Here is a 57,671-nt window from a genome sequence, read left to right on the forward strand (position 1 = left end):
GAGAAAAAACTACTGCCAACTACTTGTTTTTGTTTCTGGAGATTGTCTTACAAGGCTTTACGGTGATTAAGCTTCTTGTAAGCTTGTTGGTTCGTCAATAGTTTATTAACCTTTTTAAGTACCCACACATAGGTAATTACGGTTTACTTTTCTTCAGACAGCGATAATTTTAATAAAAATTGAACATTTATATTTACCAAAAAGAGTGACATTTTATAAATCGTATATTTTGAAAATATAATTGAACTTTTTGTAACAATTTATTATTGATCTGTTTATTATTTTGTAATAGTCCTGATTATCTTTGTGTCAGTACAAAAGCAATTCACTGAAATGGAAGAAGTTAATCTTTGGTTAGACCAACCAAAAAAAGGATAAACAAGAATTAATTTCAAAGATTTTTATATAAAATTATTGAATATGTTGTCTTGAAATTATTTCAAGGCAATACTTGTTTAATTCATTTATCAAAGCTTTCGATAGCTTATCATTAACTTCACCAACAGATAGAATGAATACAATTTTGTGGATTATACAGGGACTTCTGTCTCTATTTTTTATCATGCCAGGTTATGGAAAAATTACAGGCAGTAAAAACACACACGTCGAGAACGGGCATCTAAAACCTGACAGCTCTATAATACCAATCCGGATATTAGGTTTTCTTGAATTATTGGGCTGTTTTGGAATCATATTTCCTTGGCTTTTCGGTATTTTGCCAATTTTGACACCGATGGCAGCGACAGGCTTTTGTTTGACCATGCTGGCAGGTATTTTTGTTCATATCCAAAAAAAAGAATACGAAATGCTTCCCATGTTGATTATTGTTTTTATTCTGTCAGCAATAGTCGCATATTTCAGATATTAAATCTATCTTTTAATAGGAATAATATTACAAAATTCAGCATTAAAAAGCCTCTCATTCTTTTGAGAGGCTCATTTATTCCAATGTCGCATAACTTTTTGATGCTCTGCCTGTACACTTTAGCAGAGGTTTGTGAAAGAGTAGTAGTTTTTTAAGATGAAAATAGAGCTGATTGATCCGACATAAGTGATTTTACCTAAATTTGTAACGGATTTTTTGATCATCTATGGCGGATAAAAGAGCGCAGGCCTATATTCCTTGGCTTGATACAATCAGCGACTTTTTCGATACCTTCAGGATCGGTAAAGCAGATAATAATTTTTTTACCATTATGCGGGTGGAAGACCAGGCAAAAGGCAAATTATTGTTCATGCCGTTGTTCCGGGGTAATTTTTTCCGGCTTTTGATCTGTAGAACGCCTGGACTTCGATTTCTGCTTCCGGATGAAACCGTCAATACTTCAGCGAACAGTATTTATTTCGCATACCCCGGCAAAATAGAAAGCTGGCAGCGGGTGGAAACTATCTATGGTTACCTCCTTTGTTTTACCCCCGAATTTGCAAAAATAGATCCTTTAAAACCCAAGTTTGAAAAGGATTATCCTTTTTTCTTGAACGGAGCAAATTCAATCCTGAAATTGTCACAGGAAGATATGGATGCTATAGGATGCACCGCCGAAAAGTTGCTCGGCGAAATGACATCAGGCAACGAGGACAATTTTGAAATGATACAGTCTTTGTTAAAAGTGTTGCTTATCCAGATCCGCCGTCTGTATTATAAAGATAAAGAGGTGAAAACAGCTTTTCAGTTGAAGCAGGCTTCGTTGATGGTCAGATTCAGAAGAGTGCTGGATACTTACGCTGTTGATGCTCCAAATAAAAGGAGAGAAGAAAAGCCAACAGTGAGAACCATTGCAGATGAACTGAACCTTACCCCTAGCCATTTAAACTTTTTAGTTAAAAAATATACAGGACACACAGCCTTATACCATATCAATGAAAAAATATTGCTGGAAGCAAAAAGCCTGTTGACACATACTGATCTACAGGTGTCGGAAATAGCAGATTTGCTTAGGTTTACTGAAGCAGCTTATTTCAACCGTTTTTTCAAGAAAATGACAGGCATAACTCCCACAGCATACCGGAGAGATGCTCTTCAACTCATGCGCAGCCCGCTTGACAGCCAAAATCGATAAAAAATCCAATAATTGCCTGAATATGGACAAGCCTTGTGCTGTTTAAGTTCTTGAAATTTGTACGATCAAACAAATAAGAATGAACGAAATTAATACAAGCGACACAACAGGCACGCAAGTATCCATGCTGCCTGTCTATATTCTATCTCTGGCTACTTTTATTGTCTTTTTTCAAGGATTCATGGTTGCACCATTGCTGCCTTTGTTATCAGAACAGTTCGGTACCAGCGCCCGGCATGTGAGTTTTATTGAACCAGCCTATCTGCTCGGTTATGGATTGTTCACACTGGTGTATGCGCCTCTAAGTGACCGCTTTGGCAGATTCCGGATAGTGGCTTTCTGCCTGATCATATTTTCCTTGCTCACGTTGCTGACCGCTTTTGTCAGAGGGGTCGACCAGATGATTTTTCTTCGGTTACTGACGGGCATCGGTGCAGCCGGTATTGCTCCTACAACCATTAGCTGGATCAGTGATGGCTATCCGTACGAAAAGCGGGGGCATGCACTGGGGATCTTCTTTGGCAACATGGCCGGAGGTACTGCCTTTGGTTCCAGTGCAGGGGCCTTAATTACATCAGTGATAGGTTGGCAATGGCTTTTTATAGGTGTTGCAGGCGTAGCTCTGCTTATTTTTTTCCTCATAGTGATGTATCAGAAAAATATATTCAAAGAAGGAGGGGAATTAGCGGAAAGCAATGATAATATTTTGCTGTCCTTTCATGGTATACTGTCAAGCAGAAGGGCAAGGCGTACCTATTTTTATGTCTTGCTTAACGGGATGTTCCATGGTGGTATTTTCGCCTGGCTTGCCTATTTTTTCTATAAAAATTACAGTTTGAATGAGTTTCAGATTGGGTTAGCCTTATTGGGTTATGGAATTCCCGGGTTATTATTGGGGCCATTGCTGGGCAGACTTGCCGATCGTTACGGAAGAAGCAGGATAATACCTTTAGGTCTATTCCTGGGAAGCATCACTGTATTGCTGCTCAGCCAGAATTTGAGTCTTACTGCATCCTGTATTATAGTGGCATTGCTTTCTCTGGGATTTGATCTGTCTCATCCTTTATTTGCTGCTATAATTACTACATTCAGTTCCCGAAAAGGTGCTGCAACAGGCCTCTTCGCATTTTTTCTTTTTTCAGGCTATGGCCTGGGAAGCCTCGGATTGAGCCTGATCATCAATGTTGGTCTGGAAAGGGCATTCCAGTTATATGGTGCAGGCGTTCTGATTGCGGCAGTTTTTTCTGTATTTGTCTTCAGGAATGAGAGGTAATATTGACTCTATAGATGAACAAGATAATACTTGTAAAAATAAAATAGGTTAATCAATGTGATATCTGACTGAATAATACATCTTAAAACTCAAGTGTCTATAAAAAATTACAGATTGAACCTGCCCCATTCATTTAATAACCAAAGGAAAAGATAAGAAAATGTAGGATTCAAATTAAACAGGATATACCTAAAAGTGGATCCTGACAGCCCGTCAATCAGAAGAACAAAAAGAAACAAAGCAGAAGTGCTGAGATTTTGTACTGATAATACGGTTTCATGAATGTTGAAATGATGTAAGCTGATACTTTTTATTTTAGTTTAAATTCAGAAGGTCTCATATTAGTCAGTTGCTGAAAATTATTGCTAAATGCAGATATATTGGAATAGCCGACTTCATAAGCTATTTCGGTAATATTCAGATCAGTATCTTTGATTAATTCCATAGCTCTGATAATCCTCAGCATTTTTAAATATTGAATAAAAGTAATGTGAAGTTTCGTTTGGAATAATCTTGTCAAACTTCTCACACTCATCCCAAATTGCTGCGCAATAGTGTCTAAGCTGAGGTCCTCTCTTAAGCGATTTCTGACATGATCGATAATGGCATTGAGCCGTTGGTCATCTGTTGTAGGAAGTTGAATAGAAAATTTTTTTAGGTTTTCTTTTGATAGCACATTCCGCAGCGTTGTTAAAAACTCAAATTCCCAGGACCCTTTATAATAATTTCCTTGCCATTTTTCACTGAATGAAAGCATTTCTGAAAGAAGCTTACTCACAGGATAAATACCTAGTTCATCATAAAAACCACTCACTCCATCACTCGGGAAATAGAGATTGATAATATACAAATCTTGTGTGTTAAACATCAGGTTATGAGGATAATTCTTAGGTATCCAGATATAATGATTAGACGGAATATAGAAATCTTTCTCATTAGTTTGCAAGTAAGCAATACCACCATAAACCAATAACAGCTGCGCTTTGTCATGCTGGTGTGAAGGCAAGCGCTGTTCTGTCTGCTGTCGTATCACCAGGATAGATTCAGGATTTTGATCAACAATGTTTATTAATTGGTTAAAAATTTCCATTTGGCCAAATATAGTAAATATTAGGCTAATTATATAAAAAGAAGACATTGTACGTTGGATAATTTTGCTGTGTAAATAATAGTAAATCATTATGAAACAGAAAAAGATGTGCTTTCACCAAGAACCTGAAATTCAAAATAAAGATTCTAATACATCATCCCATTTGATAAAAAATATTAAGGCAATAAATGCCTGTTGGCCTGCTTATGCCTATCATACTGTTTTTATACCGGGAACCGATTTAACCTTTGCCTTCGATGCATTAAAAGAGGCGGTCAAAAAATGGCTAATACCGAGTAATAAAAATAAAAATCATTTAAAAAATAATGAAAAAATATAGTTCAATCTCGATTTTGGTCATAGGGTGGGTGCTGTTTGCACCATCCCTCCATGCTCAGAATACAGAAAATGTCCAAGCATTAAGTTTGGAACAGATATGGAAAATCGCTGAAGCGAATAATCACCAGCTGAAACTTTCTGATTTAAATCTTCAAAAAGCTAGTTTGGAGGTACTTGAAGCAAAGGATCGCTTGTTACCTGAGATTGCGGTAGGTGGGGATATAAAACTCAATTCCAGATTTTTGATTTATGATAATGGTTTATTCGCATCACCTCAGGATGTACCTGTAAAAGGCTATGGATACGGACTGGGATACAGCTTAAATTTCAGTCTTTTTAATGGAGGCAGAGAGAGAAGAAATATCGCCATGAAAAAAGAAGAAGAGATACAGAAACAATATGAAGCTGAACTCCAAAATCAGAGTATAAAATATAATGTGGCAGCTGCATATTTTGAGTTATATAAATTTCTGCATTTCCATGATTTTCTTGAAGCAGAAATTGATACAGAAAAAAAACAGCTGACCCTGATAGAAAGCCTGTATAAAAACGGTACCGTGCTTAAGAGTGATGTGCTGAGAATCTCTGTAAAATTATCTCAGCTGGAACTTAGTTTTTCTGATATTGAAAAAAAGATAGAAATTGCCAGACAGCGGCTCAATATTCTAATGGGGCGTGAAGCTAAAAATGAATTAACCATCAATTATCAGGATATTGTTAAAACAGGTACCATCACAGATACAGTTTACAGCGACTATATAGATATCGCACTCCATCAGTCTCCTGAGTATAAAATGGTCAATAGTGAAATTAAATGGAACGAATTGAACATCAGACAGATTAAAGCCACAAGATTTCCCAAAATATCGCTGTACTCCAATTACAATTATACCTATCCGCAGATCTCGTTCTATCCATATTCGAATGACCTGTGGGGATTTGGTCAAACAGGAATTAAAGCACAGTTTTCTATTGACAATCTCTACAAGAGTAAACATTCAATAGCCCGTGCCCAGGTTATAAGCCATCAGGTAAAAGAAAAAGCTGAAATGAAGAAAGATGAAATTTACCTCCAGGTAAAAGAAGCTTATCTGCAGCAGCAACAAGCTTTGGAAAGTGTTGAAACAGCCGCAAAAATTATAGCAAAAAACACCGAAACGGTTCGGGTTATCAGAAGTAGTTATCTGAATCAGGAATCTCTTCTGACTGATCTTCTGGAGGCTGAAAATAATTTATTGGAAGCCAGATTCAATTTAACAGCTGCACAAACAAACGTAAAACTCACAAAGATCAGATTGCTGGCGATCGTAGGAATTCTTTAATACAACATTATGAACAAGAATAAGACAGATAAAATCATTATAATCCTTACCAAATGGTTCGGAATCACATTATTGGCAGGAATTATTATTTGGGGAGCAGCCTGTTTCTTAGAAAGACTGGATTATGAACAGACTAATGACGCACAGGTGGATGCCTATTTGTCCCCCGTCAATGCAAAAGTGGGCGGATATATCAGTAAAGTATGTTATAAAGACAATCAGCAGGTTAAAAAAGGAGATACGCTTGTGGTGATTGAGCTGGGCGAATATGGGCTGAAAAAAGACGCTGCGTCAGCAGAACTCATGAGTTCGCATGCCAAATTACCTATCCTGGCGGCGAATGAAGAAACGCAAATTAAAAATATTGAGGTTATAAAGGCACAGTTGGCAGGTGCTGAAGCGAGATTGAATCAGCAGCAAAAAGAATTTGGCCGTTATAAAAATCTACTGGCTGATGAATCCACCACACAACAGAAATTTGATAATGTGAGTACTTCTTTATCAATCACGCAATCTGATTATGATCAGGCAAAAGCTTCTTTACAGGTAGCTGAATCCAAACTAAATGACTTCAGTGCACAACGCAAAGCGATACAGGCAGAAATAAAGCTCAAAGAAACACTTCTTCAAAGACAGGAATTAGACATTCGATATACCATTGTCACAGCACCTTTTGATGGGCAAATTGGTAAAAAGACCATTCAGGAAGGGCAACTGGTCCAGGCAGGTCAAACATTGGCATTTATACTGAACAGAGCCGAGGAAAAATGGGTAACGGCAAATTTTAAGGAAACACAGGTTGCTGGCTTTCAGATCAGGCAAGCGGTATCTGTCGAGGTCGATGCTTTTCCGCATGAAAAATTTAATGGTATTATTGAATCACTTTCACCTACCACAGGTTCACGCTATTCTTTGCTTCCTCCTGATAATGCCACAGGCAATTTCGTCAAAATCATCCAACGCATTCCTGTTCGGATCAAACTGACGGATCAGCCTGCCAAATTATCTAAACTTTCAGCAGGAATGAACGCAAATGTTTATGTTTTAAAAAATTAAAAAATGCAAACCCATAAAATACCTGTTTTCAAATCATGGGTGTCCGAATGGATGGCAAGATCGGTAATATTTGCCATTCTGATGACTAGCCTGTTTAGCTTCGCTTTTTATGGCAGTCCGGTAGCAGCGATGGGCTTTTACGGTATACAGCCTGCCGATGTACAATATGGTATGGTGGTTATCTATGGCTCAACTGTAGCTTTCTTGGCACTTGACTCCCGTATTGTAAAGTATTTTGAACCCAGAAAATATTTACTGATAGCACTGGGGATCAATGCGCTGAGTTCAACACTATGTTTTCATTTTAAAGATTGGACATTGTTTGTTATTTGCCAGTTTTTGCAAGGAATTACCTGTGCATTAATGTCAGGTATCGTGTTACAGCTCATTTTCCCAAGGCTGGATTCTGTACGTGCCCGTGTCATTGCTTATAGTCTTCTTTATGGCAGTATACAGATTGCTGTGCCGTTTTACACCATCTATACCAGTGTAATAATTCATTTCTTTGATTTTAATTGGCTATTCTACGGACACAATAACCTACTCATTATCCTTACCTCTGTTGTGTTGCTTACGATGAACAGTAAGGCCCGATTTACCAAAAAAATTCCGCTCTATCAGGTGGACTGGATAGGCTATCTGTTTTATGTATCGTTTATCTTAATATTAGGATACATTCTTGTCTATGGAAGACCATTGGGCTGGTTTGGCAGTCCGTCGATACTTATTCTAAGCTTAGGTAACTTAGTCATTCTCTCTCTCTTTATTATTAGAGAACTGAAACTTAAAAGACCATTAATCAACTTGCAGATTTTTAAAGCAGAGAATTTTGCTATTGGCCTTTTACTTCTTTTTACCTTTTACCTTTTCAAGGGAAGTACGGGACTTGCCTACGGCTATCTTGAGGTGATTTTAGGAAATGATCCACTGAGTACGATTCCAATATGGACTGCCGTAATAACAGGAACAGTTTTGGGCATGTTTGTTACCTCACGCTTTATTTTGATTGGGTATAACCTGATAAGAATTATTATTGTTGGTTTTGCGATTATGGCGGTGTATTATGCCTACATGATACTATTCGTTTCCATACAGGGAGAAACAAATGATTTCATTCTGCCCCTGTTTATCTATGGTGTGGCAACAGGAGTATTATTTGTTCCGATTGTTTCATTTACAATCTCATCAGTGCCCCCTAAAATTGCAATAAATGCATCACTTATTGGAATATTCGCAAGGTTTACAGGGTTTACGGCTAGCCTGGCTCTTAATAATGAACTTCAGTTATTTGCGAAATCAGCAGTTAGGGAAAAAATCCGGGAAACGCTAACGGAAATCAACCCTCAATTGCCAGTTACTTTACTGGATATCCAAAATCAATATATGAAATCAGGCAGTGATGCATACGCCTCAAAATCAATGTCGACAGGCTATTTTAATCAAATGGTAGGACACCAGATCTTGGCTCGTGCCACCCGAGATTACTACGATTTGATGTTAATAGGTGTAATTTCTGTAATCATTATTTTACTCGTGCTACCCCGAATTCAAAAAGTTGTTCTGAAATTGAGGAAGACAAATATTCCTTATTAAAATTTATTATGTCAGGAAATACCGTATAGAAGGTTAATTCATATAGAAATTGCCATGTATTGATATATTTTAGAAACGTAATCTCTATACTTATGGACCATGGTTTTCATCCGTACTTTTGATATTACCAATATGGAGGCTTTTTAATCTTTCGTTTTCTTACAATTTCTTGTTCATGGACGTATCTACATTTGTCTCAGAAAGAACGTAAAAATCTGTCATCATGAAATGTTTATACAAAGAGTATCTGTCAGAAAATAAAAATATCCGTGTTGAAGAAGGTATGATCATCATTCCAGACATTAGTGGTTATACTGACTTTGTCAACAGCATATGCATTGAAGCAGGTCGTTATATCACCAGAGAGCTGCTTTCTGCAATTCTGCAAGCCAATACAATAGGGATGAAAGTCTCAGAAATTGAAGGTGACGCAATATTATTTTACAAATTTTGTAAAAAGCCTTCTGTACAGAAAATCTTAAAACTGTATGAAACAATGCTAAGAAGTTTTACGGTCAGACTTAAAGAAATAGAAGCTGTAATTGGGCATGAGCTTGGGCTGTCATTAAAGTTGGTAGCGCATTATGGGACTTTCTCAGAGTATACTATTGGTGCTTTTAAAAAACTTTATGGGGAACCGGTTATTAAAGCACATACTCTTTTGAAAAATAATATAAAAAGCAAGACTTATATCCTGATGACCTATGATATGATCTGTAAAGAATCAGACGAAAAAGAAAAAGAATATTTTTTTGTCAATTATCAAGTAAATAACAATTTTATAACAACCATAAAAAATAAAACAAATGAAACAAACAGCAAAAACAACATTCGACCCATCAGTTTACAATCCGGTATTGTTCAAAAGCTATAAGGTAATTAAAAAATTAATTAAATATGGTTTTTACATTACTTTAATTTATTTTGCCTGCGAAGGTTTTATGGCCTGGGATTAATTTCTCATAAATGTAACTGACCGCCATTGATGGGAAAATCCATCAATGGTTTTTATTATTAATTGGCATTGTAAAATTTTAAATACATTTGTTTAGACTAAGAATCTATTTCAAAACCAGGAATATGGAAGGTTATAATAATTACAGAATATCTGCTCCTACAGAATTTAAAGAGGTTTTTTCGCATTTTTATTATGCAGAAAACAGATCAGAAGAATCTGTAGAAAAGACACTTTTACCTTCATATCAGACCATGATGATTTTCAGTTTTGGTCATCCTGCATCGTTTATTTCTAACAATAAAGAAAGCATTGAAGTTGAAAAATGTATCGTACTGGGGCCCATAAAACATGCTTTTAACTATATTCTGCCAAAAGGAGCAGAGATTCTGGTTTGCAATTTTAAAGATGATGCTTTCTTCAGGTTTTTCGGAAATACAGATTTTACAAAGGGTTTAGCCATACATCCTGATGAGTTGATTCATCAGAATTGTTTTACAATGCTATGGTCCGAATTGAAAAAGATAAGTTCCAATGAAGACCGGGTTCAGGCTCTGCTGGATTTCTGCCGGCCTTATTTACGGGATCGTAATGGTATCGCAGAACAAATAGCTGCATTTGACCGTACGACCTTCAGCCCGATCAAAGAAATTTCCAGAAAAAATAAGCTATCCGAAAGATCACTGCAGACGAATCATAAAAAACATTTTGGCTATACCTCAAAAGAAATTCACCGATATCAGCGTTTTTTAAAAGCAATTCAGATAATCCAGACCACTTCCTGTCAACATATTAAAATAGATTGGTTTGATGTCATCAGCCAATGTGGTTATTATGATCAAAGCCAACTTATTAAAGATTTTAAATATTATATTGATCTCAGTCCTTCAAAATATCTGAAATTCCAGGAATCTATATGTGATCCTAAGAATTAACCGGACCTTCATCACTTTTATAACACCATCTCATTATATGCTGATCAGGCACTAGGATGGGTTGAGTTTATCCATATTGTTTTCCTCATAAAAATATGTAAAAGAAGACTTCGTTTTCTTACAATTTTAAATCCTGCAATACACTGAATTTTGAAGGAATAAAAAACAGTTTTTATGAAACATACAAATCTTCTCATAACAGGAGCAACGGGAAGTGTAGGTACACAACTTGTTAAGAAATTGGTTAATATGAATGTCTCTTTCAGAGCACTCGTCCGAAGCAATGATCAGGGAGATCTGATGGCTGGTTTGCCACAGGCTGAAATAGCTCTTGGTGATCTGTCGGATAGCGATAGCCTTGTTCAGGCATTACAGGGAATTGAAAAAGCATTTTTGCTTACCAACTCATCGGAATATGCTGAAGAACTTCAGCTTAATTTTATTAATGCTGCCCAAAAAGCAGGGGTAAAGCATATTGTGAAATTATCTCAGCTGGCTGCAGACCAGGCTTCTCCGGTACGTTTTCTCAGATATCATGCCGCTGTTGAAGAAAGAATCAGAGAGTCGGGAATGGATTATACATTTTTACGCCCGAATTTGTTTATGCAGGGACTTATAACGTTTGGGCATTCTGTCAGATATGAAAGACAATTTTATGGCTCACTGGGTAATGCCGCTGTCAGTGCTGTTGATATTCGTGATATTGCAGGAGTGGCAGCAAAAGTATTAACAGAGAATGGGCATGAAAACAAAATCTATAATATAACCGGAAATAAGTCTCTCACTCATTTTCAAATGGCCGAAGTACTTTCCAGAGTATTGGAAGCCGAAATTACCTATGTTGATTTAAATTCTGAACAAATGCGTGAAGCATTAACGGTTGCCGGGTTTCCGGAATGGCAGGTAGAGGGGCTGATCGAAGATTATGCTCATTATGCAAAAGGAGAGGCCGCTGAAATCTTTAATACAGTTCACGAGATAACGGGAAAACCGGCAATTCAATTCGAACAGTTTGTTCATGATCACTTAGAGTTTTTCAAATAGTTTAATCATCCTAAAAATAATATATAATGAAAAAGTTCGTTTACAGTTTTCTTTTAATCGCAGGAATACTTACGGTAATCATTATCTGTCTGGAAGTTTTCACTTCATACGCTGTGACAGAATCTATCAATAAAAATGCTCCTGTAAAAACCTATCAGGAAATTACAATAAATGCTCCTGCACAAAAAGTTTATCAGATGATGAGTGATATAGGTCATTGGAAGGATTGGCACAGTGATGTTGAAGATCCTAAGCTAAATGGTCCATTCAAAAAAGACAGCTCTTTTGATTGGAAAAGTGGTGGTTTAACCATTCATTCTACCTTGCATACCGTAGTGCCAGGACATAAAATAGGTTGGTCAGGTAAAGCTTTCGGGGCTTTTGCAATCCATAATTGGTCATTCATAGAACACGATGGCAGAACAACAGTAAAAGTCGAAGAAAGTATGGAAGGCTGGCTGGTATCACTGCTAAGCAGTACATTTCAGAAAGGCCTGGAAAATTCATTGCAGATCTGGCTGAAGAATCTTAAAGCTAAAGCCGAAAAATAGGTTTTAATTAATTTCCGGAAAATCTTTCGTTTGCTTTTTACACTGTGGCTGATAAAATTTCCTGTCATTGGTGGCCAAGATTGCCATTCACGAATGGATGGTAAAAAAACATTTAAAAATAGATGTTTATGGTGGCGCAGTTTTCTTTTTGGCTACAATAAACTAACTTTCGGCTACATCAGGACAGTTAAATCTGTGCAACTTTGCTTCAACAAAAAATAGTAATGCAATGAAAGTATTTGTAACAGGAGCATCGGGTTTTAATGGCTCCGCAGTTGTAAAAGAATTAATAGGTGCCGGATACCAGGTCGTTGGTCTGGCCCGTTCGGAAAAATCGGCAAAAATCATTCATGATTTAGGCGCTGAAGTACTGAAAGGCAATCTTGAGGATACTGAAATACTGAAACAAGGTGCTGCTGATTCGGATGGTATCATTCACTGTGGGTTTAACCACGACTTTATGAAAGGTGGGGCAACTACATTTTCAGAGGCAGCAGTAACAGACAAAAATGCGATCATTACAATGGGGGAAATGTTTGCAGGCACAGACAAAACTATGGTAGTTACTGCCGGGATGCTGGGGCTGCCTTCTATCAATGGTTTTATAACCGAAGAGAGTATTGCAGAAAATTCTCTCAGATCATCGGAAGCAACTGCATTGGCATTGGCAGAAAAAGGCGTCAATACCTCTGTTGTCAGGCTGGCACCTTCAGTTCATGATAAAGGAGATGAAGGCTTTATTCCTTTTATGATCCATCAGGCGCGCAAAAACGGAGTTTCAGCCTATCCGGATAAAGGAAAAAACCGTTGGGTAGGTGTACATCGTCTGGATGCTGCCAGAGCTTTCCGTTTGGCTTTAGAAAAAGGTCATAAAGGGGGAGTATATAATGTGGTTGACCAGGACGGCATTGAAATGAAAACCATAGCTGCCTGTATTGCGGATAACCTTAACCTTCCGGTTGTCTCTGTTTCCGGTGAAGAACTTCAGAAACACTTTGAGTGGATGAGCCATTTTATCACAATGGATTGTCCTGTGAGTAATGTTAAAACACAGGAAATGCTGGGCTGGAAACCTTTGCATATCGGGCTTCTGGAAGATATGAAGCAGCATTATTTTGAGAAGACAGGTACACAAAGTATATAAAATAAAAGTATATTTCACATGAAAAAAATATTTATAACAGGCGCCAATCAGGGAATTGGTTTTGAAACCGCCAGACAATTGGCCGCACTTGGTCATTATGTTTATCTGGGAAGCCGCAGCCTTTTAAATGGAATAGAAGCACAGGAAAAACTAAACAGGGCTGGCTTTCATAATGTAGAATGTATTGAAATAGATGTTACAGACATTCATTCCATACAGTCTGCAAAACAGACACTGGAGTCCAAAACACAGCAGCTGGATGTGCTGATCAACAATGCGGGTATTGCCGGCGAGCAGCCACAGAACATATCTACAGGCAGCATCAGCAATCTTAGAAATGTCTTTGAAACTAATTTTTTCGGAGCTGTACAGACTACCCAATTGTTCATCGACCTGCTAAAAAAATCGGAGGGACCAAGAATAATTAATGTGTCAAGTCCTTTGGGTTCCCTTTCTCTACAAAGCGATTCCCAAAACCCCAATTTCAGGACGTATGATGCGTACAGCGCCTCTAAAACTGCTCTCAATGCTTTTACCGTTCTGCTCTCAAAAGAATTTGAGGAAACGGATTTTAAAATAATCAGTGTAGAACCTGGATATACGGCATCAAATCTTAACCGATATCAAGGTACCCAGACCCCTGAACAGGCGGCAGGTATCATTGTAAAATTTGTAACTTTACAGGACATACCAACAGGTAAATTTTTCGACAGGAACGGGAATGAATTAGGCTGGTAATGCAAACCGTCTATAAATCAGTTTTTAATTTTAAACTATGGAAAAGCGTCAGATCCAAAGGATAAAAACCATTAGCGAATTTCACAGGCTGAGGGGATTGCCCAAACCTGATCATCCTCTGATCAGTGTGGTCGATTATTCGGCAATTAAAAGACCTTCAGATATTGATGAAGTCAGTATGGTGCTTGATTTTTATATGATTTCCCAGAAAAAAGGAATTGGTGGGAAAATGTATTACGGGCAGCAGGAATTTGATTTTGATGAGGGAGTGATGGCATTTATAGAACCTAACCAGGTTTTCAGGATACAGACTGATCCTGCTTCTACCGAAAAACGTTCGGGCTGGATGTTGCTGGTTCATCCTGATTTTTTATGGAATACACCGCTGGCCAAAACAATTAAACGGTATGATTATTTTGACTATTCGGTCAATGAAGCATTGTTTCTTTCGGAAAAGGAACAAAAAACGCTTGACGGCATCATTGATAATATTCAGCAGGAATACCATACCAATATAGACCAGTTCAGCAAGCAGATTATTATTTCACAGATTGAGAGCCTTCTCAATTATTCGGAACGTTTTTACAACCGCCAGTTCATTACAAGAGAAAAGGGCAATCATCAGATTTTAGCCCTTTTGGAGGACCTGCTTACAGACTATTTTGACGGTGATGATTTAGCCATAAAAGGATTGCCAACGGTTCAGTATATTGCAGATACCTTACATATTTCGCCAAAATATCTGAGTGGTTTGCTTAAAACACTGACCGGGCAAAGCACACAACAGCACATACACGACAAACTCATCAGCAAAGCGAAGGAAAAGCTTTCCACCACCAGTTTGTCCGTCAGTGAAATTGCCTATGAGCTGGGTTTTGAACATTCACAGTCATTCAGTAAACTGTTTAAGACCAAAACAGAGATGTCGCCATTAGAATTCAGGGCTTCTTTTAATTGAGAATGGATTGTACAATATTCGCTCAATATTTATTCAATTCCATAGAGCATTTTAACTTGCTTTTTCGTTTTTTCGTCAGCTAGCTTAAATCCGAATCCATCACCCTGACTTCCAAAGACCTGGTAACCGTACTTAAGTCCATAAAACCGATCAATAAGCATTTTCAAAGGACCTACTTCTATTTCTTTGTCAAAAACCGCCTGTTTAATAACAGGTAAATATTTTTCCATCATTTCAACGTTAGAATGTTGTACAACAGCCCACATAACATTTTCAAATTCCTTGCCTACTAAACTTCTTCCTATATATGTTTTGTGTTTTTTGTAGAGGGTATCAATGATTGATTGGTTTTCTGTGTCTAAAAGCTGTTGTTTGCTTTGCAACTTTAAGTTTCTGTACTTCTGGTCATTGATATTAACAGTATACATTTTTTCAACCAGGGGAAAATCCAGGTTATTAGATTGGCAGTACTTTACAATATCAAATTTTTCAGCGGTAGGATTGGATTTGCATTGAAGTAGCTGCTGGTCATAATCTTTTCGTATAATAGTGTATTTAGGATTAGTTTTAATTGAATTTTCAAAAGATAAAATATATTCGCAGCTTCCTTTGGTATCAACAAATTTTCTAAATGCAACGTCAATATTTTCTTTTGTTTCTTTCAAACTGAGAAAAGCATTTAGGATATTAAAATAGTCTGCCAGATTAAAGTTTTCGGTTTTATTTTTTACAGCACTCTTTGTTTCTTCTAAAATCATAATGCCATAATTATAATCTTTATCCGAAACATTCTGATTTTTCTTCGGATGATAATTGAGGACCTGGTTTTCAAAGTTTTCTTTTGTAAATCCGGAAGATACTTCTTGCGAATTGCAGGAAGTAAAACCCAGGATGCAGAATATAATAGTTATTATTTTTTTCATTTGGAGCTTTTAATATTTGTCTAAGTTAGGATTTTCGGACAACTTTATTTCGTTTATTCTGAGAACAGAGTTAAATTTTTTTATAAGTAGTGGTCATGACAAAAGAATAGTATAGAACTGAATATGAAGCTCTGACAAAAAAAATGAAATTTTGGCAGTATTTATGAAAAAAATTCACTTTTCAAAATTTGGTATTTTTTTTGAATTTTACTGATTAACAGCTGGCCAGCTGAAGTTTAAATAATAAATTGTTTAACTTTAAAAGAGCATTATTATGAATCTTATTAAAAGAAATTGGAGTAACGTACCAACGGTTCCTAATCTTTTCGATGATTTTTTTAATCGCGAATTTTTTAACTGGGGAAACAATAATTATTCATCAACAAGTACCACAGTTCCTTCAGTGAACATTAAAGAAAATGCCGATGCGTACGAGGTACAGGTAGCTGCTCCGGGTATGGATAAGAATGACTTCGAAATTAAGCTTGATGGAAATCTCCTGACGATCTCATCATCCAAAAAGGATAATAACGAAACAAAAGGAGAAAACTTCACCCGGAGAGAATTTAGTTATCAATCGTTCCGGAGAAGTTTTGAATTGCCAAAAGATGTTGTAGATCAGGATAATATTCAGGCAAAATATGAAAATGGATTATTGAAACTGACTATTCCCAAGAAGGAGGAAGTAAAGCAAAAACCACCTAGGTTAATTGAAATAACATAAGAGTGCAGCCCAATGCACCGCTGAAAATAAGCCCCATAGCGGGGCTTATTTTATCCTCAGAAGAATTTTCTGGATGACTGATCGGAGCCCGACAGGTTTGCGTATCAGAACATTCGAATGTGTAAATTCAGATGCGCTGTAAGGGGATTTTCTCCTTAAAAGTTATTCTTCGTAAATAAATCATGGTAAATTTTTAACAGCTAATGCTATAATACAGGAAATATGCTTTGGACAGTATGTATTTTGTGTATGACAACGCTGGGATTGATGATTTTGCTCAAAAAGCTGAATCAGCCCTATCTTATTGCCTATCTTATTGCGGGTATACTGCTTGGTCCGTATGTTCTGAAACTTTTTACCAAGCCGGAAGAAATAGAGGTTGTTGGGGAAATAGGCATATTGCTTCTTATGTTTTTCATAGGAATGGAAATTAATATTCCCAATAAAAAAAATTTAATTATCAAACCATTATTGGCACAGGGAATCAAAATACTTCTCAGTTTTGTTTTTGCCTGGTTCATAGGGTACCTTCTTAAGCTTGATTATAAAAGTATTGTTCTTATCGGAATGCTGTTCACATTTAACAGTACCGCTGTGGTTGTAGAGTTTTTAAAGAAGCATGGAACAATACATACAGCATTCGGGATTGTTATCCTGAATATTTTACTGTTGCAGGATCTTCTTCTTGCCCCTGCGCTAACAGTATTAAAATTTTGGAATGGTGATGAATTCAGGTACTGGGATTTTATTCTGCCTCTGGCTGCCTGTGCAGGTATTTTCTTTATATTCAGAAAGATCAGGCATCTCAGGGAAATTAAAACATCCTATGCTTTTATAGAAAATGATCACGATTTACAGGTATTCACCGGACTTTTTATCTGTTTGGGATTTGGGCTGCTTGCAGAAGTAATTGGGATGAGTGCTGCATTAGGAAGTTTTATAGCCGGAGTGATAGTAGGGAAAATGAAAGCTTTTCATTGGCTTGAACATTCATTGATGCCTTTTAAAGTGTTTTTTGTTTCTCTTTTCTTTGTATCCATTGGACTTCGGATGGATATTCCATATGTATTATCAAATTATAGACTTATTGTTTTAGGTACTTTGGTGGTATTGATCAGTAACAGTGTTATGTCTTCTGTTTTCTTTCGGGTGCTGAACTTTAAATGGAGAGACAGTCTGTATGGAGGTGCACTGCTTTCACAGACAGGAGAATTTGGAATTCTTGCGTTATCCATTGCTTATAAAACACATATTGTAGAGTATGAACTTTATAAAGCAGGACTGGGGATTACGTGTCTTTCTCTGCTGTTTTCCACAGTATGGATAAGTATTGGAACGATTTTCAAATGGCGTAAGAATGGCAATGTTATTTCTGAATCCTGAATATAATCCGGATTTCTGATTAATCCGCCTGTCATGCATTACTTTAGCAATATTGCAGGCAGGATGGGAACGAGATGCAGATCAATTCCTTTTTTTCATTAAGATTATTATTCAGGCAGAAGCTTTTGCCAAAATCACCTCCGTATATTGCGAAGCATTGTTTCGGGCAGATGTGGTGTTGATCTTGCTTTTTTTGAAATTTACAAAGGAAAGAGGTTGCATTTATTGAATTGTATAATCCATGGTATCCACTTCAGACAGCCGGAAGTAACCCAAAGGTGCGTTGGAAGAATGGGTCAGATTAATAATGTTTCCGTTAACAGAAGTAGGAGTTGTAGAAAACGGGCCGCTTTCTGAGCCGGAGGCATTCAGTATTTTTCGGAAATAATCATAATATCTTTTGGAAACAGCAATTAACTTAATATTGATAACATCCCCTGCAGCCAGGTCTTTATCAGAATAATAGATCGGATTCAATCCACCGTTGTTATTTTCATCATCTTTTACCTTATACTGGGGAAATGCAATATGCGGGTTTTTGTTGCTGAAAACATAGTAGTTTTTTTCATTGATATTATCCTGATAATAGTAGGTGATTTCAATTTCGTCACCCGATATTCCACCATTATTGTTTTGGATAATATTATCTTCTATTTCAGGTGCACCGGTTAATGTTTCTGTGGCTCTGTAGGTCTCTCCGTTTAAACTGATTGTTAATCTATAGCTTTCCCCAACTACCGGCAGGAAGTTATTGCAGATATATTCTCCGGTTCCTGGATCTTCAACAAAATTAAAAGCCATATCCGCTGAATTGGTAATGACTATATTGGCTCCTGAGACACTTGGGAAATCTGAATTATAATATCCTGTGGTTGTGGAAAGCTTTATTTTCTGCCGGTTTCCGGATGTGTTTTTTATCCAGTCAATGGATGCATCTATTACCAGTCTGGGTTCTGCTGTCTCAAGGTCTACATCAATTACTTTTTCACAGGCAATAAGCAATAATTCCATTGCGATCAGTATATATATTCTTATTGTTTTCATTGTACTGGTAAGAATTTTTAGAATTTAAAATTATAAGTAACACTTGGGATAATCCCGAAAATAGATATCTGCCTTGCCTCACTGATTCCGGTATCCGGATTCTGGCCAAAATTAACGGCTGCAGCATTGTTTCTTCCATAAACATTATAAATACTGAATACCCATTCTCCTTTCCACTTTCTTATTTTATCAGGTTTCGGGGTATAGGTTGCAGATAAATCCAAATGATGGTAAGCAGGGATCGAATTTCTGTTTCTTTCTCCATAGTTGGCTATTGTGATACCCTGATACTGGTATTTTCCATTGGGATAGGTGGCTGCTTTTCCTGTCTGATAGGTAAAAATTCCTCCAAAGCTCCATTTTTTTGAGAGCTGATAAGCAGCTGTCAGTGAGAAGTTATGCGTTTTATCGTAATTAGCACGATACCACTGACCGTTATTGATTCCTGGTTCGTCTGCATTTCTGCCGGGGGTTCTTTGTTCTGCACGGGATAGAGTATAGGAAAGCCAGCCTGTTAATCTGCCTGAATTTTTTTTAGTCATAATTTCCAGGCCATAGGCTCTTCCTTCACCATTCAGCATCACCTGTTCAATAGCTTTATGGGCAATAAGCTCTGCACCGTCAATATAATCGGCTTTATTTTTTATCTTTTTATAAAAAGTTTCCACTTCCAGAGAATAGTTTCCGTTATTGAAATTCCGGAAATATCCCAATGCTACCTGATCCAGAATCTGAGGCTTCAGATAGCTGTCGCTGGGTGCCCAGATGTCCAGCGGGGAAACAGAAGCGGTATTGGAGATGAGGTGAACATACTGTGCCATGCGGTTATAGCTGGCTTTAAATGATTGATTGTCATCTAAAGCATAAGATATCCCCAAACGCGGCTCCAGATTTCCAAAGCCGATAATTTTTTTATTTTTTCCGTAACTGATACTGCCTGTAGGGGTTCCCTCTTCATAAATCTGCATTTCCTGATTGTAAACAACAGCTTCATTATGGGTATAAGTATTGACCTGCTGTGCCCCTAAACGCATAAAATTACTGTATCTTAAGCCGTAATTGACAGACAGGTGATCTGAAAATTTTTGTTCAGCATTAATATAAATGGCATTTTCCATTGCATTTTTTTTTGCGATCTGGTCTGGCTTTATTGTTGAATTTTCTCCAAAGGGGGCAATGGTACCGGGATTGAACTGGTAATAAATAGAGTTCAGTCCGTAATTCAGACTCAACTTGTCAGACAGATAATGTTTGAAGTCGTATTTAAAATTATAATTTTTGATGTTTGATTTCCAGTCGATTCCTGCGAATTTTATCTGTAATCCATAATTGTAATCGCTGTAAATGACTGACGCATTGGAAAATAATTTATCAGAAAATATATGATTCCATCTTAAATTAAGAAGCGTATTGCCATAATCGTTCATGAAGCTGTTATTGAAGCTCATATCGTCTTTCCCAAAATATCCGGATACATAAAGGCTGTTTTTAGTATTCAGCTTAAAATTCAGCTTTGCATTTAAATCATAGAAGTAAGCTGAGTTAGGTTTTTTGGCCAATTTCATAAAAAGATGGGCGTAGGAGGCCCTGCCTGCTATTACGAAAGAACTTTTTTCTTTGACAACAGGACCTTCTATCAGCAACCTGCTGGAAACAGCTCCAATACCTCCTGTAGCATGATATTCTTTATTATTTCCTTCTTTCTGATAAATATCCAGAACCGAAGAGATACGGCCGCCATAATTGGAAGGAATTCCCCCCTTATACAGTTTCAGGTCTTTGATGACATCAGCATTGAAAACAGAGAAGAATCCAAACAGATGGGAGGTGTTATAAACAATTGCTTCATCAAGAAGAACAAGATTGCCATCTACAGAACCGCCTCTTACATTGAATCCTGAGGATCCTTCCTGCGCATTGGCAACTCCCGGAAGCTGCAGGATGGACTTCAGAATATCCACTTCACCCATTACTGCAGGCATTTTTCTGATCGTTGCGATGGACAGTTTGTTGACGCTCATTTCCGGAGTTCTGATATTGGTTTTTGTACTGTTCCCTTTTAATATCACTTCTCCTATTGATTTTGTACGGCTGCTTTCCGTTAGGGTAAAATTTCTCTGCATATTTTCTGTTATGGAAATTTTCTCTTCAGTTATATCAAAATCAGGGTAATTGATCACCACTGTATAATCACCTTTAGGAAGGCTGATAGAGTAGAAGCCATAGGAATTGGTAACCGCTGTTATATTGGCTTCAGGAACTGAAATAGTGGCCCCGATAAGTGTTTCATTATTTGATCTGCTGGCAATGATCCCGCTGAGTGTCACTTTTTCCTGTCCAAAAGCTGCTGCTGAAATCATCACAAAAAGTGAAAGGTATGATTTGTTCTTCATTAGGATCCCGTTAATTATAAATCTTGAGCGAAAGTATTGTTTTGAAAAGCCCGGAATTCAGGTAATTATACCAAAGTGTTTGATTATTATATGAAAGGATGTTTTTAAAAGATCAAAATTCAATGTGTTTTTTTTATAACTTTTAGAAATTGAATGACAGTATTGAATTTTTTGTATACAAAAGATATGCTTTCGTATAAAATGTCATCTGCCTCTGCTGTATGATTTAATTTTGTAATATATTATTGTTAAAACAATGAGCCAAAATCTAGATAATCAGTTCAAGGATGAAAATTGGATATTTCAGTTTTTTGTTTCCGCCAGATACAGAATCATCAGGCATTTGATTCTGTTTCTTTTTATAAGTGTTGTATTGTATAACAGCAGACCGGAAATTACAGAACCAACCCCCGTTTTAATGCTGGTCATATTGTTGTTTTACTGTAATATGTATATTCTGGTGCCGAGGCTTTTATTTAAAAATAAATATATATGGTACTGCCTGGCTGTCATTACAATTCTTGCAGCCATTGTTATTTCAGCAAAAGTATTGCTGGCATATTTTGGACGTTCAACTTCTGATGATCTGAATATCCTGCTTTTTTCAACCCTTATCTTGGTTCTCTTTGCTGCTTCTGCTTCAATAAAATTATTTCAGAAATGGATGTTGGATAAGCAGCTGATTTTTGAGCTTGAAAGATCCAGAACATCTGCTGAACTTGAGCAGCTGAAAAACCAGATCAATCCCCATTTTCTTTTCAATATGCTTAATAATGCCAATGTTCTTACTAAAAAAGACCCTGAAAGGGCATCACTGGTTTTATTGAGATTAAGTGACCTGCTGCGGTATCAGTTATATGACAGTACCAGAGAAAAGGTCCTGCTGACATCAGACATCCATTTTTTGGAAGATTTTCTGAACCTGGAAAAGATCAGACGGGATACCTTTAATTTTATCCTTTCCAAGGAAGGTAATATAAGTGGTGTACTGGTTCCCCCTTTATTATTTATTTCGTTTGTTGAAAACGCTGTAAAACACAATAATGATTCAGCAAGATCATCGTATGTAAATGTTTTTTTTGAAGTGAAAGATGATGAATTGATTTTTCAGTGCATCAATTCAAAACCACAGCATAAAGCGGTCCCTTATTCCGGAGGGTTAGGCCTGGCTAATATTAAACGGAGACTTGAATTATTATTTCCATTAAGCCATTCATTAAAAATTATAAATGATGTTGAATCCTTTACTGTCTATTTATCCATTAAATTATGAATTGCATTATTGTAACCCAGGATTTTCTGATAGAAAAAAGCATCAGAAAACTCGTTCTGGAATCGGATTACCTGTATCTGCTGTCTGCCTTTCAGGCATTTGATAAAGCATCAGCATATATGGCAGACCACTGTATTGATATTCTGTTTTTCGACATTCAGATGTATGATTTTGGCAGTATTGAATTTATTTATACCATTCCTGAAGATACTTTTGTCATCTTTGTTCCCCAACCTGATCCATTTATCAATAGTGCCATCAATGAAAAACCTTTCTCAAACCTGATCATGAAACGCTTCAAAAAAGGACTGGATGAAGCAAGGTTTTTTCTCAGCCTTGGTAAGAAAGAAAAATATAACAGATCATCTGATTACTTTATTATTTAGAGAAAGTGCAATGAGAAAATATTAATTTTATATCTGTAAATCCTGAAATATGAAATGTATAATTGTAGATGATGAACCCCTGGCAAGAGAAGCCATTAATATGCTTATAGATGAAACCGAGGACCTGCATCTGCTGGGTACATTTAATGGTGCTGAACCTGCCGGGATCTTTTTAAAAGATAATCCCAATACGGTAGACCTTGTTTTTCTGGACATTCAGATGCCCGGTATCAACGGTATTGAATTTTCAAATTCTTTTCCGAAAGAAACTCTGGTGGTGTTCACCACTGCGTTTTCTGAATTTGCGGTAGACAGCTATGAGGTGGATGCGGTGGATTATCTTATAAAACCCATAAGGCTGGAACGTTTTCAAAAAGCGGTAGAAAAGGCAAGGAGCTACTCCAAATTAGTGAAAATAGATCACAGTTTTTCCAATATAGAGACCAGTACAGATGATTATCTGTTTGTCCGGGCGGAACGGAAAATGTTTAAACTTCATTTTAAAGATATTCTTTTTATCCAGGGTTTAAAAGACTATGTGATTTTGCATACAGAGAACCAAAAAATCATTACGGCAATGAACATTAAAACAATTCAGGAACAGCTGCCGAAAAACATTTTTGTAAGAGTGAGCAAATCATATATCGTTAATTCCTTACACATAAACTCTTTAGATAATAATACCATTTACATTAAGGAAAGTGAAATTCCTATTGGAAATATATACAGGGATTATTTCTTTAAAGAATTTGTCACCAAAAAGATGCTGGGCAGATTTTAATATAGATAAAATTACTAAAGGAATTATGGAGGTTCAGCAATGAAAAATCTGATAGCACAATTATTTATATAAATCCTTTTCTATAAAATTATTAAATCGTTTCAGAAACTCTTTTGCACGTGTTTCTTTGTTCCTGATTAACTCTTGTTTGGTCAAGGGATTTCCGGTATTTGAATCAAATAATATTGTTTCTGACATTCCGGAAGAACTGTGCATGAGTTTGATATTTTTAGCAGGATCTTGTAAGTATTCATTCCAAAGCTTGTTGAATTTTTCCTTTGTCAGGAGAATTTCTGCCGTTTTTGCATCTATAAGTGAAAAGCCGTCTTTGAGTTTCATACTCCCGGCCAGATTGAAAATATGAGTTCCTTCTTCATCTTCGATCTGTAAAATCAGGCCGGGCAAACCACAAAATTTATAAGGTCCGTCCTGGATCTGAATTTCATGGGTAAACCAGGCAATCCAGTTTCTGCCGCCAAAATATGTAGTCGCTTTCTGAGCTTTAAAAACTTCAATGCTTTTTGTTTCAGGTAGAATTGTCCAATTTATTTTATCCGGTTCCTTTACTGCAACATTGCTGGCGTTCAGTGAGGTATGATATATTGTTTCTAAACCTGGGTATGTTTTGGATACCCGAAAATTGACTTTGGGATGTTTGATCTTCCTGAAATCAATGTTGACGGAATTTGAAGCCTTTCCTTTTTCAACTTCAGCATTGAGAAGAGAGTCCCGCGTAATCAGCAATGCACTGTAAAAATAGGAGCCTTCTTTGGTGATATCAAGATTCATTATTTCCTTTTCTGCTTTATCCTTGTTTAAGGTATCCATCTTAAATGAATATTCGTAGACAAATCTTTGATTTTGAGAAAACAAAATTCCTGAGATCAACAGGAACAGTGTGATGATGATTTTCATTTTTAAAATTAACAAGCGGTTATTAATATCGTTCAAATATAACAATGTTTCTGAAACAGACCGTCTGGATATCTGTAAAACTAACTCAATAAACGGCAACTTCAAAACGTTACCGGTAAAATAAAATCAACAAAAAAGCCTTGGATCGAATGTTCAAGGCTTTATGTTATCTCTGGGTGCTTTCGTTTTACATACAAGATTATCGTGATTTTTATTATTCAATCCACAAGTACCCCACAGAATAAGTTTTGGCTTTTCCTGCGACAATCACTCTTTCATTTTTGTTTTCACAATAGAGTTGGCCGCCTCTTTCGGACAGCTGGCGTGCAAAAAGCTTATCTTTTCCTAATCTTGATGACCAGAACGGGATGAGTGAGCAGTGTGCAGAGCCGGTTACAGGATCTTCAAGAATGGAAGACTGCGGTGTAAAGTATCTTGAAACAAAATCACTGTCTGTACCTGCTGAGGTCACCACAACACCGCCTGGATCCAGATTGATAAGATCAAAAATTGATCTTTCAATTTTGATGTTTCTTATATCTTCTTCAGAATCATATACCAAAACGTAGTCTCTTGCTTTGAACACCTCTTTAGGCTGTATATTCAGTGATCTGATTATTGTATCCGGGAGTAAGGAGATTTCAGGCATTCTGGATGGGAAATCCATATAATAAACCCCATCTTTTACATCAACGGTTAATGCACCACTTTTTGTATCAAAAATGATCCTGTTATTCTTATAGTTTAAAATGGATGCCAGGCAATGAGCTGTAGCCAGGGTAGCATGCCCGCACAAGTCCATTTCTATTTCAGGGGTAAACCATCTCAGCTGAATAGTATCACTTCCATTATCAATAAAGAAAGCCGTTTCTGCCACGGCATTTTCACGGGCTATTTTTAACAGTATTTCATCGGGTAACCAATTTTTTAAGGGAACGACACATGCCGGATTTCCATGGAAAATTTCTTCTGTAAACGCATCTACCTGATATAATTCTAACTTCATGTTTTATAAAAATTTTGGTCTGTTGGGTATAAAGATACTCTATTTCTGAATGGAATACTAAGATCATCAGTATTCCGGAAAAATATTTTCACAGTCAGCTAAAAGATCAGATTCATTTATGTCTTTTGTATACAAATAAATCATGATTTTTTTCTTATTCATCTTGTAATAATTTTTCCACACCAATGTAGCTGTTTTCTTTCAGGTGTTTTTTTTAATAAGACTTTGGAAAATTTAGCTTTGTAATATTAAAAAAAGGGAACAATGAAAAAATATTTCTATCATTTCTTCATGTTAAGTCTTTCAGAAATACAGATTACTGCAGTTTCCAATCTGTATACAGAACCCGAAACAATTCTTGATCTGACCATTACTACAGCAGATAATAACTGAAATGACAAATGCTTCCCCGGGACTTTTACTTTATTAAACTCATAATTATATAATAATGTTTAAAAACTTTACTAAATTATCAGTAGCCGCAGCTTTGCTTTCATATAGCATTGTGTCTGCACAAAGTGTAGGAATCAATACCGCACAACCCGGATCAACACTGGATGTTAATGGTTCTTTGGCAGCAAAATACACCGCAGTGACAGCTGCAGCATATGCGATGACTTCCGGTGATTTTCATATCTCATATAACGGAACCTCCAATGCTGTTTTTACTTTGCCAACTGCTATATCTGGTACAGGTAACTTCAGTGGCCGTATGTATACGATCAAGAATAATACAGCTTTTACGGTAACGGTAAATCCTGCAGCCTCAGAGACAATCGATGGTAATGCCAGTGTTACGGTAGGTCCTAATCAAAGCCTGCAGCTGATCAGTACCGGTCTTACAGGAGCTGCAGCTACATGGGATATATCAGGAAATAATTCGTCCGGCAGCACCGGTGTAACGGCAAGTAACGGACTTAGTACCACTGGTAATGATGTGAGGCTTGGAGGCACACTTTTACAAAATACCGCAATTGATTACGCTGATAAAGCATTATATTTCAGAAGCAATGTTGACGGAGCTGGTCTTACCTCGATCAGTAACCTGAGCTCCGGCACCAATGCCTCTGCACTTTTAAGGCTTACCAATGACGCAGGAAGTTCCATGGATATGTTTCTTAATTCCTCTACCAAAACCGCTGATGGAGGAGCCAATGGAGGAACGATAAACAATATTGCGGGAGCCCTTACTATAGCAGGAAATAATAATGCGGCCCAATTTAAGCTCAGTCAGGCCAACGGTGGTGATTATCTTTTTAACGCTGACAGAAAACTGAATTTCAACGGAGATGGGGATATTACAGCCTTTGGAGCGGCAGGTAATGCCGTTAATGCTTATAATGGTCTTCTTACGCTGAGAGGTAACAGCAACAGTTCTTCATTTGCAAAGGTAACGGTAGGAAGTACCGGCTTCAGATACTATTATGGAGATAATGTCAATAGTAAGACGGATATTGACGGGAACGGAGATATTAATATGAACAGACCTGAAGTAGCCGGAGTAGGAGGAAATAAAGTTGCAGCTACAAAAGGGCATCTTGATCTAAGCGGATATAATACGCTGAACGGTTCTGTTACCCAGGTCTATCTTGGAGCTGAAGGATTTAAATACAGCTATAACGGCAGTACCAAAGTGATCATTGACGGAAACGGACAGGTAAGTGCCGCAGGAGGTTTTGTAAATACTTCAGATATGCGTCTGAAAACCCAGATTAAAGATATCGGATATGGGCTCAGTACTATCATGGCATTGCAGCCTAAGCAATATGAACTGTCAGCCAATAATCAGATTAAAGATGGAAAACCTGCTGTAAACCCAAGTCAGAAAACGCAGCATAAAATCGGATTCCTGGCACAGGATCTTTATAAAGTAGTTCCTGAAGCAGTCTATAAACCGAAAGATGATACAAAAGAAGCCTGGGCGGTTGATTATTCCGCGCTTGTCCCTGCGCTGACCAAAGCTATCCAGGACCAGCAGGCTGAAATAGAGCAGCAAAAAGCTAAGATTAAAAAGCTGGAAACAGAAATGGAAGCCATCAAAAAGAAACTGGGAATGTAAATTAATTACATTAATGCTGAAATTATTATTTTACTGATTTGATTCTAAGAACACGTACACGTCATATTCCTATTTGAAAGAGAAGGAGTTGAGTGAAAACAGCCCTCTGTTTTTATTTAAAACAATTCCGGACGTTTTGAATTTTAGATTTTTTCCGATATGTTGCAAAAAGCCTGCAGACAGCAGGCTTTTTTCTGGCTTTACAAATAATCTTATTTCAGATTTTCCTTAAAAAAAGCTTCCAGCTTATCGAAAGGAATAATATCTGTTTTATCGTAAAGGTCTACATGTACAGCGTCAGGAATGATCATTAACTCCTTAGGTTCGGCTGCCATTTTGTAAGCATCCTCACTGAAATACCGTGAATGGGCTTTTTCTCCTGCAATAATCAGTACCGGACGGGGAGAGATTTCTTTGATATAAGTAAGCAATGGCATATTCATAAAAGAGAGTGCATTGGTTGCATTCCAGGAGCCGGCTGAGTTTAAAGAACGTTCGTGAAATCCTCTCGGAGTACGGTAGTAATCAAAGTAATCCTTTACAAACTGAGGCTCATCTCCTTTCAGCTTTTCAGCATTCAACCTTGGTCCGGGCTGAAATGTTCCCTTTTCTGCATCTTTCCAGCGCTGTTCGCCAAGTTGTTCTAACAATTGTGTACGTTGTTCCGGAGTAACTGCATCGTAATAGCCTTTCGCCATTACCCGTGACATATCATACATACTGGTTGTAGCGACTGCTTTTACACGTTTGTCAATTGCGGCAGCATTTAATGCAAAACCTCCGAATCCACATATTCCGATAATTCCTATACGACTTCTGTCTACATGGTTCTGTAATCCCAGAAAGTCTACCGCAGCACTGAAGTCTTCTGTATTGATATCGGGAGATGCCACACTTCTCGGTTCCCCTCCGCTTTCTCCGGTATAAGATGGATCAAATGCCAGTACAATAAATCCACGTTCTGCCATCTGGTTGGCATACAGACCGGATGACTGCTCTTTCACAGCTCCAAAAGGCCCGCTTATGGCAATTGCTGCTAGACCTCTATTTTGAACAGGGGATGCAGGACTGTAAAGATCGCCGGTAAGCAGTATCCCGTAACGATTTTTAAAATGTACTTTTTTCCGGGTAACTTTGTCACTCAATATAAAAGTATAGTGTTCTTTTGCTTCTGTATTTTTCATTTTCGTTTCATTTTGCTGTGCGTAGGATTTTCCTGTGAACAACAGTACAAGAGCTGTTAAAATTGTCCATTTTTTCATGGTAATGTTTTTCTTTAAATAGGTTTGATGATTTTTGCAGGTACTCCTCCTGCAATGACATTGTCCGGAATATCTTTATTAACAACAGCTCCGGCGGCTATTATTGCATTTTCACCTATAGTAACTCCTGGCAGAATGGTTGCATTGGCTCCAATCCAGACATTCTTTTTAATATGAATTGCTCCGGGAGCAAGTGAATGACGGCTGTCTGAAGAAATGGGATGTCCTTCAGAGAGTAAATTTACTTTGGGAGCAATCAAAACATCATCTTCTATGGTAATGCCTCCCAGATCCAGAAATGTGCAGCCAGAATTGATGAATACATTTTTACCGATTTTTGTGTTCCTTCCGTAGTTGATAGAGAACGGAGTAAAGATGGTGGTGCTTTCTTCGATACTTTTACCGGTGATCTGACTCAGAAGTTCCCTGATTTCTGCCGGGTCAGAAGAATTGTTCATCCTGATCAGTAATTTCTTTGTTTCAAAAGAGACTTCAAACATTCTGAAGGACTGAGGATCATTTGCAGGGATTGTTTCCCCTTTTCTGAGCCGTTCAAAAATATCCTGTGTTTTCATTATCATTTATTTACAGGACAAAATTAAAGAGCGAGCCTCACAGTAATATTACTGCGAGGCTCAAATAACTTTTCTCAGAAGCTCAGGTTAAATTTCTGTTGGTGGAAATCCGTATTGTTTTTTGAATGCTGTGGAAAAGTGTGATGGATTTTTAAATCCAACCTCTACATAGACATCCTGTACTTTCATGCCTTCGTTTTTCAGTTTGAAATAGGCCGCTTCCAGACGTTTTCTGATCAGCCATTTTTGTGGACTCAGATCACTGATCTTTTGAAAATCGCGCTTGAATGTGGCAAGACTGCGGCCGGTATAGGAAGCAATCTGTTCCATGGTAAGATCATCCATATAATTTTCATTCATGAATTCCATAATATCAATTTTCCACGGCTCTGTAAAATCGAACAAAATAGGAAAGAAGATCTCTGAATGATTGAGCAAAGCGTAAATTCCCTCCTGTAATTTAAGATGAACAACCCCTTCTGAAGGCTTTGTATTTTCATCAAAATAAGGGGTAAGTGACTGAAAAAGGCTTGTAATATCGGCACGAGAGTCTATTTTAAAAACATTTTCTTCAGAAAAAGGAACTTTCTGAGGCAGGTCCGATTTATTCAGTTTATTATAAAAATCCCGGAGTAATGTACGGTTAAAGGTAAGAGAAATTCCTTTGTAGAGTTCATCTCCTTTACTGTTTTTATACATCATCAGACGGTGGTTCCGCCGGATAAAAGCGCATTCTCCCGGGGTTATGGTTGTTTTGGTATTTCGGTCCTCAATGACCTGCTCTCCTGAGTACAAATAGAGCAGTACATGTTCTGGGGTTGCATGAATGCATTTTTCACTATAATCCGAAAAGCAGGAAAAAAATATTCCTGAGTAATTTATGGTTTTTAATTGGTCAGTCTGTTCCATCTTATGCCAAAAAATTATGGGTCTGTAAAGACAAAGTTAATCATTACATGCTTAGCTCTCTTTTCTTTACGGCTCAATATAGCTTTCTTAGAAGCTCACCAACTGACAATCTGCGGATTATTTAAAGGTGAGAATTGTTTCTTGTTTTTACCCTTGATTGAAATTCATTATATTGGCAATTCCAAAAGTATTTAATAAGCATTTTTTGATTTCTGTTCAATAGATGCAGTAATTGATCTTCAGTGATAAAAATTAACCACAAAGAATCTGACTATGAAGCGGACTTTTCTTACAGCTTTCTTTTTCTTTATTGCCCTGAGTGCCAAAGGGCAAAAACAGGCTGTCTCCCCTGATACAATTGCTCTTTTTTTCGATGAACTTGCAACAGCTTCCAGCAGGAATGCCGGACTTTGGAACAAAGATTTATATGGTCCTGTAATTTTAATTGACCCGAAAACCAGAGAATTTTTTGCCAACGAACCCGATTCAGAGGGAATTTTGAAACGGAACGGGAAGATCTATTCAGGTGTTTTGCCTGCTTCTATCAATATTGCGAATACGGCAGTCAATTGGGGTGGAAAAAGATGGGCGATGATCATGCTGCCTCTTTCTCAGGATAAAGAAAGCAGGATTAACCTTTTGGCACATGAGTCATTTCACAGCATTCAGCCTGCATTAGGATTTACATTGAACAATGCGGAAAATAATCACCTTGACCAGAAAGAAGGCAGGATATATCTGCGCCTTGAACTTGAAGCATTGAAGCAGGCAGTCCGCTCAACCTCACAAAAAGAAATGAAGCAGCATCTGACCAGTGCATTGACCTTTAGGAAATACAGGAACATGCTTTATAAAAATTCTGAAACTGCAGAAAATCTGCTGGAACTGAATGAAGGAATTGCTGAGTTCACCGGCCTTATCGTGAGCGGAAGAAATAATGAGCAGACAAGGTCGTCTCTTTTGAATGGAATAAATGATTTTATGAAAAATCCAACATTTGTCCGTTCATTTGCTTATTATACAACACCTGTTTATGGGTATTTGCTGTACAAAAAAGATAAGGACTGGAATAAAAGGATTGATGGGAAAACAGACCTCACCGGTTATTTCATTAAAGCATTTAATGTAATAATTCCGTCTGATCTGAAAAAAGCAGCTGGAAACCTGGCGGATCGTTATAATGGTAAATCAATTACAGAAGAAGAAACAGAAAGAGAAGAAAAAACCAGAAGACTCATTGCGGAATATAAACTGAAATTCATTCAGCAGCCTCATTTTGAAATCAAATTTGAAAAAATGAATGTCTCCTTTGATCCAAGAAATATCGTACCGATAGAAGATAAAGGAACGGTATATCCCAACATCCGGGTGACGGATTTATGGGGGATTCTGACTGTTGAAAACGGAGCATTAATGAGTCCGAACTGGGATAAAATTTCCATATCTAATCCAGTGAAAACAGAAAATAAAAAAATATCCGGAGACGGCTGGATTCTTGAGCTGGCAGATGGCTATACAATAAGTAAAGATGAAAGCAGCGGAAATTACAGGCTGGTCAAAAATTAATATCATTGATCATAATAAGCTTCATTATTTCAGTGAAGCTTTTTATCATAATGAATTAAGAGTACCATTTCTTTTTCATGAACAGACTGGCTTTTACAAGCAATATTAAAACCGGAACCTCTACCAAAGGCCCGATCACTCCTACAAAAGCCTGCGATGAATGAATACCGAAGACTGAGATCGCAACCGCAATGGCCAGTTCAAAATTGTTTCCTGTTGCTGTAAAGGCAATGGATGTATTTTGATCATACGGAATATGTAAAGACCTGTTGATAAAAAAGCTCACAAAAAACATCAGCACAAAATAGATAATAAGAGGAATTGCAACTTTTGCCACATCCATAGGTAATTCAAGTATTTTATTTCCTTTAAGGCTAAACATCAGTATGATCGTAAATAGGAGAGCATAAAGGGTAACAGGAGAAACTGCAGGTACAAATTTTCTGTTATACCATACAGCTCCTTTTGCTTTTATCAGGATATAACGGCCCAGGAAGCCTGCCAAAAACGGAATCCCCAGGTAGATCAATACACTTTCGCTAATATCTTTTACAGATATATTTATTGTAAAGCTGATTAAACCTAACTGATGGGGAAGAACATTCATGAACAGCCATACCATAAAGCTGTAAGTAAATACCTGGAAAATACTGTTTAATGCAACCAGCAAAGCAGCATATTCTCTGTTGCCTTTGGCAAGGTCGTTCCATACAAGTACCATAGCGATGCATCTTGCCAGTCCAATTAATATAAGCCCTGCCATATAATCCGGCTCATCTCTTAAAAAGAGGATGGCCAGACAGAACATCAGAAGAGGCCCTATGATCCAGTTGAGAAATAAAGAGACCCCAATTGCTTTTTTATCCCTGAATACAAGAGGCAGGAGAGAGTAGTCAACCTTAGCCAATGGCGGGTACATCATAAGGATAAGGCCAATTGCCAATGGAATATTGGTTGTCCCTGAAGACTGCGATTGAATCATATCAGGAATAGAAGGAAAGAAATAACCTAAAGCAATCCCTACGCCCATTGCCAGAAAGATCCATAGTGTAAGATAACGATCAAGAAACTTTAATTTGGGCTGCATGATTATTTTTTGATTTTTGAAAAGACATAGAACATTTCTTCAGCGATCTGTAAGCTTCTTTCAGCATAGACCACTGCTTGGTCTGGAGTATCATCTGAAATTTTCGGATCTTCAAATGTAATGGGGATTCTTTTTTCAGCACCGGGGATAAACGGGCATCCGCCGTCTGCCTGTGAGCAGGTCATGATAGCAGCAAATCCGGAGACAGGATTGAAAGGACTGTCGTATTTTTTGGAAAAGCCTATAATGGAGAGATCATTATCACCGGATTTTATGGCATAGATCGGATTATCTGTATCTGCAATACTGAAAACTGTAAATCCCTGGTCAGTTAAAGTTTCTGCAATTTTAGGGAATAAAGCCGTTGTTTCTGTTCCCCCTGAGTAGCAGTGTACTCCTGGAATTGTAAAGTAAGTGGCCGCTGTCTGGGCCCAAACCTGTGCCAGATGGCTGCGGCGGGAATTGTGGGTACAGATAAAATTCAGGTTGACTACTTTGCCTTCATTCACTTTTTGCTGTATAAAATCTACCAATGGTTTCAGAACTTCTTTCCTTTCAGTGCCTATGTTTTTCCATTGCAGAGCGTGGACTGTATCTAATAATTCTTGATGCATAACAGTATACTGATATTAACAGCAGCCCGAAGAAGGGTTGCATGATGAAGAGGTTACGGATAGCTCAGACAGGTTTTTCTTCTGTTTTTCGGAAGGAATTCCACAAGCTTCCTGAGCAAGACAGGCTGTAGTTTTATTTTTCAGCACGAAATTTTTCCCATTAAATCCTAAGTCATATTTACCAATGGTTTCTCCCTGATATTCTACCTCAATTTCCGAATCTTCTATTCCTAACTTCTCTTCCGAAAGCTGTATAATATGAAGCAGTTTCCCCGGCTTCAGGCGATGTTCAAAGTCATCAGCATTCCATAACTGAAAGCTGACCACTTTCTCATTTCGGATTACTCCTCCGCAGTCAATAAATTTTTTTATGATCTGGCCTACTTCCGTTACATGGAAGTGTTCGGGTACAAAAGAGCCGTTTTCCAACTGAAATTTAACATTTTCCAGCTTGGGCAGAATTTCTTTGATTTCTGATAATTTCATAATGAATTAATTTTGTTGAGATTAAACGTATGAATTTAAATAATTATATATTGCAATATTACGATGTTGAATGACAAAAAAATGCCTTAACAGCATTGTTTGATAGTGACATCCTGATTGAAAAACAGGTTGAATTCGTTTTGAAATTGTTTCCATGTATTTTCATTGATACAGTAGCATACAGACTTTCCTTCAATTGACCCCTTGATGATGTCAATATTCTTCAATTCTTTTAAATGTTGTGAGATGGTAGCCTGTGCCAGGCCAAGCTCTTCAACCAGATCATTACAAATGCATGCTTTTTGGTTGATGATATACTGTAAAATGGCTATTCTGGCAGGATGTCCCAAAACCTTAAGAAGAGAAGCCAACCTGTTTTGTTCTTCTGTGTAAATCTCGGTTTTTGTAACTCCCATTATTTTAATTTTAATATTGCAATATTACGATATTAAATTTATAAATCAATGAAAAATTGTATTAATATCTGGGATTTATATTTAATGGTTTGAAAATCAATTATTAAAATAATAAAGCAAAAGAGTACAGTGAACTTTTTATTCTTCAAAATAACAATCAGGGCTTCCCCAATTTGTATGGATAATTTAAATATCTTTGAGATATAGAATATGATATGACACCTCCGTTGCTGTTTTTTTCTACCGGTTACTTTATCTATATAGGCAGTGCCATTGATACTGCTGTTCATGATCATCATGCCATACAGATTGCCATAAGCATTGATGATGAAATAGAAGTGATTTCATCCGGATCGGTTATTAAGAACAGATCTGTTATTATCAGTTCTGATGAACCTCATGAATGCAGAACGGGAGAGCAAACATTTCTATTGATCAATATTGATCCTGAAAGCAAAATAGGCAATGGCCTTAAAAAGATATATCTGACCGGTCAAAGGATAGCAGTTCTGCCGGAAGCTATTGTAAAAGAATTATTAAAAGATATAATTCCGATGCTTTCTGATGATGAATCTGCAGAGCCTATTTTTAACCGGACACTGCAGTTTCTTCATGAACTTTCCAGTACAACAGGAAATGATAGCATGGATGAAAGGATCATAAGACTTCTGGAAATCCTTAAGCAGAAATGGGATGAGCCGCTAAAGATTGAAGATTTATCTGCTTTGATTTTTCTTTCTCCGGGAAGACTCATTCATCTGTTTACAGAGCAGGTGGGTATTCCTATCAGGAAGTATATGCTGTGGGCAAAACTTTTAATGGCAGTTCAGCACCTTACAGAGGGTAATAATATGACAGATGCTGCTCTTGAAGCAGGTTTCTCCGATGCCCCACACTTCAACCGGACGTTTAAAAGAATGTTCGGACAGACTCCTTCGCTTTTATTGAAGAATAGCCAGATCATACAAGCTTATATAAAATAGCTGTGACATCTTTGTATCCATAAACCATTCTATTATGTATGCAATAAATCATGCAGCAACAGCTTTGCTGATAAAGAAAAACGCCCCTCAATTGCCATTACTTCCATTATTGATCTCCGTACAGCTTTTGGAAGTATTTTGGGTATTTTTTAATTACTTTGGCTGGGAACATTTCTCAATTTCCGGGGGTAGAGTACATCTCGACTTTCTACCTTATTCACATTCTGTTTTTTCTGGAATTGTAGCTGCTTTACTTTCATTTTGTCTCATTAACTGGGGGTATAAAAACAGAAAGCTTGCTATAGCCTTTGCGATTGGTGTTCTATCTCATGTTATTATTGATATGATATTCCATGAAAAGGATATTCAGTTATCACCATTCTCTGCCCAACCTGTTTTAGGGCTTGGAATTCTTGACTATCCGATCCTTAATTTTATGATTGAACTGGCTTATGGAATATTTTGCTGGTGGTATTTTAAGGGAAGTAAAGCATTGCTTTGGGTAATTATTATATTTAATGTCATTGATCTGCCGATGATGCTGGCAAAAGGTGATACATTGAAACCTTTTGTAGATTATCCGTTTATTCTGCCAACGGTTATACTCTTTCAGATTCTGATCACCTGGTATTTTGTTTATCGTTATGCAGCCCCTAAAGTAAAATATGAATCTGTTGTAGGGGAAGGTTAAATGACTGAAACATAATAAAAAAGATGAAGCCCAAAAAGGCTCCATCTTTTATCTGTTATTATGGTAAACTGATCTTTTTACCCTGTTCAGGAAAGATATAATGTATCTTTAAAGGATTGTTTTGTAATAATTCTTTTTTGATCAGTTCAGGATTATCTCCTGTTGGTTTTCTATGGGTAACCACAATGTTGAGGTTCTCAAGATTATTTTGTCCGGTCTTTTCTTTCAGTTTACTCAGCTCCTCAATTAACAGGTTGGGAGTAAGATGTCCGAACAGCAGATGTTCCGGCTGGCTGTTAGGGAAAGAAACTTCAATTAATATGGTATTTAACTGTCTTTTTTTAACCAGGGGAGCTATTGTCTTCCACAGATTCTCAAGACGGTCGGATTTTTCAATACGGTCAGCGCCTGTATCTCCCAGGTAAAGCAGATAGTGATCGTCTCTTCTGACCAGTGCAGCACTGCTTTTGTAAGGATTCACATGGCTCAGTTCATAGCCTGTTATAAAAAATGGTGTTTTAGGTGCCGGGATCTCTGCTCCTTCCTGAAGCTCATTGTAATGATATTTTCCAAGGATGGGTTTCTGACCCTGATCTGCAAAATTGATCCAGGTATCTGTGATAAAATAATGATTTTGCAAAATCCGGATCACCGGAGCTATAGCGAAAATATCTTTTTTAGAATCAGCAGGTGAGTTGATGATAAGGCCTGACAGATGATCAAGATGACCGTGTGATATAAAATATCCTTTTATCTGATCTTTGAGTACGGTTTCTGCTGTTCCGTCAAGACTTTTCAATTGAATCGCTTTTCGAATTCCCGCGTTGACGGTACCTGCATCAAGGCATAAAAATGCATTGTCCTTTGGGGCACCCACTAAATAAGCGGATAAATTATCTTCCTGCTCCCCACCATATATTCCTAAGGGAATCATATCAAAATTTTGTGCCTGACAGACAATATTCAGAAGAAGGGCAAATAAAGAAACTGCTGTTTTTTTCATAATACTTAAACTGGAAAACCATCTTTTATGAGATGGACACGGCAAATTTACATTATTTTCAGTGACTGGCATTCTCTATGAATAAAACCTGCTGAAAATCAGCAGGCTTTCTTTTTTACTGAGGCTGTTGCTGGGTCACACAATGTACCATCCCGCCATTGGCAAATAAATTACGACAGTCTATACCCACCACCTGTTTGCCGGGATACAGCTGCTGGATGATATTGTTGGCAACCGCATCATTCGGGTCGTTATAATTGGGAACCAATACACGGTTATTCGCAATATAATAATTGATATAAGAAGCACGCCCTACATTCTTTCCGTATGTGGTAATCACATCATTTCTGGTTAAAGGAACCTTTACAAACTGATAAGGAGAACCGTTTTTCGCGGTAGCATCATACAGTTTATCAATATCTCCATCCGGTACCTGCCAGTAAGCCAGATCATCAGGACTCATCGTGATAATGGTGGAAGAACTGGCAAACCGGGCAAAACCATCAATGTGCATATCTGTAATATCAAGACCGGCTTTTCCATTCAGCCAGATAAATTTAGTCACCCCTAAATTTTTAGTAAATATAGCTTCTGCCTGCTGTTGGGTCATTCCGGGATTCCGGTTGTTATTCAGGATAGAACTTTTACAAGCCATTAATACTCCGTTTCCGTCAATTTCTACACTTCCGCCTTCATTGATCATCACAGAGTTAAGATTGATTTTCGGAATATTGGTATCGGCTGCTATTTTAGAAGGTATTAGGTTGCATTTGCTGTAATCGGCTTTGTTTCCCCAGCCGTTAAATCCCCAGTCCTGAATGAATAACTGTCCATTCTGATCTTTTACATAGATAGGACCATTATCTCTTACCCAGAAGTCATCGGTCTGGTAAAGTTTAAAATTAATATTAGTAAGGGAAACACCGGCACTGTTTAATAGTCCCGTAATTCGATTTTTTTCTGTTCCGTCATAGGCAATGATATGAACCTTTTCACTTTGTACAAGTTCTTTGGTCATCGCTACCCAGGTGGCATCCAGTCTGTTGCGGTAAGTCACTCCATACTGATACTGATGAGGCCATTGAAGCCAGGTTCCTTCATGTGGGGCTGACTCCTCAGGCATTTTGTAAACAGCTGTTTCCGGATTTACAGTGCCCGGAATTTCTGCAAGTTCTGCTGCAGAACATGAAAGTAAAAGAAGAGGTAATAACGGGAACATGATTTTCTTTTTTTGCATAACTGATCTATTTTTAACAGGGCAAAATTAGATCGATTGTTTTTTTTAAAGTTGTCCTAAATTGACAACTTACTTCAAAGGTAATAAAATATAGGTCAGCTGTTCCTCTTGATTTTCTGCATGTTCGGAATATCTTTCGTATTTTTCTATAATGGGAGTGTGTGAAAATTCAAGCCCCGAATGAAAGATCCAGCGGGAATAGATTTTGGTGTAGGTCTCATCTATTGTTTCATAACTGCCCGGATGAGTAAAGCGGGCATATTGACCACCCAATATAATTTTTGAAGGAAGTTTTTTATTCACAGACTGGACGGAAGAACATGCATCATAACGGCAGTTGATTTCAGTTTTGATTAAGGGTTCATCTGCTATGACTCCAAAATATTCTGTCCCGGAATCAGGAAATTCATTCTCCATAAACTTTTCCCACAGAACTTCAATTTCCTCGTTGTTGTAGTAGGTATTGATGCTCTGATAGTATACCGGTAGAGGTTTAAGATATACAATTTCAGGTTCCAGCAATACATCCGATGTAATCGGAATGATCTCGTGTCCACAAAGAAGCTCTTCCTTATTTTGTCTTGCAGCTTTGGGAGAAATTCCGAAATGTTGTTTGAAAGCTTTTGAAAAGGAAGCGATATTGGCAAAACCTACTTCAATTGCAATGGTTGTAAGATTTTCCTGGGTATACAAAATCCGTTTATAAGCATTTTCCACTTTTAATCTTTGCTGGAAAGCGCCAATGGTTTCTCCGCAGCTGTACTTAAAAATGCGCTGGATATTCCGGTAAGAATAATGGGAGAGATCTTCCAGTTCCTTTACAGATACGGGCTGATCGTAATTCTTTTCCAGGAAACTGATAACTCTGTAAATGCAATTCAGGCTGTCTTCCATAGCTTTGATTTTTTCAGAAATAAATTACAAATAAAAGAAATAAAAAATGTCTCAGCATTATTGTATTTTAGCTTATAATAATGGACAGATTCAATGAATCTTATTATTTTAAAACAAAATAACCAGGAAGTGTGAAACAAACCAGAGGAAAACATTTATCAGAATTAACGGATCAGGAACTGTTTGAGAAGAAGAAAACTCTTGAAGCGAATGTTATCGTCAATGCAATAATGGTAGGACTATTAGCGGGTATTGGCATATATAGCACCATAACCAAAGGCATCGGATTGATGACTTTTTTACCATGGATTCTTGCTCTTTGGACGGTGAGCAACTGGAATAAAAATAGAAAGGCACTGAAAAGAGAACTAGGTGTCAGAAATTTGAAATAAATACAATAACAGGATGGTCCATTTTTAACTGTAAAAAGCCTTCAGGTCGAATCTGAAGGCTTTTTTCTTATCGTTTTTGCCCGTTATGTCAGTTGCGTAAGAACTGTCCGATCCCCGGAGAATCAAAAGTGAAGGCATTCTGGTTTTCAGACTTATCAATTTTATTACTGATGGTCAGTGCCCATAACACCAGTTCTTTACAGAAATTCTGGTCTTCAGCACTCAATTCGGAAGTATTTTCCTCAACAACCGTTACCAAAGGTTCTATCTTATTAAGTTTAGCATAGAATGCTTCGTCCGTGTCATTATAATGAAGTTCTAAATGATTTTTATTGAACCATCTGATCAGATCGGTATATGGTGTTTTGATTCCTTCTTTTTCCAGTTTGGAAATGCGGGGGAATATGCTTTCAAATTGAGTCATTACTGCTTTATCGATCAGCATTTTGGCTACATAATCCGCACCTTCCTGTTCTCCCTCATATACAAGTTCAATTTTTCCTGTAATTGAAGGGATGATCGACATAAAGTCAATCAGGCGGACAGTGGTTTTCTCTTCGCCGGATTCAATCAGGCGTAATTTGGCTGCTGCGATTAAATTTTCCATAGCACTGATCGTAAGACGGGCACTTACACCGCTTTTTGCATCTACGTATTCACTGATACGGGCTGCAAAAGCAACTTCTTCCAAAAGATCTTTCGCCAGGTCAGGAATTTGTATCTGGGCTTTATCTTCAGCAGAAATCAGAGCTTCCTGTTCTGTAATCTGCCGAGCAAGGGCTATTGTTTTTGGATAATGGGTGAAAATCTGTGACCCGATTCTGTCTTTCAACGGGGTTACAATACTTCCTCTGTTGGTATAATCTTCAGGATTGGCAGTAAATACAAACTGGATGTCAAGAGGCATTCTGAGCTGGAATCCACGGATCTGAATATCTCCTTCCTGTAAAATATTAAACAAGGAAACCTGAATTCTTGCCTGTAAATCCGGCAATTCGTTTAAAACAAAAATAGAGCGGTTGGCACGCGGAATCATTCCGTAATGTAAAACACGTTCATCGGAATACGGCAGCTTTAATGTCGCTGCTTTGATAGGGTCTATGTCACCAATTAAATCTGCAACATTCACATCCGGAGTGGCCAGTTTTTCATAGAAACGTTGAGAGCGGTGTACCCAGGAAACCGGAGTGTCATCACCCAGTTCCTCAATAAGGTCTTTAGCATATTTTGAAATGGGATGAAATGGACTGTCATTAATTTCTGATCCTTTTACAACGGGCATGTATTCATCAAGGAGGTTGACCATACTTCTTGCAATTCTTGTTTTTGCCTGGCCGCGCAGCCCAAGTAAATTGATATGGTGGCCGGCAAGAATAGCTTTTTTGAGTTGTGGGACAACGGTGTCTTCATAGCCCCAAAGTCCTTCAAATACAGGTTTTTTAGCTTTAATTCTGGCAATTAAGTTGGCCTGAATTTCCTCATTAATCGTTTTATGGGTGTAACCGGAGTCCTTTAATTCTTTGAGTGTAATATCGTTTTTCATTGTCTTGTAATACTAATTATCTGGTAAGATTTGTATGTTGAACGCTTTTCTTTATATTCTTCTTATTCTGTTTTTTTCGTAATCTTCAAAAATCATTTGCCCTAAACCGGATAGTCCTGTCAGGAAGGCTTTTCCTTTATTCTGAGCCGTAAATTCTTCTACAAACTGACGCAGGTAAGGATCCTGGGCAATCATAAAGGTGGTAATCGGAATTTTGAGTTTTCTCGCCTGTGCCGCTCTGTTAAGACATTGGTTAACGATCCTTTCGTCCAATCCAAAACTGTTCATATAAAACTCACCACTGGGCAGCTGAATACAGCTCGGCTTTCCGTCGGTGATCATGAAAATCTGCTTATTGGTATTTCTTTTTCTGCGGAGAATATCCATGGCCAGCTCCAGTCCTGCTACTGTGTTGGTATGATAAGGCCCTACTTTCAGGTAGGGAAGGTCTTTGATCTTGATCGGCCAGGCTTCGTTTCCAAACACTATAATATCGATGGAATCTTTCGGATATTTCCGTTTAATCATTTCCACAAGAGCCATGGCTACTTTTTTGGCCGGGGTAATGCGGTCTTCTCCATATAAAATCATAGAGTGGCTGATGTCAATCATCAGAACAGTACTCATCTGTGCCTTATGTTTGGTTTCCTCTACGATGAGGTCTTCTTCTGTCAGCCGGAGATCTGAGATTCCGCTATTGATCTGAGCATTTTTTAAACTTTCAGTCATATTCACTGCTGCCAGATCATCTCCATATTGGTAGGAACGGTTTTCGCCATCACGTTCATCCCCGATTCCTGTTTTATTGGTGCGGTGATTTCCGGCTCCGTTTTTCTTCAGCTTTCCGAAAATCTGATCAAGGGCATATTCACGAAGAGCAGCTTCAAGTTTAGGGGTTAATATATTTTTACCTTTTCCGCTTCCTGTATTTCCTTCTTCCGGATCTTCTTCTCTGATATAGCCCCTTTTTTTCAAATCTTCTTCAAAATCCTGAAGGGTGTATTCGTCACTGAAAATATCATATTCCTGATCAAGCATATCAAGCCACTCAAAGGCTTCCTCAATATCCCCGGAGGTGTGGGTAAGCAAATCTTTGAAAACATCAAATACCCGGTCAAAATGTGATAATTCCTCCGGCACATGTTTGCTGAATATAAAGCCTCTCTGAGGATTAAAATTTTTATCTGTCATGAGATGATAAAGCTGTTTTGCTGTTATTTTGTTTTTGAATATCCCAGATGACTCAATGAATTCTCTGAACTATTCTTTCATTCGTTTCAAATTGAAAAGTTAGGAAAATATCATCTCAAGATTCTCTTAGAAAAATAGAAAATACTAATGATGGTGATATAGATAAGAATATAATCAGCGTTAGTAGCTGAAAGAGATTTTAATCTGTTATTTACAAGCCAATAAAACAGTCAATTACCTTAATTGCAGGCTTTACAATTTTAAATCTATTTTTAAAGATTTGATTATTAGATTGTTTTCGATGGGGTAGTATGAAAAAAGCAAAGCCCCGGATATCCGGAGCTTTGTTTATCATTATCTTACTGTTTTTATGATTACCAGCCTAAATAATAGTCGGGATCCAGCCAGTAAGGCCAGTCTAGTTTAAAATGAGTCTGAAGCATTTTTTCAGCTTCACAGAAGGCTCCTTCCACCCAGCCCTGCTGATCAGAATAGGCTTCACCAATAATATGAATCTGTTCCTCAACCAAAGGTTTCCTCATATAAGGCATGACGTCCTTTACGGAAAAACCTGCTTTCCATGCATGATATCCGGCTCCGTAAGGATCATCTGTCCAGTCCCTGAAATAGGTTACATAAGGTTCCGGAATGTCTACACCATGTAATTCCCTGAGCTGGTTCATCAATTCATTGACCATGAATTCTGTAGCCTGAACATCATCAAACTTATGCAGTTCCTCCAATGATGCAGATTTAGCAGCTCTTACCTTAAACAGGACTTTGTCATCAGAAAGAGCTTTCCAGAATGTTTCCGTTTCCATATCACCATAGCTTCCCAGCAACATTGAATTGTTGTTCTCCGGATCAGTTCCGAAATAATAACACTGCCTCATAGGCAAATCCGTAATAGAATGCCCGGAATCTATTCCAAGATCTTTCCACCAGGGACGTTCGAAGCCCATCAGAATTTTAAAGGCCGGTTCCATAATAACAGAGCGGATATTGTCATTGAGTTCCTGGCCGTTAAAGATAAAAGTATTCTGATCAAGAAGCTCCAGTGATTTTCTCGGCATACCCAATACGATGGCATTGGCATAGACTTTCCATTGGGTATTGCTTCTGATATTCAGGAAAGTCAGTTCATAGGTGTGGGTATGGATCAGAGGGTGGTCTTTGGTGAAAGTTATCAGTTTATTTTCAGACCAGATGCGTGCTCCTTCATGTTCCATATAGGTATTCGCTACGGCATAGGCAATGCTGTCATAGCCCTCTTCAATGGTTTTATAGGTGGTATCAGCTGAAAAATCTCCTACCATATAAGGAAATGCTTCTGCAGAGTTCCAGTTAATAGTATTGGAATAATATCCTCCGGCATTGGCTAAGAACTCATACCCTTCCTGAGAAACCTGGTCTTTGATTAAGTTCCAGAAACCGATATCGTTTACTTTACGTTGATCATAAGGAGACCCCGGGAAATTATACATCAGCCTTGGTTTTATGGCATCCCAGTCCCGGCTGGTCAGTTTGAAAGTATAATCATAACCATTGGGGTCTGCAATAATTAATTCTTTATAGGTTTCGGCTACCCAGGGATCTGCCATTAAAACATTATAGATAATTTTATTGAACAGCTGATCTGAACTGAAACCCTCATCTTCTTTATTCAGGTAATAGCGGGTGATCAGTTTTTTATCCTGTTTCTGATCCTCTGTCCAGGCATTCTGTTGGAATCGTTCTTTTCTGAGATACATGAAGAGCTTTTCCGGATCACCCATATGGAATGGGATTGGAGTCATCTTATCTTTCAGAACAGGAGTTCTTTTATTTAAATCCTTTTCTTTAAGGGGATATCCTTCTATCAAGGTGGTTACAATTTCCTGAGAAGTCAGATAACGCATTCCCCCGAGTTCGCCCCAGAAATTCATTCCCGGCATGATTACAGATTCCAGTCTCCCGCCCAACCTGTCACTCATATCGAAGATCTGTACCTCATGACCTTTATATGTATTGTCTGTTACCAGTCGAAAAGCAGTGTATAATCCGGAAGTTCCGGCTCCGATAATGGCTACTTCTACTTTCAGGTCAGGCTGCATTCCCGGGTACAGTGGTGTATTTTTATTAACGTTTTCTTGATTCATGGTTTTATAATTTTAAAGTGCTAAGAAATATTTATATCCTAACCGGAATGGGGTAATGTCAAAATCGGTATGTCCGTCCAATGCAAGATCAGACATGATTTTACCTAAAAAAGGGGTGAATTTTGCAGCCCATCCGGTGGCGTAGACCACAATGTTTTTATGATTGGGAACATAAGACGGAGCAAAATCAATCAGCAGTTCTTTATTCGGGATTGTACTCAAAGCGATAAGACATGTTGAGGTATATTCCGGAATAATGCTTAGTCCGGTCATATGATTTTGTATCCATTCGGAGGTATAAGCCAGTTCCTTAGGGTTAGGAATTAACGTTCTGTCGCTTGGTTCCTCCAAAGGTTTGATAACAAAATCAGGTGCTACACGGATGTATTCAGGATGGTCCCACTCAACTGAAGGGAAACCGTAGAATTGATTGCCGTTTTCTCCGCTTGAATTCTGAAATACAAACCATGTAGGATATTGTATATCAGGATCTGTCTTTTTAAAATAAGCGGAAGACATATTCCAGTAGGTGGCTTCTATTTTAAAATCAAGCAGGTTGATAACGCTGTTGATATAAGGTCCGGGAATGATCGCCAGTTTTTTGGCAATATAAATTCCATTGGGAGTGGTAAGCTCAAAAAGATCGCCGTTTTGTTTGATCTCCAGTACGGGAGAATCTTCTCTAAGTTCAACAGTTTCTTCTTTCCGGCAAAGGCCTAGCAGTGTTTCTATGGTTGCTTTGAAGTTGATACTGGCACCATCTGGCTGAAACAGCCCTGTATAATTATCCGGCAGATTTTTAAAATGATACTGATCTTCAATTTCCCTTGAAGTCAGCGTGGTATAGGGAACTCCTAATGCTTTAAGTGCTTTTTCTGCTTCAGCAATATTTCCTTCGGTAGAATGTACTTCAGGATCACCAAACCAAAGTGTTCCTACTTTATCAAGCAGTTGGGTGTCTGTCTTTTTCTGCAGCTCCTCCCAATAAGGCTCTGCATCCAAAGCCATTTGTACCATATATTCATCCGGATAAGGAATCCGGAACTGGCGTGATACTCCCGCAGAACTGCCCAGCTGGTTGACAAAAGTATATTGTTCCAGTACTAAAGTTCTGGCCTGGCGCTGGCCGAGATGGTAAGCTGTAGCCAGACCTATTGCTCCTCCGCCAATGACGATTACGTCATAGTTTTCTGTAATCATAGGTTATTGTTTTACTTTTTATAATCGTATTGAGCGGATACAGGAAAAGTAAAGAGATCAATATGAAAGAATATACAGTCATTAATGATCTTTGACAATCTCTGAATCCTATTCTTTACCACAGATTAGGTATAGACATGAATCTGCCGGTACATATGAATATTCTGGTTTTCTATTGAATATTGCCAGTATTAATAAGCATTTCAAAGTAACAAAGAAGAGGGTATATGTTCTTAGAGTGTAAATTACCAATTGTGGTATTGAGTAGAAATACTGAATGGCAAAAGGGACTCTTTGAGAGGAGGAGTACTGGTCTTTCAGAATGGTATAATAATTGAGATGCTGCTTGCAGTTTTTTACAACTATCTGATCATCAATAATTGTTATATGCAATAAAATAGACAGATACAGAATATTTTACGGACAGCAGTTTTTTACAATTGCTCTAAAAAAATAGATTTACGTGAATGAAACTTAAAATTTACAGGGTGTTTTGATAGTAAAAAGAATCCAATTTTATCGGTTTTTATTAAATATTCATTATTATAAGAAGACAAAAATTACTTTAACTTTGCCAATTGGATGATATACCCCTATTATGAAATTGTTTAAAATAATGGTATATTGTTGAAGGCTAATATCTAATGGACTTATGCAGTCAGGAAATTAATTTAACTGATAAACGAATATGAAATATAAATTCTTAAATTTTAAATTGAGAAAACTTGTTCATTACTCATTGATCCTTTGTATTTTGCTGATACAGGTCATTATTGCCATATTTTTTTATAACGAATTTGTCAACGGTAAGAAGCTTAAGTTTATTAAAGATCAGCTTGAGGAAAGCCGCGCACTGGGAGGGTTGACCGATAACTCCAGGAAAGATTTTCTGGATGCTCAGGAACATCTTCAGAAATATATGGCAACCCAGGATAATAAGGAACTGCAGTTATATTTCCAGTCGTTAAGAAAACTTAAAATCAATTTTGATAAAATTGGTGAATATGAAAACACAAGTCCCAGACTGAAAAAGACCTTGGCTCTTCATAGCCAGGATATGGTGAAGACATCAAAGCTGAAAACATTAATAGATTCAGTGTACCAGACTTCACTCAATCCTCCTGCAAAAATTGAAGATAAGCAGTATGAACCTGCCAAATATAAAAATGATTTTGAAGATTTCAAGATCCAAACCCGCACCTATGCAGATACCGTTAAAAAGAAAGGCTTTTTCGGGCGTTTAAAAGATGCTGTAACAGGAAAGGTAGATGTTCAAAAGGAAAGTACTGTGATTACGATGACCAACAACAAAACACTGGATCTTTCTCAGGTAAAATCCAAAATGGACAATACTTTGAAGTCTATGGATAAGCATTATGCTGCTGAAGTAAGGAAAGTACAGCTGCTTGCTGCTCAAAATCAGAAAAATAATTTACAGTTTTACAGCAATTTCAGTAAGCTGCTGGTGTACAGCAACGGCCTGATAGAAGTGTACGAAAATGCAATCAGGGATTTTAAGTCTCAACTGGAAAAAGAGTATAATGATCAGAGTTCAAATAACAACAGAATAAGAACCTATCTGGTATTGGGGTTGATGGTTCTGATGTTTATCGTATCCATTCTGATCATGTATTTTACAAGGATGGCGTTTATCTATGAGCAAAAGCTTGATGCCGCAAATAAAGAAATTAAAAAGAACCTTAATTTTAAGAACAGGATTCTGGGAATGCTGAGTCATGATCTGAGGTCTCCTCTAAAAATCATTAATATTTTCATCGACAAGATCCACAGAACGACTCAGGATGAAACGATAAAGGATTATCTTAAATCTATCAAGTTTACCAACAGTACTCTGCTTCTGCAGTCTAACCAGATTCTGGAGTATACCAAAAATGAGAATGCTGAAAAAGAGCTTATCCAATCGGTTTTCAATCTTAAAGATGAGATCGGTTCTATTGTAAAGGTAATTACCCCTTATCTGGAAACCAGAAACAACAGGTTTGTGGTAACAGACAGAATTCCTGAAAATGTTTTGGTATATTCAGATAATATCAGAATCAACCAGATTTTTATGAATATTCTCGGAAATGCCAACAAGTTTACAGAAAACGGACAGATCGATCTTGTGATGTCCACAGAGCCGTTGGGAGATCATACAATTGCCCTGGTTACTTCTGTGACAGATACCGGAGTAGGAATATCAGAATCTGATCTGGGTAAAATTTTTGATCCTTATTATCAGGGAATGGTCTCTGATGAAGTAGATAATCTCGGTGCCGGACTTGGTCTTAATCTGGTTAAAGAGATCGTAGAGCTTTTCGATGGGGATATATCGGTTGAGAGTAAACTGCATAAAGGAACGAAAGTGACATTCAGGATCAATTTAAATCGTAATCATAATGGAAACACCAATGCAAAATAAAGAGATCATATTTCTGCTGGCTGACGATCACAGTATTGTACGCCAGGGAATGGAAATTGTTATCAGCGATATTGCTCCCCATGCTAAAATTTATCAGACTTCATCCTTACACCAGGTTTTGGAGCTGATCGAATCAAAAGGGGTGGAAATAGCCGTTATTGATGCCCACTTCCCGGATGGAAACAGCCTGCACATCTTACCACAGATGAAAAGCATCAATCCTGCCATTAAAATATTGATTTTTACGGGGCTTGAAGAAGAACTGCATGGTCTTAAATTTATCAAAGCAGGAGCCAATGGCTACCTGAGTAAATTGAGTGAAGAGGAAGAGGTGAGGGAAGCCATTACCACCTTTATCGAGAAGGGAGAATATTTTTCTGATGTATTGAGAAACTTATTGGTACAGTTTGTATATAACCCTGATCTTATAAGTCCTCTCAGCAGTTTAACCAAAAGGGAACTTCAGATTGCTGAGCTCTATGCCGAAGGATTCGGAAACCTGGAAATTTCAAACAGTCTGAATATCAAACAGAATACAGTAAGCACAATCAAAAAAAATATTTTTGAAAAACTAAAGATCGAAAATATGGTTGAACTTGTTGATCTTATCAAAACCCATCATAAACTTTAGTTTTTTGGATTTTTCGCTTCATATTCTATTTTATCGATAAATATCTATAACGTGATCGATATGTATCGATGGGGTTTATAGGGAATATTATTTTATAATGTTGTTCCTTTGTACTGTGAGATTTAAGTAATGAAAAAGTACATGAGAAATACTTTGAATGATTAAAGTTTCATACACAAAAACAACAAATGATTATAGCTATTCAAATAATAAACAATAGTTATAAAAGAGCACAAATGATGAAAATCAATTAAAAACACTGATGAAATTAAAAGAAGTGTATGAATAACCTTAGGAGGGCCTTTTAAAAAAAACCAAATGATAAAAAAAACACAAATACACATAATGAGGTTCGGTTGATAGGTTACAGTACAAACAAAAAGGAGGCAGAAAGCCTCCTTTTTGTTTGGCAGCATTTATTCAACATACTGATGAATATGATTATAAAGGAATTTTTTAGGGTTATCTCTGGTAATCAGTTCCAGCTCATGATCTGTCAGTCTTCCTGCTGTATCTGCCCACATCTGTTTGTCACTTTTCTGGCTGCGTACTACGTAAAAATCGCTGCCATACAGAATGCGGTCACTGATTCGGCTGTCTTTTTTCAGAAGTGATTTCAAAAGAGGAAATATATTTTCATCATGCAGGATATAGCTGATGTCAGCATATACATTAGGATGTTGCAGCATCAGGCTGTAGATGATAGCAAACCATGAATTATGGCGCCATGAGTTTTCAAGAGCTGTAGGAATAAAATTAATCCCTTTTCCCACAGGATTGGTAAAGCCGTTTTCAGAAAGGTATCTGTCACGTTCCATATATTTTGCCCATTCATCTTCACCTCCGAAATGCCCGAAACAGATTTTTAGTGCATCAAGATTTTTAGCAAGTGGCTGATCTCTTCCCGCATAGCCGAAGAGGGCATATAAAGAATCATCATGATAATATTCAAGAAGCTGTTTCAGATAATCTTTATTCAACAGGCAAAGGTAGTTGAGAGGATGGGTGAAATTCGTAGAAAAATCACTGTTGCTCAGCTCATACAGCTTTAGGGGTTCCCTTTTGCCCTTTTCTCCGGTTGACTGCGTAAATACAGGATGACTGTTCCATTCTTTCTTTTTGCTGCCCCGGTAATAGATAGTTCCTCTGATACAATGATTAAGTACCGGTACCTGATTCTCACAGGCCCATAACATCAAAGGCAGAATATCCCTGTCAAACGGATAATACCCAAGGGCAGGGTAGGTTTTAATTCCTCTGAACCTTTCATGAATAATACAGTTTTTGATCTCATCAAAATAAGCCGGATTGTCCTTTATTCTTCTGGGATCAGCAAATACAAAAGGAAGACATGTCCGGGGTTTCTTCCTTCTCAGGTTTTTAAGTTCTTCAAGCTGCAGAGGATAACTGAATTTGGCGGTGCCACCATCCATATAATCCATATCCATGGGAAGAACTACAAAACGGGAATCTGCAGGATATTGCTTCTCCAGCATTCTGAATATGGTCATTTGACTTTTATGAAAAGCAAAACGGCCTATGCTGATATAACGCTTCAGATAGGCTTTTGTTTCAGGACCGGGAAGAATGCGCAGGATCTGAAACAGGCTTTTTGCAATGAATATAATAAGCTGCCTGCCCGATTTGATCAGTAGGAATAAAGCTGAAACAATCAGAATTCTTAAAAAAATATATTGTGGAGCAGGAAGCAGATAAATATTCTGCATCAAATGATTCAGTGAACTGATATATTCAAACCAGCCCTCATTGTTATATTTCCCCTCAAAATAGCCGAAAAAAAGAATCAGCAGCGTATCCAGAGTAAGTACAACTGCAATAGGAACAGTGATAAAAGGAATTTTCTGAAGGAACCATCTGATATGAAAACGGAAATTCTCCAAAACCTTATAAGGACGTTTATACTGCCACTTCGTGGGAACCCGGTAATACCATCTGAAAAAGCTGATAATAAGTCTTATCGTGAGAATATGCTCAAGACCAAACGGCAGAAGTTTTTTACCAAGAAACTGAGGAATATGATCTCCTGTAAAAGTATGGGTATGACAATTGATGAATGGATTTCTCTTTTTGTCTGGGGCCGGTGGATCTGGTGTAGTTTTCATGAACAGATGAGGGATTAGTTTTGCTTCTAATTTACAAACAAATTATCATATGCAGACCCTCATATTTTGAAATGGAGAAATCATGAAATAAATTAAGTTTGCTTTTAACGATCAGAATTTGCCCCTTGTTTTTTATCAAATGATAAACAGAAGTTGCCTTCTATACCTTAGTTTTGTATCCAAAAAGATGTCAGGAGAAAAAGATTTAGCTGTATTGATTCAAAATATGGAACCGGTATTGAATATCGGAGAATATGTGTTTTGTACCGTTCAGAATCTGGGAGAAATACCGGATATAGAAAAGATTCTGTTTTTATTCAGGGAGCATGAAGCTGTTACCATTGTATTGGAAAGAACCATAGCTGATGAATGGAGTTTTGCTTACAGTTACATTTCTTCCTGGATCACTCTGAATATTCACTCCTCCCTGGAAGCAGTAGGACTTACGGCTGCTTTTGCCAATGCTCTGAAACAGGGAAATATCAGCTGTAATGTAGTGGCTGCATATTTTCATGATCATATTTTTATCGCCAGAGAAGATGCTGAGAAAGCACTGAAAACCCTTATTGCATTAAAATCAGGAAAAAGGGTTTAAAATTATTTTTTAAAACTTTACACTTTTAATTTTCACCTTCTCAAATGTCTAATTGAATCCTTAAAATGTCCTGTTGGTAAAGCTTTTGAGTGTTCTGCCTGTTTTTGTGTTTTATGTTTGCACCATAATCATACAAAAATAAACTACAATGAAAACAATCAGAAAAATCTCAGCCGTAAGCTTATTGTGTTTAACTCTTTTTACCGTAGTGACAATGTCCTGCACTGAAGAAAATGAACCTCCCACGGTCCAGGAGGTACAAAACAGAAACCACCAGACAGCCAAAACCCAATTCATAACTGTTAAAGGAAATGCTATTGCGTACCGTGTTTTAGGAAAAGAAGATGGTATTCCATTAGTGTTGCTGCCAGGTCTTGGAGGTTCCATGGATGACTGGGATCCTGCCGTAACGGATGGATTGTCAAAAAAATATAAAGTCATCATTTTTGACAATAAAGGAGTAGCTTCCTCAAAAGGAACAACTCCTAATACAGTGCAGATTATGGCTGATGATGCCGTAGACTTTATCAAAGCACTGAATTTGAGCAAAGTGAATATTATGGGGTTTTCTATGGGAGGGTTTATTGCACAGAGAATTGTACTGACTTATCCATCGCTGATCAATAAAGTGATTTTAACCGGAACAGGACCGCAAGGAGCAATCGGATTGTCCAATTTGCCTAATATTGTGGCTGGAACAGCAGGATTAAGCCCTGAAGCTTCATTTTTGAAATTTGGATTTACAGAATCTGCTCAAAGTATTGCAGAAGGAAAAGCTTCTTTTGCAAGAATCCAGCTGCGTACCACAGACAGAGACCTACCGTTAAGTGATACTGCTTCCAACGCACAATTTACTGCAGTACTGAGCTGGGCTCAACCCAACCCTGATGCGCTTACAGAAATAGAAAAGATCAAAAATCCTGTACTGATTGTTCATGGTGAAAATGATCTTCCGGTATCTGTTCAGAATGCTAAAAATATGGCTCAGCATTTAGATCATGCAGAACTGGTTGTATTTCCGGATTCCGGACATGCTTCTTTTTACCAGTACCATGATACATTTGTAAGCAAAGCCATTGAATTTCTGGCGAAATAAGACAGACTTTTAACAATTAGGACAAAAACCTCGCTGCTTGGTCAGTGAGGTTTTATTTTTGATCATTAAGTTGTTTAAATTTTACAAAACCACAAAAGTTTTCATTTGAAAATACTTCAGTTCACCTAAGTAAGTTTAAAATGATTCCGAGGAAAAGTTCACACACGATGAAAAATCAAGGGTTTTATAAGATTTAGAGTACCTATGATGCATAAAGCTTGGTTCTAAAAAGTTTAAGTGGTTAAACTTTAGCTGAATTTTTTCAAAGCTTCCTCACTTACAGGAGTAAAAAAGTTAATCATATTTCCATCCGGATCACAGAACAGGAGAGACCTGTTTCCCCATGGCATCGTTGTCGGCTCCTGGATAATTTCAGACGCTATAGCTTTTATTCTTTCATATTCTTTATCTACATTGTCAACCATAAATTCAATAATGGTTGATTTTGTACCTGTGAAGTCTGTCAGGTCTTCTGAGAACATCTTCATCGTCCGGGTACTTCCGATTGCAATTGTAACGGAACCGGCAGAAAGTTCAGCGAAGTCTTCAGTATACCATCGGCTCGTCACTCCAATGGCCTGTTCATAAAATTCTACTGCTGCTTTGATGTTTTTGCTGATGAGTCTTAGTGAGGTAAGTTTCATAAGAGTATTTATTTGTTAAACAATTTTAAACAAAGGTAACAGATACTTATGACAACAGGCTGTCAGCAGATGCGGACTGTAATTATTTTTAATTAAATTTGATTGCACCAAAATAGTAACCTATGAAAATCAAAGTATTACTTTTTATTTTCTTTTTCCTAAGCCATACCTTTTATGGCTGCAGTATGTTTAAAATGACCCACAAAGGAAAGACGATTGTTGGAAATAATGAAGACTGGGTGAGCCCGAACGCTGAGATCTGGTTTGAGCCGAAAATACAGGATCAATATGGGGTAGCTTATGTTGGGTTTATCAATCGGTTTCCTCAGGGAGCAATGAATGAAGCAGGGTTGGTTTTTGATGGATTTGCCACTCCTGAAATACCTGTCCCCAAACAGGAAGGAAAAATTCAGAAACCTGTGCGGGATATTGTACACTATGTGATGGGCAATTTTAGTACTGTTCAGCAGGTAAAAGAGTATCTGTCTACGATAGATATGAGTTTTCTGACTTCCAGTGTGATGATGTTTGTAGATAAAACAGGAGCATATTTACTTGTAGAAGGAGGAGCTTTAGTGTTGGGAAATCAGGAATACTATATTCAGTCAAATTTTAATCCCACTAAAAATACAGTGGAAGAGGATAAGAAAAAGCTGGACTATTATATGAAAGGAGTTAATTTTCTGAAAACCAATCAACCCAATGGAACTCCTGCTTTTTGTTCATCCGTAATGGATCAGATGCATGTGAAAGATACACAGTATACCAATATTTATAATTTGAACAAAGGAACGATACAGCTTTTCCTTCATCATGATTTCTCTAATTCGGTCGAAATTAACCTTGAAAAGGAATTGGAAAAAGGAGTACACTCTTATATGATGGCAGATCTTTTTCCAGCTTCTTCAGAAGGCGTAATATTTTATAAAAAATATAATGATGCTGACAATCCGGAGGGCTATCTTAAAGATATCTGGGCAAAAGAAACAGCTGGCAAAACCAAAGAAGAAATTGAGAAATACAAATCTACCTCCGGATTGGCATGGCTCAGCAATTATATAGGATATGAATGGATGAGGGACAAGAAGCAAGTACCTGCAGCGGTCAAGATCTTTACTTTTGCTACAGAAATTTATCCTGAAAATGCCAATTTATTCGACAGTTTGGGAGAGGCTTACTGGAACGCAAAAGATTATAAATCAGCTATTGTCAACTATGGTAAATCACTATCGCTTAATCCTGAAAATCTGGATGCGATTGATAGGCTTGTGAAAATAAAACAGGAGGTAGAAAAGGCTGGAAATAAGAATTAATAAAAATTAGCAATATGAATTAACCGTTTAAAATTGATGATCTGTATTTTTCTCCCTTCAGATCTGATCAGTTTTTCCTGCTTAAAATCATTGATAATGCGGGCTAAAGTCTCTCTGGCAGTTCCTACCATATTGGCAAGATCCACACGGGAGAGAGAAATGAATACATCTTGGTCGGAAGCATCATTTGATTTATACTTATCATGAAGGATCAGCAAACTGAGCGCAACCCTTTCTCGCACTGTACGATGAGATAAAACGGCGATAAGATTGGCCATTACACTGAATTCATGACTTAAAGACTTTAGCAGCAGCCTTGAAAGCACAGATGACTGGCTCAGAATATCCAGAAAACTGTCTTTAGAAATAAATGAAATAACAGAATTCTCCAGTGTTGAAGTGGTGTCTCCATACGATTCATTACTCAGAATGGCAGAGTATCCGAAAAACTCACCGGAACTGTAAATATAAATAATCTGTTCTCTTCCGTCATTATCAACCTTGTATTTCTTTATTTTTCCTTCATTTAGGTAGTAAACGCCGTTGGGTTTGGTCCCGTCAGTAAACACGGGTTCATTTTTACGGTAGTTTTTGGTTTTCATAGCGCCTGTAAGCAGATTTTTATCATACTCAGGGAGTTCGTCAAAAAGATACTGATTATTAAAAATAAATTTTGAGATCATAATTTTTTATACAGACTATTGAATCCGGGCTCGGTTTTTAACTTAAATCACATTTTAAACAGACCTACATCACAAGTTTTTTTTCCTGAACGAATTACTTTTACAAAAGTAATGAAATTGATTCTGAAATAAGAATCAGAGCATTTCAGAGGGATCTAAGGATGCTATTGCAGATCTTTCATTGATTACTAAACACAGTAGGAGGGATATTGTAAACCTATAAGAACACTGGATAAATATTTAAGCGGACATGTTTTTCACAGTTTGACACTGACATTTCTAATTATTTTTTTTTACTTATTTATTTTATCCAGCTGTTTTTTTAAAAAGTAATGCATAGGCTTTACAGAGATTAAAAATGTTCAGGCACAGAGGGAAAAACAGAACTTATTTTCACAATCTTAAACTGGCATCAGCACTTTCATTTGTTGCCGGGATTGTGAATATTGTGGGAGTATTGTCTGTGAAAGTTCTTACTACTAATATAACAGGACATTTTGCTTTCTTTTCTGAGAAAGTTCTTCTGGATGACTACGGCGGTGCTCTTACTTATTTTGTTTTCATTCTATGTTTTCTGGGAGGAGCGTTCTGTTCAAGCTTTATGGTTGAATTTTCTTCCGGACGGAGGATGTTCCGTCCGCATCTTATTCCTTTAGTCACCGAAATTCTGCTTTTGGGTTTTGTAGGGATATCAGGAGAAGAATCATTAAAAATCTCAGTATCTCCTTATACAGTTGCCGGTATTTTACTTTTTGCAATGGGAGTTCAGAATTCACTGGTGACAAGAGTATCACAGTCTGTCGTGAGAACGACTCACCTTACGGGGCTGTTTACTGATCTGGGAATAGAACTTTCAAAACTGTTTTTCAAGGAAAGAAAAAATGAACAGAGTCAGCTTAGGAAGAATATCGCTCTGAAACTGGTGATTATTGCCTGCTTTTTTTCAGGATGTATCATTGGTGGTTTTAGTTATAGCATGATTCGTTTAAAAACACTGATACTAACTGCAGGCCTGCTGTTCTGTGTGATCCGGTATGATAAACTTCTCTACAGGTATTATGCCCTGAAAAGGAAGTTGAGATAAAGCTGAAAATAAAAAAGGATATTCCGGAAATTGGAATATCCTTTTTTTAATTATGGTGTAACAGGCTGAATTACAAAAGTCTTTGTTTCTGTGGTATGAGCCGAAAAATATCCCAATGCCCCGTTGCTGATATTACTTGGAGGGTTGGTTGGGGTAACGGTTCCGCCATTGCCGCCAGAAATCTGAAGTAAAGCGCTGTAATAGGTAAATATATTGGTATCGATACATTGCATTTCTACATGGATCTTGTCTCCTGCCACTACTTCATGGTCCCTGCCTTTATTATCGTCATTAGGAAGAATCAGGGGCTGCTGGTTGGGTAATCCGTTATTTACATTGTCTGAAAAGGTATTCATATATTTTTTAGTAAGATCATTGATTGTAAAACTAAAAAGATAACGGTTCCCTAATGGCGTTGGATCTGTGAAAAGAGGCAGAAGGGTATAGGTAGTCTTATCACCAAATTTGAAGGAGCTCTGCTGCAGTCCTTCAAAATAAACCTCTTCAGGCATTTTACTCTCTGCAGTATATTGTTTTCCTTCAGCCTGTACCTTCAGGGTATAAGTTCTTCCGGGGGTTCCCACAAAAGTAGTGGTTTGGTACATTCCGCTTCCTGCATAATGAAGAATTTCGGTCTGTCCCGTATTATCGCTTAAAATAACCTGGGCTCCTGTAACGGCCGGATATTGATTAGGTTCTGAAAAATCGACTGATTTTGTAATTTTTACGGTATAAGGACCAGACTGGTTGGTTACATTCCCTTCAATGACAATATTTCCGCTCTGGTCATTCAGATCCAGATCGATCTCCTTTTCACAAGAGCTTAATATAAAGACAGATAATATGATATAAAATGTATTTTTCATGATTTAGAATTTGAAATTATAAGTGATGTTAGGTACCCATCGGAATAAAGAAGTCTGCATAGCGCGTGTTGTTCCGGGACGG

General features: G+C 37.5%; 56 protein-coding genes (1 of these 56 cut by a window edge). 31 read left to right on the forward strand and 25 right to left on the reverse strand.

The window, feature by feature from the left end; translation table 11 throughout:
* The first annotated feature begins 511 nt into the window (after window positions 1-511).
* From CRS_RS00520 to CRS_RS00530, 3 genes are all read left to right on the forward strand, one after another.
* Complete coding sequence (locus CRS_RS00520) at window positions 512-868, forward strand: DoxX family protein (protein ID WP_172616965.1); 357 nt, start codon at window positions 512-514, stop codon at window positions 866-868.
* Window positions 869-1,091: 223 nt separating this feature from the next.
* Window positions 1,092-2,060 (forward strand): AraC family transcriptional regulator, encoded by a 969-nt coding sequence (locus CRS_RS00525; protein WP_142722148.1) that lies wholly within the window; start codon window positions 1,092-1,094, stop codon window positions 2,058-2,060.
* A 124-nt stretch (window positions 2,061-2,184) separates the two neighbouring features.
* Window positions 2,185-3,333 carry an MFS transporter gene (locus CRS_RS00530; RefSeq protein ID WP_228451164.1) on the forward strand — a complete coding sequence of 383 codons (1,149 nt, stop codon included), beginning with the start codon at window positions 2,185-2,187 and terminating at the stop codon, window positions 3,331-3,333.
* 310 nt (window positions 3,334-3,643) lie between these two features.
* Here the strand turns inward: CRS_RS00530 and CRS_RS00535 are convergent, their stop codons facing one another.
* On the reverse strand, window positions 3,644-4,423 hold the full coding sequence (locus tag CRS_RS00535; protein ID WP_142722150.1) for an AraC family transcriptional regulator: 780 nt from the start codon (window positions 4,421-4,423) through the stop codon (window positions 3,644-3,646).
* A 91-nt stretch (window positions 4,424-4,514) separates the two neighbouring features.
* Here CRS_RS00535 and CRS_RS00540 point away from each other — a divergent pair, with 91 nt between their 5' ends.
* The 11 genes from CRS_RS00540 (at window position 4,515) to CRS_RS00590 (ending at window position 15,058) form a co-directional block, all read left to right on the forward strand.
* Window positions 4,515-4,763, forward strand: a complete 249-nt coding sequence (locus tag CRS_RS00540; RefSeq protein ID WP_142722151.1) for a hypothetical protein — start codon at window positions 4,515-4,517, stop codon at window positions 4,761-4,763.
* Window positions 4,750-6,084: a TolC family protein gene (locus tag CRS_RS00545; RefSeq protein WP_142722152.1), complete on the forward strand. Its 1,335-nt coding sequence runs from the start codon at window positions 4,750-4,752 to the stop codon at window positions 6,082-6,084. Before CRS_RS00540 ends, CRS_RS00545 begins: the two co-directional genes overlap by 14 nt.
* Before the next feature lie 9 nt (window positions 6,085-6,093).
* Window positions 6,094-7,140 (forward strand): HlyD family secretion protein, encoded by a 1,047-nt coding sequence (locus CRS_RS00550; RefSeq protein WP_142722153.1) that lies wholly within the window; start codon window positions 6,094-6,096, stop codon window positions 7,138-7,140.
* 3 nt (window positions 7,141-7,143) lie between these two features.
* Window positions 7,144-8,733 carry an MFS transporter gene (locus tag CRS_RS00555; protein WP_142722154.1) on the forward strand — a complete coding sequence of 530 codons (1,590 nt, stop codon included), beginning with the start codon at window positions 7,144-7,146 and terminating at the stop codon, window positions 8,731-8,733.
* Window positions 8,734-8,956: 223 nt separating this feature from the next.
* On the forward strand, window positions 8,957-9,607 hold the full coding sequence (locus CRS_RS00560) for a DUF2652 domain-containing protein (RefSeq protein WP_142722155.1): 651 nt from the start codon (window positions 8,957-8,959) through the stop codon (window positions 9,605-9,607).
* Between the two features lie 206 nt (window positions 9,608-9,813).
* The gene (locus CRS_RS00565) at window positions 9,814-10,623 is read left to right on the forward strand and encodes an AraC family transcriptional regulator (protein ID WP_142722156.1); all 810 of its coding nucleotides are present in this window, start codon (window positions 9,814-9,816) and stop codon (window positions 10,621-10,623) included.
* Between the two features lie 174 nt (window positions 10,624-10,797).
* Window positions 10,798-11,667, forward strand: coding sequence for an SDR family oxidoreductase (locus CRS_RS00570; RefSeq protein WP_142722157.1), 870 nt, complete (start codon window positions 10,798-10,800; stop codon window positions 11,665-11,667).
* 26 nt (window positions 11,668-11,693) lie between these two features.
* The gene (locus tag CRS_RS00575; RefSeq protein WP_142722158.1) at window positions 11,694-12,218 is read left to right on the forward strand and encodes an SRPBCC family protein; all 525 of its coding nucleotides are present in this window, start codon (window positions 11,694-11,696) and stop codon (window positions 12,216-12,218) included.
* A gap of 229 nt (window positions 12,219-12,447) precedes the next feature.
* Complete coding sequence (locus CRS_RS00580; protein ID WP_142722159.1) at window positions 12,448-13,362, forward strand: SDR family oxidoreductase; 915 nt, start codon at window positions 12,448-12,450, stop codon at window positions 13,360-13,362.
* Between the two features lie 18 nt (window positions 13,363-13,380).
* Window positions 13,381-14,100 (forward strand): SDR family NAD(P)-dependent oxidoreductase, encoded by a 720-nt coding sequence (locus tag CRS_RS00585; protein WP_142722160.1) that lies wholly within the window; start codon window positions 13,381-13,383, stop codon window positions 14,098-14,100.
* A gap of 37 nt (window positions 14,101-14,137) precedes the next feature.
* Window positions 14,138-15,058, forward strand: coding sequence for an AraC family transcriptional regulator (locus tag CRS_RS00590; RefSeq protein ID WP_142722161.1), 921 nt, complete (start codon window positions 14,138-14,140; stop codon window positions 15,056-15,058).
* A 29-nt stretch (window positions 15,059-15,087) separates the two neighbouring features.
* Here the strand turns inward: CRS_RS00590 and CRS_RS00595 are convergent, their stop codons facing one another.
* Window positions 15,088-15,981 (reverse strand): hypothetical protein, encoded by an 894-nt coding sequence (locus tag CRS_RS00595; protein WP_142722162.1) that lies wholly within the window; start codon window positions 15,979-15,981, stop codon window positions 15,088-15,090.
* A gap of 274 nt (window positions 15,982-16,255) precedes the next feature.
* Between CRS_RS00595 and CRS_RS00600 the strand changes: the two genes are divergently transcribed.
* Entirely contained in the window at window positions 16,256-16,705 is a 450-nt protein-coding gene (locus CRS_RS00600) for an Hsp20/alpha crystallin family protein (protein ID WP_142722163.1), read from the forward strand.
* A 222-nt stretch (window positions 16,706-16,927) separates the two neighbouring features.
* On the forward strand, window positions 16,928-18,088 hold the full coding sequence (locus tag CRS_RS00605; RefSeq protein WP_228451132.1) for a cation:proton antiporter: 1,161 nt from the start codon (window positions 16,928-16,930) through the stop codon (window positions 18,086-18,088).
* Window positions 18,089-18,310: 222 nt separating this feature from the next.
* Here CRS_RS00605 and CRS_RS00610 read toward each other — a convergent pair whose 3' ends face one another.
* Complete coding sequence (locus tag CRS_RS00610) at window positions 18,311-19,132, reverse strand: DUF4249 family protein (protein WP_142722164.1); 822 nt, start codon at window positions 19,130-19,132, stop codon at window positions 18,311-18,313.
* 17 nt (window positions 19,133-19,149) lie between these two features.
* Window positions 19,150-21,525 (reverse strand): TonB-dependent receptor, encoded by a 2,376-nt coding sequence (locus CRS_RS00615; protein ID WP_142722165.1) that lies wholly within the window; start codon window positions 21,523-21,525, stop codon window positions 19,150-19,152.
* Window positions 21,526-21,781: 256 nt separating this feature from the next.
* Between CRS_RS00615 and CRS_RS00620 the strand changes: the two genes are divergently transcribed.
* Genes CRS_RS00620 through CRS_RS00630 form a run of 3 tightly spaced genes read left to right on the forward strand, consistent with a single transcriptional unit; the run spans window position 21,782 to window position 23,965 of the window.
* The gene (locus CRS_RS00620; protein ID WP_142722166.1) at window positions 21,782-22,798 is read left to right on the forward strand and encodes a sensor histidine kinase; all 1,017 of its coding nucleotides are present in this window, start codon (window positions 21,782-21,784) and stop codon (window positions 22,796-22,798) included.
* Complete coding sequence (locus CRS_RS00625) at window positions 22,795-23,184, forward strand: hypothetical protein (RefSeq protein WP_142722167.1); 390 nt, start codon at window positions 22,795-22,797, stop codon at window positions 23,182-23,184. Before CRS_RS00620 ends, CRS_RS00625 begins: the two co-directional genes overlap by 4 nt.
* 49 nt (window positions 23,185-23,233) lie before the next feature.
* Window positions 23,234-23,965 carry a LytTR family DNA-binding domain-containing protein gene (locus CRS_RS00630; protein WP_142722168.1) on the forward strand — a complete coding sequence of 244 codons (732 nt, stop codon included), beginning with the start codon at window positions 23,234-23,236 and terminating at the stop codon, window positions 23,963-23,965.
* A 60-nt stretch (window positions 23,966-24,025) separates the two neighbouring features.
* Here the strand turns inward: CRS_RS00630 and CRS_RS00635 are convergent, their stop codons facing one another.
* On the reverse strand, window positions 24,026-24,880 hold the full coding sequence (locus CRS_RS00635; RefSeq protein ID WP_142722169.1) for a GLPGLI family protein: 855 nt from the start codon (window positions 24,878-24,880) through the stop codon (window positions 24,026-24,028).
* Between the two features lie 214 nt (window positions 24,881-25,094).
* Window positions 25,095-25,886, reverse strand: coding sequence for a PhzF family phenazine biosynthesis protein (locus CRS_RS00640; protein ID WP_142722170.1), 792 nt, complete (start codon window positions 25,884-25,886; stop codon window positions 25,095-25,097).
* 264 nt (window positions 25,887-26,150) lie between these two features.
* Here CRS_RS00640 and CRS_RS24720 point away from each other — a divergent pair, with 264 nt between their 5' ends.
* On the forward strand, window positions 26,151-26,279 hold the full coding sequence (locus CRS_RS24720; RefSeq protein WP_262711763.1) for a hypothetical protein: 129 nt from the start codon (window positions 26,151-26,153) through the stop codon (window positions 26,277-26,279).
* A gap of 55 nt (window positions 26,280-26,334) precedes the next feature.
* Window positions 26,335-27,945 (forward strand): tail fiber domain-containing protein, encoded by a 1,611-nt coding sequence (locus CRS_RS00645; protein WP_142722171.1) that lies wholly within the window; start codon window positions 26,335-26,337, stop codon window positions 27,943-27,945.
* Window positions 27,946-28,157: 212 nt separating this feature from the next.
* Here CRS_RS00645 and CRS_RS00650 read toward each other — a convergent pair whose 3' ends face one another.
* The 3 genes from CRS_RS00650 to CRS_RS00660 form a co-directional block, all read right to left on the reverse strand.
* Window positions 28,158-29,207, reverse strand: a complete 1,050-nt coding sequence (locus CRS_RS00650) for an alpha/beta hydrolase (protein WP_142722172.1) — start codon at window positions 29,205-29,207, stop codon at window positions 28,158-28,160.
* 14 nt (window positions 29,208-29,221) lie between these two features.
* Entirely contained in the window at window positions 29,222-29,788 is a 567-nt protein-coding gene (locus tag CRS_RS00655) for a sugar O-acetyltransferase (RefSeq protein WP_142722173.1), read from the reverse strand.
* An 81-nt stretch (window positions 29,789-29,869) separates the two neighbouring features.
* On the reverse strand, window positions 29,870-30,691 hold the full coding sequence (locus CRS_RS00660) for an AraC family transcriptional regulator (protein WP_142722174.1): 822 nt from the start codon (window positions 30,689-30,691) through the stop codon (window positions 29,870-29,872).
* Between the two features lie 273 nt (window positions 30,692-30,964).
* On the opposite strand from CRS_RS00660, the gene CRS_RS00665 reads away from it, so the two are divergent.
* The gene (locus CRS_RS00665) at window positions 30,965-32,257 is read left to right on the forward strand and encodes a hypothetical protein (protein WP_142722175.1); all 1,293 of its coding nucleotides are present in this window, start codon (window positions 30,965-30,967) and stop codon (window positions 32,255-32,257) included.
* 55 nt (window positions 32,258-32,312) lie between these two features.
* Here CRS_RS00665 and arsB read toward each other — a convergent pair whose 3' ends face one another.
* The 4 genes from arsB to CRS_RS00685 form a co-directional block, all read right to left on the reverse strand.
* On the reverse strand, window positions 32,313-33,344 hold the full coding sequence (gene arsB / locus CRS_RS00670; protein ID WP_142722176.1) for an ACR3 family arsenite efflux transporter: 1,032 nt from the start codon (window positions 33,342-33,344) through the stop codon (window positions 32,313-32,315).
* Between the two features lie 2 nt (window positions 33,345-33,346).
* Complete coding sequence (locus CRS_RS00675) at window positions 33,347-33,958, reverse strand: low molecular weight phosphatase family protein (RefSeq protein WP_142722177.1); 612 nt, start codon at window positions 33,956-33,958, stop codon at window positions 33,347-33,349.
* A gap of 15 nt (window positions 33,959-33,973) precedes the next feature.
* The gene (locus CRS_RS00680; RefSeq protein WP_142722178.1) at window positions 33,974-34,444 is read right to left on the reverse strand and encodes a DUF6428 family protein; all 471 of its coding nucleotides are present in this window, start codon (window positions 34,442-34,444) and stop codon (window positions 33,974-33,976) included.
* An 86-nt stretch (window positions 34,445-34,530) separates the two neighbouring features.
* On the reverse strand, window positions 34,531-34,860 hold the full coding sequence (locus tag CRS_RS00685; RefSeq protein ID WP_142722179.1) for a helix-turn-helix transcriptional regulator: 330 nt from the start codon (window positions 34,858-34,860) through the stop codon (window positions 34,531-34,533).
* Between the two features lie 215 nt (window positions 34,861-35,075).
* On the opposite strand from CRS_RS00685, the gene CRS_RS00690 reads away from it, so the two are divergent.
* Both CRS_RS00690 and CRS_RS00695 read left to right on the forward strand, forming a co-directional pair.
* Window positions 35,076-35,843, forward strand: coding sequence for an AraC family transcriptional regulator (locus tag CRS_RS00690; RefSeq protein ID WP_142722180.1), 768 nt, complete (start codon window positions 35,076-35,078; stop codon window positions 35,841-35,843).
* Between the two features lie 34 nt (window positions 35,844-35,877).
* Window positions 35,878-36,534: a hypothetical protein gene (locus CRS_RS00695; RefSeq protein WP_142722181.1), complete on the forward strand. Its 657-nt coding sequence runs from the start codon at window positions 35,878-35,880 to the stop codon at window positions 36,532-36,534.
* A gap of 58 nt (window positions 36,535-36,592) precedes the next feature.
* Here the strand turns inward: CRS_RS00695 and CRS_RS00700 are convergent, their stop codons facing one another.
* From CRS_RS00700 to CRS_RS00710, 3 genes are all read right to left on the reverse strand, one after another.
* Window positions 36,593-37,537: a 3',5'-cyclic-nucleotide phosphodiesterase gene (locus CRS_RS00700; protein WP_142722182.1), complete on the reverse strand. Its 945-nt coding sequence runs from the start codon at window positions 37,535-37,537 to the stop codon at window positions 36,593-36,595.
* Between the two features lie 115 nt (window positions 37,538-37,652).
* Window positions 37,653-38,774, reverse strand: a complete 1,122-nt coding sequence (locus CRS_RS00705) for an agmatine/peptidylarginine deiminase (RefSeq protein ID WP_142722183.1) — start codon at window positions 38,772-38,774, stop codon at window positions 37,653-37,655.
* A gap of 69 nt (window positions 38,775-38,843) precedes the next feature.
* The gene (locus CRS_RS00710) at window positions 38,844-39,668 is read right to left on the reverse strand and encodes a GyrI-like domain-containing protein (protein ID WP_142722184.1); all 825 of its coding nucleotides are present in this window, start codon (window positions 39,666-39,668) and stop codon (window positions 38,844-38,846) included.
* Between the two features lie 131 nt (window positions 39,669-39,799).
* Between CRS_RS00710 and CRS_RS00715 the strand changes: the two genes are divergently transcribed.
* Window positions 39,800-40,060, forward strand: a complete 261-nt coding sequence (locus tag CRS_RS00715) for a hypothetical protein (protein WP_142722185.1) — start codon at window positions 39,800-39,802, stop codon at window positions 40,058-40,060.
* Window positions 40,061-40,148: 88 nt separating this feature from the next.
* Here CRS_RS00715 and CRS_RS00720 read toward each other — a convergent pair whose 3' ends face one another.
* The 4 genes from CRS_RS00720 to CRS_RS00735 form a co-directional block, all read right to left on the reverse strand.
* The gene (locus CRS_RS00720; protein WP_142722186.1) at window positions 40,149-41,603 is read right to left on the reverse strand and encodes a sigma 54-interacting transcriptional regulator; all 1,455 of its coding nucleotides are present in this window, start codon (window positions 41,601-41,603) and stop codon (window positions 40,149-40,151) included.
* A 51-nt stretch (window positions 41,604-41,654) separates the two neighbouring features.
* On the reverse strand, window positions 41,655-42,794 hold the full coding sequence (locus tag CRS_RS00725) for a VWA domain-containing protein (RefSeq protein ID WP_142722187.1): 1,140 nt from the start codon (window positions 42,792-42,794) through the stop codon (window positions 41,655-41,657).
* Window positions 42,795-43,168: 374 nt separating this feature from the next.
* Entirely contained in the window at window positions 43,169-44,932 is a 1,764-nt protein-coding gene (locus tag CRS_RS00730; RefSeq protein ID WP_142722188.1) for an FAD-dependent oxidoreductase, read from the reverse strand.
* Window positions 44,933-44,944: 12 nt separating this feature from the next.
* Window positions 44,945-46,132 carry an FAD-dependent oxidoreductase gene (locus CRS_RS00735; RefSeq protein ID WP_142722189.1) on the reverse strand — a complete coding sequence of 396 codons (1,188 nt, stop codon included), beginning with the start codon at window positions 46,130-46,132 and terminating at the stop codon, window positions 44,945-44,947.
* Between the two features lie 715 nt (window positions 46,133-46,847).
* On the opposite strand from CRS_RS00735, the gene CRS_RS00740 reads away from it, so the two are divergent.
* Entirely contained in the window at window positions 46,848-48,554 is a 1,707-nt protein-coding gene (locus tag CRS_RS00740; RefSeq protein ID WP_228451134.1) for a HAMP domain-containing sensor histidine kinase, read from the forward strand.
* Window positions 48,532-49,185: a response regulator transcription factor gene (locus tag CRS_RS00745; RefSeq protein WP_172616966.1), complete on the forward strand. Its 654-nt coding sequence runs from the start codon at window positions 48,532-48,534 to the stop codon at window positions 49,183-49,185. Before CRS_RS00740 ends, CRS_RS00745 begins: the two co-directional genes overlap by 23 nt.
* Before the next feature lie 416 nt (window positions 49,186-49,601).
* Here the strand turns inward: CRS_RS00745 and CRS_RS00750 are convergent, their stop codons facing one another.
* Window positions 49,602-51,308, reverse strand: a complete 1,707-nt coding sequence (locus CRS_RS00750) for an amidohydrolase family protein (RefSeq protein WP_142722191.1) — start codon at window positions 51,306-51,308, stop codon at window positions 49,602-49,604.
* 187 nt (window positions 51,309-51,495) lie between these two features.
* On the opposite strand from CRS_RS00750, the gene CRS_RS00755 reads away from it, so the two are divergent.
* Window positions 51,496-51,903 carry an ACT domain-containing protein gene (locus CRS_RS00755; RefSeq protein WP_142722192.1) on the forward strand — a complete coding sequence of 136 codons (408 nt, stop codon included), beginning with the start codon at window positions 51,496-51,498 and terminating at the stop codon, window positions 51,901-51,903.
* 148 nt (window positions 51,904-52,051) lie between these two features.
* Window positions 52,052-52,999, forward strand: coding sequence for an alpha/beta fold hydrolase (locus CRS_RS00760; protein WP_142722193.1), 948 nt, complete (start codon window positions 52,052-52,054; stop codon window positions 52,997-52,999).
* 248 nt (window positions 53,000-53,247) lie between these two features.
* Here CRS_RS00760 and CRS_RS00765 read toward each other — a convergent pair whose 3' ends face one another.
* Window positions 53,248-53,643: a VOC family protein gene (locus CRS_RS00765; RefSeq protein ID WP_142722194.1), complete on the reverse strand. Its 396-nt coding sequence runs from the start codon at window positions 53,641-53,643 to the stop codon at window positions 53,248-53,250.
* A gap of 122 nt (window positions 53,644-53,765) precedes the next feature.
* Between CRS_RS00765 and CRS_RS00770 the strand changes: the two genes are divergently transcribed.
* Entirely contained in the window at window positions 53,766-54,956 is a 1,191-nt protein-coding gene (locus CRS_RS00770; RefSeq protein ID WP_142722195.1) for a hypothetical protein, read from the forward strand.
* On the opposite strand, the gene CRS_RS00775 is transcribed toward CRS_RS00770, so the two are convergent.
* Window positions 54,953-55,639 carry a Crp/Fnr family transcriptional regulator gene (locus tag CRS_RS00775; RefSeq protein ID WP_142722196.1) on the reverse strand — a complete coding sequence of 229 codons (687 nt, stop codon included), beginning with the start codon at window positions 55,637-55,639 and terminating at the stop codon, window positions 54,953-54,955. The two genes, CRS_RS00770 and CRS_RS00775, sit on opposite strands and share 4 nt — an antisense overlap.
* Window positions 55,640-55,997: 358 nt before the next feature.
* On the opposite strand from CRS_RS00775, the gene CRS_RS00780 reads away from it, so the two are divergent.
* Window positions 55,998-56,723, forward strand: coding sequence for a YoaK family protein (locus tag CRS_RS00780; RefSeq protein ID WP_142722197.1), 726 nt, complete (start codon window positions 55,998-56,000; stop codon window positions 56,721-56,723).
* Between the two features lie 50 nt (window positions 56,724-56,773).
* Here the strand turns inward: CRS_RS00780 and CRS_RS00785 are convergent, their stop codons facing one another.
* Both CRS_RS00785 and CRS_RS00790 read right to left on the reverse strand, forming a co-directional pair.
* Window positions 56,774-57,589, reverse strand: coding sequence for a DUF4249 domain-containing protein (locus tag CRS_RS00785; RefSeq protein WP_142722198.1), 816 nt, complete (start codon window positions 57,587-57,589; stop codon window positions 56,774-56,776).
* A 3-nt stretch (window positions 57,590-57,592) separates the two neighbouring features.
* Window positions 57,593-57,671 carry the final stretch of a TonB-dependent receptor gene (locus tag CRS_RS00790; protein WP_142722199.1) on the reverse strand. 2,252 nt of this gene lie beyond the right edge of the window, so 79 of the gene's 2,331 nt are visible here — the last part of the coding sequence; its start codon lies off the right edge, out of view — the gene reads right to left on this strand; it ends in the stop codon at window positions 57,593-57,595.

The sequence above is a fragment of the Chryseobacterium sp. ON_d1 genome (genome assembly GCF_006829085.1).
In the GTDB taxonomy this organism is placed as follows: Bacteria; Bacteroidota; Bacteroidia; order Flavobacteriales; family Weeksellaceae; genus Chryseobacterium.

What these genes read in the sequence shown, in the direction of transcription:
- CRS_RS00520 (WP_172616965.1), top strand. Translation starts at nt 512, where the DNA reads ATGAATACAATTTTGTGGATTATACAGGGACTTCTGTCTCTATTTTTT.
- CRS_RS00525 (WP_142722148.1), top strand. Translation starts at nt 1,092, where the DNA reads ATGGCGGATAAAAGAGCGCAGGCCTATATTCCTTGGCTTGATACAATC.
- CRS_RS00530 (WP_228451164.1), top strand. Translation starts at nt 2,185, where the DNA reads ATGCTGCCTGTCTATATTCTATCTCTGGCTACTTTTATTGTCTTTTTT.
- CRS_RS00535 (WP_142722150.1), bottom strand. Translation starts at nt 4,423, where the DNA reads ATGGAAATTTTTAACCAATTAATAAACATTGTTGATCAAAATCCTGAA.
- CRS_RS00540 (WP_142722151.1), top strand. Translation starts at nt 4,515, where the DNA reads ATGAAACAGAAAAAGATGTGCTTTCACCAAGAACCTGAAATTCAAAAT.
- CRS_RS00545 (WP_142722152.1), top strand. Translation starts at nt 4,750, where the DNA reads ATGAAAAAATATAGTTCAATCTCGATTTTGGTCATAGGGTGGGTGCTG.
- CRS_RS00550 (WP_142722153.1), top strand. Translation starts at nt 6,094, where the DNA reads ATGAACAAGAATAAGACAGATAAAATCATTATAATCCTTACCAAATGG.
- CRS_RS00555 (WP_142722154.1), top strand. Translation starts at nt 7,144, where the DNA reads ATGCAAACCCATAAAATACCTGTTTTCAAATCATGGGTGTCCGAATGG.
- CRS_RS00560 (WP_142722155.1), top strand. Translation starts at nt 8,957, where the DNA reads ATGAAATGTTTATACAAAGAGTATCTGTCAGAAAATAAAAATATCCGT.
- CRS_RS00565 (WP_142722156.1), top strand. Translation starts at nt 9,814, where the DNA reads ATGGAAGGTTATAATAATTACAGAATATCTGCTCCTACAGAATTTAAA.
- CRS_RS00570 (WP_142722157.1), top strand. Translation starts at nt 10,798, where the DNA reads ATGAAACATACAAATCTTCTCATAACAGGAGCAACGGGAAGTGTAGGT.
- CRS_RS00575 (WP_142722158.1), top strand. Translation starts at nt 11,694, where the DNA reads ATGAAAAAGTTCGTTTACAGTTTTCTTTTAATCGCAGGAATACTTACG.
- CRS_RS00580 (WP_142722159.1), top strand. Translation starts at nt 12,448, where the DNA reads ATGAAAGTATTTGTAACAGGAGCATCGGGTTTTAATGGCTCCGCAGTT.
- CRS_RS00585 (WP_142722160.1), top strand. Translation starts at nt 13,381, where the DNA reads ATGAAAAAAATATTTATAACAGGCGCCAATCAGGGAATTGGTTTTGAA.
- CRS_RS00590 (WP_142722161.1), top strand. Translation starts at nt 14,138, where the DNA reads ATGGAAAAGCGTCAGATCCAAAGGATAAAAACCATTAGCGAATTTCAC.
- CRS_RS00595 (WP_142722162.1), bottom strand. Translation starts at nt 15,981, where the DNA reads ATGAAAAAAATAATAACTATTATATTCTGCATCCTGGGTTTTACTTCC.
- CRS_RS00600 (WP_142722163.1), top strand. Translation starts at nt 16,256, where the DNA reads ATGAATCTTATTAAAAGAAATTGGAGTAACGTACCAACGGTTCCTAAT.
- CRS_RS00605 (WP_228451132.1), top strand. Translation starts at nt 16,928, where the DNA reads ATGCTTTGGACAGTATGTATTTTGTGTATGACAACGCTGGGATTGATG.
- CRS_RS00610 (WP_142722164.1), bottom strand. Translation starts at nt 19,132, where the DNA reads ATGAAAACAATAAGAATATATATACTGATCGCAATGGAATTATTGCTT.
- CRS_RS00615 (WP_142722165.1), bottom strand. Translation starts at nt 21,525, where the DNA reads ATGAAGAACAAATCATACCTTTCACTTTTTGTGATGATTTCAGCAGCA.
- CRS_RS00620 (WP_142722166.1), top strand. Translation starts at nt 21,782, where the DNA reads ATGAGCCAAAATCTAGATAATCAGTTCAAGGATGAAAATTGGATATTT.
- CRS_RS00625 (WP_142722167.1), top strand. Translation starts at nt 22,795, where the DNA reads ATGAATTGCATTATTGTAACCCAGGATTTTCTGATAGAAAAAAGCATC.
- CRS_RS00630 (WP_142722168.1), top strand. Translation starts at nt 23,234, where the DNA reads ATGAAATGTATAATTGTAGATGATGAACCCCTGGCAAGAGAAGCCATT.
- CRS_RS00635 (WP_142722169.1), bottom strand. Translation starts at nt 24,880, where the DNA reads ATGAAAATCATCATCACACTGTTCCTGTTGATCTCAGGAATTTTGTTT.
- CRS_RS00640 (WP_142722170.1), bottom strand. Translation starts at nt 25,886, where the DNA reads ATGAAGTTAGAATTATATCAGGTAGATGCGTTTACAGAAGAAATTTTC.
- CRS_RS24720 (WP_262711763.1), top strand. Translation starts at nt 26,151, where the DNA reads ATGAAAAAATATTTCTATCATTTCTTCATGTTAAGTCTTTCAGAAATA.
- CRS_RS00645 (WP_142722171.1), top strand. Translation starts at nt 26,335, where the DNA reads ATGTTTAAAAACTTTACTAAATTATCAGTAGCCGCAGCTTTGCTTTCA.
- CRS_RS00650 (WP_142722172.1), bottom strand. Translation starts at nt 29,207, where the DNA reads ATGAAAAAATGGACAATTTTAACAGCTCTTGTACTGTTGTTCACAGGA.
- CRS_RS00655 (WP_142722173.1), bottom strand. Translation starts at nt 29,788, where the DNA reads ATGATAATGAAAACACAGGATATTTTTGAACGGCTCAGAAAAGGGGAA.
- CRS_RS00660 (WP_142722174.1), bottom strand. Translation starts at nt 30,691, where the DNA reads ATGGAACAGACTGACCAATTAAAAACCATAAATTACTCAGGAATATTT.
- CRS_RS00665 (WP_142722175.1), top strand. Translation starts at nt 30,965, where the DNA reads ATGAAGCGGACTTTTCTTACAGCTTTCTTTTTCTTTATTGCCCTGAGT.
- arsB (WP_142722176.1), bottom strand. Translation starts at nt 33,344, where the DNA reads ATGCAGCCCAAATTAAAGTTTCTTGATCGTTATCTTACACTATGGATC.
- CRS_RS00675 (WP_142722177.1), bottom strand. Translation starts at nt 33,958, where the DNA reads ATGCATCAAGAATTATTAGATACAGTCCACGCTCTGCAATGGAAAAAC.
- CRS_RS00680 (WP_142722178.1), bottom strand. Translation starts at nt 34,444, where the DNA reads ATGAAATTATCAGAAATCAAAGAAATTCTGCCCAAGCTGGAAAATGTT.
- CRS_RS00685 (WP_142722179.1), bottom strand. Translation starts at nt 34,860, where the DNA reads ATGGGAGTTACAAAAACCGAGATTTACACAGAAGAACAAAACAGGTTG.
- CRS_RS00690 (WP_142722180.1), top strand. Translation starts at nt 35,076, where the DNA reads ATGACACCTCCGTTGCTGTTTTTTTCTACCGGTTACTTTATCTATATA.
- CRS_RS00695 (WP_142722181.1), top strand. Translation starts at nt 35,878, where the DNA reads ATGTATGCAATAAATCATGCAGCAACAGCTTTGCTGATAAAGAAAAAC.
- CRS_RS00700 (WP_142722182.1), bottom strand. Translation starts at nt 37,537, where the DNA reads ATGAAAAAAACAGCAGTTTCTTTATTTGCCCTTCTTCTGAATATTGTC.
- CRS_RS00705 (WP_142722183.1), bottom strand. Translation starts at nt 38,774, where the DNA reads ATGCAAAAAAAGAAAATCATGTTCCCGTTATTACCTCTTCTTTTACTT.
- CRS_RS00710 (WP_142722184.1), bottom strand. Translation starts at nt 39,668, where the DNA reads ATGGAAGACAGCCTGAATTGCATTTACAGAGTTATCAGTTTCCTGGAA.
- CRS_RS00720 (WP_142722186.1), bottom strand. Translation starts at nt 41,603, where the DNA reads ATGAAAAACGATATTACACTCAAAGAATTAAAGGACTCCGGTTACACC.
- CRS_RS00725 (WP_142722187.1), bottom strand. Translation starts at nt 42,794, where the DNA reads ATGACAGATAAAAATTTTAATCCTCAGAGAGGCTTTATATTCAGCAAA.
- CRS_RS00730 (WP_142722188.1), bottom strand. Translation starts at nt 44,932, where the DNA reads ATGAATCAAGAAAACGTTAATAAAAATACACCACTGTACCCGGGAATG.
- CRS_RS00735 (WP_142722189.1), bottom strand. Translation starts at nt 46,132, where the DNA reads ATGATTACAGAAAACTATGACGTAATCGTCATTGGCGGAGGAGCAATA.
- CRS_RS00745 (WP_172616966.1), top strand. Translation starts at nt 48,532, where the DNA reads ATGGAAACACCAATGCAAAATAAAGAGATCATATTTCTGCTGGCTGAC.
- CRS_RS00750 (WP_142722191.1), bottom strand. Translation starts at nt 51,308, where the DNA reads ATGAAAACTACACCAGATCCACCGGCCCCAGACAAAAAGAGAAATCCA.
- CRS_RS00755 (WP_142722192.1), top strand. Translation starts at nt 51,496, where the DNA reads ATGTCAGGAGAAAAAGATTTAGCTGTATTGATTCAAAATATGGAACCG.
- CRS_RS00760 (WP_142722193.1), top strand. Translation starts at nt 52,052, where the DNA reads ATGAAAACAATCAGAAAAATCTCAGCCGTAAGCTTATTGTGTTTAACT.
- CRS_RS00765 (WP_142722194.1), bottom strand. Translation starts at nt 53,643, where the DNA reads ATGAAACTTACCTCACTAAGACTCATCAGCAAAAACATCAAAGCAGCA.
- CRS_RS00770 (WP_142722195.1), top strand. Translation starts at nt 53,766, where the DNA reads ATGAAAATCAAAGTATTACTTTTTATTTTCTTTTTCCTAAGCCATACC.
- CRS_RS00775 (WP_142722196.1), bottom strand. Translation starts at nt 55,639, where the DNA reads ATGATCTCAAAATTTATTTTTAATAATCAGTATCTTTTTGACGAACTC.
- CRS_RS00780 (WP_142722197.1), top strand. Translation starts at nt 55,998, where the DNA reads ATGTTCAGGCACAGAGGGAAAAACAGAACTTATTTTCACAATCTTAAA.
- CRS_RS00785 (WP_142722198.1), bottom strand. Translation starts at nt 57,589, where the DNA reads ATGAAAAATACATTTTATATCATATTATCTGTCTTTATATTAAGCTCT.